Below are 57303 nucleotides of genomic sequence, written 5' to 3'. Positions count from 1 at the left end.
GGGTAGATCATATTGCCAAAATACAGCAAATTGCCAACCAGCAGAGCATGGCCAACATCCCTTATGAGCAACTGCTTACTTACCCGGCAAACAACGAGCAGTATAGCATTACCGTGTTTACCGATATCGACTGCCCTTATTGTCGTAAGTTTCACAAAGAATTGCCCGCGCTCAATCAGCTCGGCGTCACCGTTCATTATGTGATGCTCCCCAGAGGCCGTGCCGGCAGCCCGGCTTATGAAAAAACGGCGGCAACACTGTGCGCCGAGCGGCCGAATCAGGCCATGGATGCCGCCATGCGCAGCTCGCCTGCACCACTGCAAAATGCCCAGTGTCAACACTCACTGGATACCCAGGTCGCACTGGCCAGGCAATTTGGTTTTCAGTCCACACCAACCATTTTGCTGCCAAATGGAGAAGCCTTACCAGGCTACGTACCAGCCAGGGAGCTGGTTGCGCGACTGGAAAAGCTTTAGCTATTGAGAGCACAGGATAAATCGGGTTAGTATGACAGCATAATTGGCTTGCACCTTCGCGTGTTGCTCTGAGGATACCATGCTGGATAGTTGTCATACTCGTCGTAAATTTGGCTCTTTTTGTCCGCTGGCATGGCTGCGTGCAGGCACGTTAATGCTGCTGTTGACACTGTTCGGCATGCCGCCTGCGCAGGCCCAAAACAGCTCAGCAACCCCGCCCTCAGACGCGGAGCTGGTCGCACGCCAGCAACTCGCCCATGCTCAAACACTCAGTAAACAAGCTGCCATAGACGCCTATTTGTCATTGCTCGACATGCCCGTGCCCGAAGCGCCCGATATCCACCTTCAGGCCCTTGAAGCTTTGTTTTTTTTGTATATACGGCAGGGGGATTATGAGGCGGCAGAGGCCACCGTAACCCAGTATGCAGAACGTGCGCAGGTCGATGATGGTGCCTATCATCATATTCAGGCCATACTGATGCGTGGATTTTTAGCCGATCAACAAAGCCATTTTTCTACTGCCGAGCAGCTTTACCGGGACGCATTGGAAGAAGCTCAGTCAATTGGTCACAACGAACTGATGGCCAGGTCCTATGAACGAATATCTTCCGTGCTTAGGCGTCAGGATAAATATATCGAGGCACTGCAAATCGCTCAGCGCTCAACCAATGTGTTACGAGATCTCGGTGAAGACTTACTCTACCTCAGTGCTTTACAAAACTTGGGGATTATCCAGGCTATTTTAGGTGATTACACCACCGCTCTGGCGACTTTGACTCAGGTCTTTGAGCTGGCAACCAAACTGGACAACCAGCCGAGCATTGCCGATGCCCTATACGAAACGGGCGAAGTGTATCGAAAAATGGGCAACTTTGAGCAAGCTCTGCCGCATTTTCAGCAAGCCCACGAAATAGACATCAGGTTTGGGAACAAACTATACATTGGCAACAGTGCCATGAAGATTGGCTATATCGAACTGGAACGTCAGGAATATGAGACTGCGCTACACTATGCACGAAAAGCGTACGGACTCTATCTGGAAGTTGACTCAAAAACCGGCCAGGCCAGAGTGCTCAACCTGCAAGGTCTAATTGCACTGAAGCAAAATAACCTCAGTGAAGCACAAACACATCTGGCGCAGGGGCTGGCACTGGCCAGCCAACACCAGTTTGAGTCAATCATGGTCCTGTTGCAGATCAGCACTATCAAGTTGGCGCAGGCACAACAACGCCATGAAGATGCCATCGCACTGAGCGACACGGCACTGGCTGCCGCCACTTCAATGCAGGACAAAAAGCATCAACTTGAACTCCATGAGTTGCGCGCAACCTCTTTTGAGGCGCTCGAGTTACATCAGCAGGCACTGGCCGAAACTCAGGCTTACCACACATTGAGCGATGCCCTGGGGCAGAACCAGCATAATCTCACTCTGGCAGCCCTGCAAAGCAAAGTTGAATTTATGCGTAAGCAACAGGAAATTGAAAGCCTGAACCTGGACAGAGCGCTTCATCAGGCTGAGCTCAGCCAGAGAGAGTGGCAGCTGCGCGCCTGGTGGTTGGCGTCTGCTGCCTTGTTTATTCTGATTTCGGCACTTGCCTATCGGCAGGTTAAAAAGCGCAAACTGGCCGCGGAGCGGGCAACCCTATTACAAGAAGTGGTGGATAAAAAGAATGCAATGCTGGCGGATGTGTCCCATGAGATCCGCACACCACTGACCGCGTTACAGTTACAGGTTGAGGCATTACAATTCAACATCGCTCAGGATGTAGACGCCTCATACAACACCATCAATCGTAAGCTGTCGGATATCAACCGCCTTATCTCGGATATTCACCAACTGGCGATGGCCGATTCACAAAGTTTGCACCTGAATCTGGTGCAATGTAACCTGACCGAAGTGATGGCACTGTGGGAGCAGGAATTTGCTCAGTTTACGCACGGCAAAGGCTTTGACTGGGAAGCGCATATTCAGCTCAGCGGCGAAGTCACCATCAGCTGGGATGTCGATCGCATCAAGCAGGTGCTCACTAATTTGATTGCCAACAGTACGCTATATACGGATAAACCGGGTAAACAACGGCTAACGGTCTGGCAGCAACGCCAGCACATCCACATTACCCTGGAAGATACCGCACCGGGCGTTGCAGATGAGCACCTGAGCGAGATATTCGAACGGCTATTTCGGGTCGAAAAATCTCGCAGCCGACGCACCGGCGGCTCAGGCTTGGGCCTGGCTATTTGCAAAAGCCTGATCGAAGCGCATCAGGGCACCATTTATGCCCAACACAGTGAGCTGGGCGGGCTGAAAATGGTGATTGAGTTGCCTCAGACGGTTAGCTAAGGCACTTGCGCCCGATCATGGCTGCCATAATCGCGCGCCACCGCAGCCACGCGAATGCGATAATGCTCAAAGATGTGCTCCCGCCCCTGTTGCTGGGCTGCTCGATGCTCTTCCTGCGTTCGCCATTGCTGCACCGCCGTCTCATCCCGCCAAAACGAGAGTGAAAGTAATCGATCAGGGTCGTTCAGGCTTTGATACCTTTCTATGGATATAAACCCGTCTATTTCTTGTAGCCTGGATTTAAGGTCCACCGCGACATCCAGATAAATCTGTCGCTTGTCTCTGTGCGGGGTCACTTCAAAAATAACGGCTATCACTTTGCTCTCACTCCTTGCAAAAACGTCTGCGGAACACAGGAGAGAAAGCTGCGTTTTTCCTGCAAAATAAACCGCTCTTTAAGCGCAAAGTTAAAATTATCCCGGCCTTGCTGATCTGCCTTGAGCCGAACCCGATACGCCTCGTATTCGGCCAGGCTGGCAAAATTGATCAAGCCATAAGCCACAAAATTGGTGCCTTCGTGTGGTAAAAAGTAGCCAACCAGCTCGCCTCCACACCTTGGGATGATCTCCCCCCAGTTTCGGGCATATTGCTCAAACAGCGCCAGTTTGCTTGCGTCTAACTGATATTCGATAAAACATGTGATCATAGTGCATTGTCTCCGTTAGTGTTTTTAGGCACTATACAGACCACCCAATAGCTATGCTTCGGCCTGTATCGAACTATTCCTATGCACGAACCCGACATCACCCTGATCGCCAGCTTAATTGGCGAGCCCGCCAGAGCCCGTATGCTCATCGCTCTCATGTCGGGTAAAGCGCTGACAGCAACGGAGCTGTCACTGGAAGCGGACATAACTGCCCAGACTGCCAGCAGCCATTTGGCGAAATTGGTTGAAGGCTCACTACTGTCGGTCAGAAAACAAGGCAGGCATAAATACTTCCAACTGAAGAGTCAAAAAGTTGCAGGGTTAATCGAGCAACTATTGACGCTTAGTAGTGAAATAACACTGAAAACACACACGGGGCCAGCGGACCCCTACTTACGACAAGCACGCGTCTGTTATGACCATATTGCGGGTGAGCTGGGTATACAGCTTTATGACGCGCTGACTGAAGCTAACTACATCGAAGACCAACAAGCTGAAACCCTGCTGACTCCAAAGGGGACCGCCTTTTTTGAGCAACTGGGTGTCTGCGTTCAAACACTTAGGAAAAAAAAGCGCCCGATCTGTAAATCTTGCCTGGACTGGAGTGAGCGGCGCAACCACCTGGCAGGTAGCCTGGGACACTGGATTTTAAATGATGCACTTGAGCGAGGGTGGCTGCAAAGAGTGCCGGACTCCCGGGCGCTTATCCTGGATAAAACCCGTGGCAACCTCTTTGCAAAAACCTATGGTATTGCGTTTACAGGCAATACTGAGAAATGATTTTATAGACCTGATTGATGTTATCGCCCGCTTTAAACTCTTTGGTCAGCGGCTCGGGCTCTGAACCAATCCAGATTTTCAGCTCCGCGTCCAGGTCAAAATGACCCGCCGACTCCTTGCTAAACTTGGTGATTTTACCGTACGGAATGCTCAGCATTTCGACTTTCGAGCCGGTGACTCCCTGCTTGTCTATCAGGATCAGACGTTTGTTCGTAAACACAAACATATCCCGGATCACTTTATAGGCCTGTGCCACGCTCTCTCCCTCGATCAGGGTATCGTTGAGTAGTTTATCCAGCTCATCGCTGTCTACTTCGCTGGCATTGCCTAGTAACCCACTTAACAGTCCCATCTGGTTGCTCCTTTTTATTTAATCAGCCACAAGCTTAGTAACATAACCGCTGTTTGTCGAAAGCCTTATCTTATTGCTCGCCTAAGCTGCCATAAGGTAAGGCTCTCGGCCCTGGTGTTTGTCCTTACGACGGTAGCTGCCTTTGCCTTTTTTACTTTTCTCTACTTTGCTTCTAAACAGCGGGCTGGTTACCAAAGCTTTTAAAGCGTTGTCTTTAATGTCGCCCCGTAAATGTTCGTGGGACTGGCGGCGTTTGCTTGCCATACTCTTTTTACTCCTGAATTTAGTTTAAATAACCACCAATTGTGGCGCGCTGATTATTGATGTATTCCCCTTCGCACGCAAGTCAATTTTTTACTTTTTTCGTAAAAATTTTTTTGTTCATTCCGCCTTCAGCTCAAGATTGTAACTCTTTATGCGCTATACTTTTTTCTTAACCGTAGCGTCGCCCTATAAAACCCTATGCGCAGCATTAAAACCTCAAACGGCATTACCCTGAGCTATCAGGATTGTGGTAACCGACATGCACCCGCCATTATTTTGATCATGGGGCTGGGCGCACAAATGACGGTGTGGCCCGATGAGCTGTATTTTGGTCTGGTAGACAAAGGCTTCAGAGTGATCCGCTTCGATAACCGCGACAGCGGCTTGTCGAGCCATCTGGACGACTACGGCACCCCCAATCTGTTTAAAACCTGGTTACGCCGCAAGGTCCCCTTTGGTAAGCAAGCGCCCTACTCGCTCGAAGATATGGCAGACGATGTACTGGCACTGATGAAGGCACTTAAAATTAAAAAAGCCCACTTGGTTGGCGCCTCTATGGGCGGCATGATAGCGCAGATTTTAGCCGCCAAGGAGCGCAAAAAAGTGCTCAGTCTGACTTTAATCATGTCTAATTCAAACAATCAGTTAATTTCAGGAAAAAGCCTGGGGGTTCTGATCAAACTGGCACGACTCACGCCCCGCGACAACTGTCGACAGGCCGCAATTTCATATAATGTCAGGCTTAATCAGCTAATTGGCAGCCCCGCCTATCCACGAGACGAGCACACCCTGCGAGAGCAGGCCACCATGCATATCAGCCGGGCCCACAATCCAGCAGGGTTTAAACGCCAGCTGGCCGCCATCACCGCGAGCGGCGACCGACGCCACCTGTTAACCCGGATCAAGGCGCCTACCTTAGTGATCCACGGCACCCATGACCCGATTTTTCCGCTTACTGCGGGTGAGCAAACCGCCGCCGAGATCCGCAAGGCACGGCTAAAAGTGGTAGAGGGCCTGGGACATGACTTTCCGCCTATACTGATGGGCAAAATGGCCAAATGGATTGCCAAACACGTAAAAAAGGCCGAACTCAAACGACTTAAAAAGAAGCGTAAGAAAAAGGCGGCAGCAGAACAAACCGAGTCAGTTTCGGCACCCACCTGTAAGCCCGACCCATCCAGCTAACCCCTTTATAAAATATTCGCTTTTCTTCCAGGTGATTTTCCCGGTATGCTTACAACACATCAGACCAGTTAAAATCATCAACATGAAAACACCTATTACCGACTTACTGGGCATAGAAAAACCCATCGTCTTACCTGGCATGAGCTGGATTTCAGTTCCTGAGCTGGTTGCAGCAGTCTCCAATGCCGGCGGTCTTGGGATCTTAGCCACCGGACCGTTAACGCAGGAGCAAACCCGTCAGGCCATTGCCAGAATTCGCACCCTCACCGACAAGCCCTTTGGCGTTGGGATCACTTTGCTGATGCCCGGCGCAAAAGAAAACGCCAAGGTCGCGCTGGCTGAACAAGTGCCAGTGATTAACTTTTCGCTGGGTAAAGGCGACTGGATAGTGGAAGGCGTAAAACGTTACGGTGGCAAAACCATCGCCACAGTCGTGACCGAAAAGCATGCACTGGCCGCGCAAAAAAGTGGCGCAGATGCCCTGCTGGTCACTGGCCACGAAGCCGCCGCACATGGGGGTGAGGTCACATCCCTGTGCCTGGTGCCCAACATTGTTGAGCTGGTCGACATTCCGGTGATTGCAGCAGGTGGATTTTCCGATGGTAAAGGCTTGCTGGCTGCTCTGGCACTGGGGGCCGATGCCGTTGCCATGGGCTCCCGTCTGGCAACCAGCACGCAAAGCCCGGTCCACCAGAATGTTAAACAGGCGGTGGTCGATAAAAAGGTCGCCGACACCATTTACTCTAAGAACTTCGATGGCCTCTACGCCCGGGTAATGAAAACTCCGATGGCAGAAAAAGCCACCCGCCGCCCGATGAATCCCATCGTGGCCGTTTTTAAGTCCTTTAAAGCCTCAAAAATGGTCGATATGCCACTGTGGAAATTACTACTGGGCTTACTGGCTCAGTTCGACAAAATCCGTATGCTGACCCTCTTTGGTGCCGCTACCGAAAAGCTGGAAGCCGCCACCATCAGAGGCGACCTGGAACAGGGCGTCCAGTTTATTGGCCAGTCGCAGGGGATGATCCGCGACATCGAACCCGTCGAGGTCTTGATCGACCGAGTCATGACCGAAGCGAAAGCCGAGCACGCCCGGGTAAGCAAACTACTGGCAGAATGATTTGCAATAACTGCGCGTATCGTGGTTTTAGCAAGCAAAGTCACGGGGTGATTTTAACTGGCTGTCTGTGTAATAATCGACTGTAATTAAAACACTTATAATAGCCAGACACCCAGATGCAACAGGTAATCGACATCCAGTGGTGGCAGCTGGGCTTGTTCAGCCTGACCCTGCTGCTGCCCTTTGCTATCAACGCGCTGTATCAGCTCAATATTGGCAAAGAAGCCGTGATTGGACTGATCCGCATGATCGTACAGTTATTGCTGGTCGGCCTGTATCTGGAATATCTGTTTACCCTCAATAATCTCTGGGTAAACCTCGCCTGGTTGCTGGTAATGCTGCTCATCGGCAGCAGCGCGATTCTCAGTAAAGCCCGCCTGCCCAGGCGTCCGCTCTTTGTGGCCGTGTTTACCGGATTGTGTGCCGGACTCTTACCTCTGTTAAGCTTTGTCACTTTGGTAATTATCCAGCCAACGCCCTATTACCATGCTCAGTATCTGATCCCACTGGCGGGCATGTTGCTGGGCAACAGCCTCAATGCCAACATCGTTTGCCTGCAACACTTCTTCGATGCCTTTAAAACCCGTTGGCCAGAGTATGAGGCCGCATTGTCGCTGGGTGCACAGGTGCGCGAAGCCACTTTGCCCTTTGTACAAAACGCGCTGCAAAAGGCGCTTGCACCCATTCTGGCCACCATGGCCACCACCGGCCTGGTGTCGTTACCCGGCATGATGACCGGCCAGATCCTCGGCGGCGCCAGCCCCATGGTCGCCATCAAATACCAGGTGATGATCATGATAGCCGTCTGGGTCATGATGAGTGTGTCTATTACCGTATGCTTGTTTATTGCCGTGCGTCGCGTGATTAGCCCGCAGGGCAAGCTGCACGCCGAGTGTTTGGAGCAAGGAGTAACCGAACGTGGCTAATCTTCTGGCGCTTAAAGAGAAATATTAATACATTACTTAAGTTGGAATGGATTTTTTACTTAAGTTTCCGAACTTTAAGTCGATGAACAACCTAAGAACATACTATCGTGAAATAAGGAATATGACATGAAGGTGAGTAATAATTATGGCGCAAGTCAATATGCCAGTAATCAAACTGCTCCTGCGCTCCAGCGTAATAAAGCACTTCGTCAAGGCGAGACTAAAAACCAGGATGACACACTGAATACGGTCCTTGCCGATGACATATTCACTCGCTCAAACGCCGACTTTTCTGATTATGAAAAAGCAAATTACACAGCGGATGGGCGCTTAAACCTTCCTCCTGCTTTTGAATCGCACCGAGGTGTAATTGAAGCGATTTTTACCTCTATGGACAAGCTTTATAGTGACACACCCAAAGCGGCTCAGCGTATGTTTCAGGCTTACTCAGGCGTAGAACAAAACATTCTGAGTGAATCTCCTGAATTAAGTCATAAAGACTGGGGATTTTCGGTGAATGACCAAGGTGTTCTGGTTGCTACAGGCCAGCTATCGGATGCGCAGCGTGATGTGATAGAAACTCACCTCAACAGTAACAATAGCCTGGTGAAGGCGGCACAAGATTTTAAAGCGCACTTTATCGAAGGACTTCACATTCAACGAGGTGACTCGGGTAAAAGCCAGTATTGGGGCAAGTATGATGTAAACAATCAGAACTTTGCAGATATTATCGACTTTAAATCGATGATGAACCAAATTGCAAGCGCTAATGAGAGTAAAACGGGTGGGTTTGAATGGCGCTCAAAAAGCCAATATGCTTGGGAGCAAGGCATAGTTGCACAATTGAAAGCCAAAGCAGAGCCTAAATTTTCAGCTTGAGTGACACAAGCAAAGTAAACCTGCCACGAATAGAGTACAGCTCGCTTTTGGTACTCAAACGCAGACAATTGTTTACAGGTGTCGCCTGGAGAGTAAATTTCGATATTAGCACCAACAACACTTCTGAAAATAATAACGAACCAGTTGCAGTAAAAGTGTGCCCGGTACCTACAGCCAATAAAAGCCCCAGGTCGCTTGATCTTAGCCTGTTTAACGTTCGTACTAAGTTTGAGCATAAGCAAGCGACCAAAGAGCGCGGATTGCTCGCTCACCATACATTTCAAACTAAACCAGCGTGAGTAACTGGCACAAACCATTACTCTGTTACCAACCAAGACATACATGGTAATAAAGACATGAAGCTATACTATAAAAACCTGGCAGCAAAAAAAATTGATAAGCTCATCATCAACTCCCTTGATCAAGCGCTGTACCAAGCAATTGTCCTAATCAATGGTGCAGAACATACCGTCTGGAAGGATGAAAAAACAACCCTGCTGACCAGAAACTTAACCGAGATGAGAGAGCTCTTTGAGCAATTTGATATCAATGAAATAGTCCTCAGGCATGAAAGCGCTTACGACGAAATGATAGGATCCGCTCCCAAAAAAAATAGCAACAGACTAGAAGTCCCGCTGGGCAAAAACCCCTATGCTTTGCCCAAATACCTGCACTGAGCGTTTAGCAAAATATAGACGAGTACCTTGTTGCTACAAAATTCTACTGAGTGGACCTCAGCTTTGACCTAATATGTACTTTACAGTCGAGTTTTATGATTGCGCATGTATGAAATGACTATCCGAGGTTGCAAAATCTAACGAGCACATCAAAATAGACACCTGCTAATTCGCGCCTAAATTCACAGGGAGTTCAAATGAAACTGGTACCTCTCATTGCTGGCTTTGCAGTGACTTATATTGGATATGAAAAACTGACTTCTGAGCCACCTGAACAAATAGGCTGGTTAATAATAGCTGGCGGTGTTATTTTTATTCTGAGTGCTTTTAACACATCTAAAGGTAAATCCGAGTTGAGTATTGAGCTGGACAACGGCGGTTCTGATGGTGGTGGCGGTTCTGATGGTGGTGGTGGCGGTGACTGACCAGATTGGCAGATAACCACTTGCACCATGCCGCCTGGCTGTAGCTCCCCCCCATAATTAATTGTATAAATGTGCTTTAAGTCAATGAAAGCAAAATTATTTGTGCTGAAAATGCCGTTCGAGGATGGGCCCGGGAAAATGTGGATTTGTTCACATTGTGCGTTAATAGAAGGTGCGCTATCGGCCAATCCGCACTGGCAAAGTGCTATCGATATTCACCGTATCGACTTTCCAAAACCGCGCAGTGAAGTTGTTGCGATTTTGGGTGAAGAAAGGCAGTGGCTGCCTATATTGATTTTGGATAAAAACCATACAATCACTGACCCCATAGAGATAATCAACTATCTTGCTAAAGAGTTTGGTGGTGCCAGCGTACACCCCTAAGCCGTTTAAAAACGCGCACCTGTCGAGCATTTTTATTTGCAATACAATACATTAAACCAGCCGAGTTCATATATTGTTCTGACTATTTTAAAAGGGATCTCTAATGGAAAAAGTACTCATTAGCGCCTGCCTGCTTGGCAACAAAGTTCGCTACAATGCCAGTTGTTTGTCGATCCCCGAATCCGATTTACACTGGCTGCAATCTAATATGAAGCTGGTTGTGCTTTGCCCCGAAGTATCGGCAGGGTTACCCACGCCCAGAGCCCCGGCCGAGATCATCGCAGGGCAAGGCCAGGACGTGCTCTACGGCTCAGCCAGAGTCGTTGAAGGTAATGGAACTGATGTCACAGCACCATTTATTAAGGGGGCTGAAAACGCATTACTGCTGTGCCAGCAACAGCAAATAAAATATGCAGTACTTGCTGAGGGAAGCCCTTCATGCGGCAGTACACACATTTACGACGGCACATTCAGTGGTGTCAAACTCAATGGCTAAGGAGTAACCGCAGCGTTACTGGCGCGCAGCGGAATTAAAGTGTTCAGCCAACACGCGATAGCTCAGTTACGAGATTTACTGCAAGAACATGGATAATTGACAACGAAACACCCAAAATAAAAAAGTTAATACTCTGATTTATAACAGATAAGCCACCAATAAACTTACAATTCATTACATAAACTGTATTTTTTCTTCGAATACACGATTACAATAGGCCAATTCATCGCCAAGTCATAACCAACTCAGCCCCATGCGAGTCGCTGCGATATGGCGATCTACTAGTCAAACCTTTGGAGTACCCAGTGACATACAGACGAATTTTCCCTGCGGCAGCCCTGCTCTCCCTTACTTTGAGTGGTTGTGGCGGAGGCAGTAACAACGCGGATAATACAAACCAATCAACGCTCACAACACCAGCTGAAACCTTTACTCTGACTACCAATATTAGCGGCTCTGGCAGCGTCACTCCCGCTACACAATCTGTGCGTAAAGGTGGTTATGTCACTTTAATACTCGAGCCTGACGAGGGCTATTACTCAGACTCAGCCACCGGGTGCGGCGGCACACTGGATGGCGACCTGTATACCATTGAAAATATGCAGGCAGCGTGTACTGTTGAGATCCAGTTTAAACCCCGCCTTAAACTCAGCGAGCTGGATATGGACCCGGCACTCGCGCAATGTTTAGCCCTCAATGGTGGCTATCAGTACGCTGACGAAGTGACTCATTTGTACTGTGACAAACCTATCAGTAGCGCCGAGACTATCAAGCACTTTAGAAAGCTGCAATCTTTAGACTTGTATGGCGAGCGTTTAACCAGTCTGGATGTCTCAGGAAATTCAGAATTAGAGGTTTTGTGGATCTCAAGCCCGCTGCTTACAGCGCTTGATGTATCAAACAACACAAAACTTGAGTCCTTGTTCGTGACTGACAGCCAACTTCAGTCATTAGATATCTCACAAAATAAGCAACTCATTGACCTGTCGGTCTCCTCTGCTCAATTAGAAGCGCTGGATTTGTCTAACAACCCAGAGCTCACCTCACTGTCAGTAAACAGTCAGGCTCTGTCGAGTCTCGATCTCAGCACCAACATAAACCTTGCAGGTTTGAGCCTTGAAAGTGCATCATTAACCACTCTGGATCTTTCTAACAATACCAAGCTCAATAACCTGTGGCTTAATCGCCTTGCAATCTCAGAACTGGATCTATCACACAATTCTGCGCTAGTTAATATGCACCTTTACGACATTGAGCTATCAAGCCTGAACTTAGCAAACACGCCACAATTGAACAGCCTGGATATGTATGGCAACCAGCTGACTCAGCTGGATCTAAGTCATGCCACACAACTTGTCCACTTGGGGGTAGCCGGTAATCAACTTACAGAAATTGATCTTAGCAAAAATAGCGCACTGGAAAGCATCAACCTGTCCCGTAACGCGCTAACCCACATTAATTTGGACAACAATCCGCGTTTACAATCACTGGACCTGTGGAGCAATGCGTTAACCACCATTGACCTGTCTAATAACCCAGCACTGACTAATTTGCAGCTTGGATATAATGAACTTTCCGCCCTGGACTTATCTAAGTTGCCTAATCTCACAGAGCTCAATGTACGAAACAACATGCTGAGTGAACTGGATATCTCGCATAATCCCATGCTGGCTGCACTTCATCTGTCGAGCAACCCGCTAAAACAGCTAAACTTTCCAGTAAATGATGCGCTGACTGAACTCTCTGTCTCTGGTAATAATTTTACCCAGCTGGACTTTTCAAATTTCAAAGCGCTCACTAAGCTATCTGTTTCAGGCTCCCAGCTGACAAACATCACACTCGACCAAAACACAGGCCTGAAAGAACTCGCGGTGTTTGCAGATAGTTTAGCGAAATTAGACGTGTCAAAAAACATCGCACTGACTCACTTTGAAATCGAAAGCGATATCCTCACAGCACTGGATGTAAGCAACAACGCGGCACTGCAAACACTGAAAATATATGACTCGCAACTCGATACACTGGATGTCTCTAAACAGACTTCGCTGACAGAGCTGCAAGTCACGGCGTGGGACATACAAAACCTGGATATTAGTCATAATCCGCTACTTGAAAAGTTGTCGGTTACAAGCGGACAACTTAACGCGCTCGACTTATCCAATAACACTCAGCTTGAACAGCTGAGCGTTATTGCCTGGTCACTGACTCAACTGGATGTGTCTGCCGCCCCCGGCTTAAAAGGACTCAGGGTAAGCAGTCCTCAACTGGACAATCTGGCACTATCTAAGTTGCCGCTACTTGAGCGCCTGGAGTTGCGATCAGTTCCGATAAGTACGCTAGATTTATCTGCGCACCCTAAACTCGTTGAGCTAAGGCTTGACAGCGTACCACTTAACAGCCTGAACCTGTCTTACGTACCCGAACTAGAAACCCTCACCGTCTGGTGGTCGCAACTTACCAGTCTTGACCTTTCATACAATACAAATCTGCGAGACCTGGATGTCAGCTTTAATCCGCTGAGCAATATCGATTTATCTGGCAATGCGCTATTAAAGCGGGCCTATCTATCTGATAACCAACTGACACAGTTAGACATTAGCAGCAATAGCAAATTGTACTCTCTGAGTGCGAGCTATAACCAACTGGCTACAATGCGCATTACTGACCAACCCGAACTGCAATACCTATACCTGAACAGCAATCTGCTCAACACACTCACCGTTACAAACGCACCTTTGCTATCTGAGCTTGACACCTCCAACAACCAGTTAAAAGAGCTGGACCTGAGCAACAACCCAGCCCTTTCCAGTGTCAATGTGAACTACAATCAATTGTCCTCTTTGACACTGGGCAGTCATAATGCACTCACCGAGCTGCGGGCAGTAGACAATCAGCTGACAGAACTTAATCTTTCATTGACTCCGTCTCTCATTACTCTGGAAGTAGACAACAACCAGCTGACGCACCTTGATACCACTGCAAGTCCGGCAATCGGGTCAATGAGTGCTAACTACAACCAGTTGACCGGGCTTAATCTGGCAACCAATTCGGCGTTAAAGAGCCTGTCTGTGTACAACAACCAGCTCAGTACATTAGATGTTTCTGGTCAAACTGAACTCACCTATGTTGATGTGAGAGAGAATAACATAGCTCAGCTTGACATCACTCACAGTGCTGCATTGTATACCTTACTGGCCAGCAACAACCAGCTAACGGGGCTGGACACCTCGGACAATAATGCACTGGTGGATCTGAACCTGACGAGTAACCGGATCACGTCTCTTGATTTAACCAATAACAGCCAATTGAACTACCTGTACCTGTACGACAACGCCTTGTCGCACATCGATGTCAGTACAATTGAACAACTGTATTATTTTGAACTAGACCAAGGCGTAACCTGTACTGGCGACGTGTGTTTATCGGCCTCTTATTACTGACCTGCTAAACAGTGACTGGCACACAAGGTGTACCAGTAACGCCAGTGATAAACCCACATAAAGCAAAAAGGGCCGCCTAAAAGCGGCCCTTTCTATTCTCGGTGGATACTCAACGCTGAACTCACTCCGCTCACACGCTCAATTAATACCAGTTTGCCTAATTAAGTGCTCTATTTTGAGGCGAGAAAATATGTTCGATAACCAGGCAAAAATTTGCGAACTTATACCTTAGGTAAAGGTTCTAAATGAGAAATTTTTAACACAGTTAGCGTCATATTTGCTCCGTCAAATTGAACAGGTATTGAGTGAAATTGGTATAAAGCCATACTGGCGGCAATGTATCTGTTTAGTGGGTTCACTGGCTTAAACGGCGCACCTCAGCACGGCTTGGCGCCTGCTCAATGCTGAAAGTATCGAGCTGTACATCATCACCAAATACATCGCTGAGCAGAGCTTTGTATTCATCCGGCGTTCTGTCCAAGTCTACCGTAAACAGCGATTTCAGCTGTGTTCGCTCAACCCCGCGCTCATCGGCAAGTGATGCCAGGGCTTGGCCAACATCTGCAAAGCCCTTATCATCCATGCTACCCACAACAGCGCCGCCAACACGGAACACCGCCGTTTGAGGGCTCTGCTCGAACATCAGTTTACGTCGGTATGCCTCATCCTGCGCCAGCTGCTGAGTGTATTCAGCCTCTTTTCGGCTGGCTACCTGCTCACTGATAAAAGCCTGATAAGAACGCCCATTAAACCACTCAAACACATCTGCATTGGTCGGCCCTTCTCCCGGTTCGAAAAACTCAACCTCACCGCTTTGCGGGTAATGCTGTTCAATCAGTGACTGCAACTTTTCAATATCTCCACCGGCTTGTCTAAACAAGTCCTCTACGCCTTTGTGCCCAGCAAAAGAACCATCTTCCTTCAGATATGCCATGACCTGACCGTCAATTTTGATCATTGCCCTCACGTCTTGCTGTTGGCCATGCTTTTGATAATGATCCGCCAAGTCTTTTGCACCTAAAGATAGCGCATGCATGTCCTGTTTCAGCATATTCATCTCTTCTTCACTGGCCACTCTGATGTGATCGCTCTTGAGTAAGTACGTCAGGTTTTGTTTACCTTCTAACCGTGTGGACAGGGACTTGCCTGCCGATAGTTCATCGGCGTCTTTGCTTGGTTGCACAGGCTTACCAGCCGGAGTGCGGTTGTAGTATTGCTCCGTAGCACTGTGAGAATGAGATATTTGCACAATTCAGCTCCTTTTGAGGTTTGATCTTAACCGTTATAACTGCATGGATATTCCACTTAACCACATGCAATTGAAACGTCTATGGCCGTTGCGCAGCAAATTTTGGACCACTAAGTAGCTATGCAGTTAAAAATTCTCCTCACCAGGTCACAGTCAGTTCAAAGCCTGCGCTGTGCACCGTCGGCACAAAGGTTAAACAGTAAAAAATCCGTTGTTCCGGCACAGGTCGCCAGGCCCCGCCACGGGCAAGGAGTTGCCGCATGATTTTAGTGTGCCTCTGAACAACCCAAAAGATAAGCTGCTGTTTTATTTGGGAATACCGGTTTAATTCATAACAAGAAAGTTACCCTGTGTGACTAACGACTACATGTAACTCTCTGCATCATAAAAAAGCTGTTTCAGTGTGCCGCAGTTAATAAACTTGTAGGCCAGTTCTCCTGCGCTGGGCACCCGCTTTGAGGCCCGAAACTTTTGCAGGCAGGCTCCGGTTAAATCAACAAAAATCAGATGATTAAAGCTGGGCCTTTGCTGTATTTTGTGAACGTAAATACGCTCCGTTTTATTGATTTCAATGACATCATATTCGTGCCACTGAGAGGCGGGCTCCAGTTTATTGAGCTTGCGGGCAAATAGCTTATCACTGAGCACCAGTTGCCGCTGCGGATACACCAGCCGGCCATCACGTGCGTAGTGGCCTTCGTAAACATCTGCCATTATTGTTACTTCTTCGCCGCGTTCCAGTCGCTGTAAGTTAAACGGCTCGGGTTTGATGGTAATTAGTTTTGAATCTCTGATCAGGCTCAGAAAGGCCACATCCGGATTCTCGAGCCGGTATACAACATGAATATCGTTGGGCAACCCATACGATGGAAAGTTGCTAGCATAGATCCGTGAGCCCCGATTCATTAATACCATCCCATGCTCGCCCTTATATGCCGGGTTAAGTGGCGGCGCTTGCTTTTCGTCGGCTGATGCCACACAGGTGAATATTAGTGTGGTTAATAGCAGAATCACTTTCATTGTCAGTTTCCTTGCAGTGTTTCCACTGAGTATAGCAAGCAATGCGCAAGTCACCTCGGTACAAGCCGGACTGAATAACTGAGCGGATGGGCGCTTCGATAGGAAGAAAGTCCGCCCGAACTCAGCGGATCATCAACGCACAAAAAGGCCGCGCAGACTAAGCTGAGCGGCCCGTTATCAACGTTGCCAAACAGTGATAGGTTATGGCTTAACTGGGATCAGGTTAAAGTTTTCCAGTCTGCCATCCAGGTTGCGGAATGCTTCAATCTCTGCAAAGAATGCCTGGCCATTGCGTGTTGCAGGGGTGACCACTGAGTAGAATACAAAGTTAAGACCTGCTACAACCTGCTGCTGTGCAGCCAGGATGTCATAATCTACGCCGATCAGCGACTCAATTTGCTCCGCCGCTGCTTGCTCTGCTTCTGTGAACTCATCACGCAGTGCAACACCATCGAACGAACCGATAGGTGGAACCAGTACAGGGCGGCTTAATACGCGCTCTGCAGTTTCAGTGTACTTGTCATCCAGTGCATGGATCACGATAAGCTCTAACTTGTTTACTTTTGCCACATCCGGTGCAACAACCGGCTCAACCAGGCAGTAGAACGCATAGTTAATGCCATTAACCACCTGAGACTGGCCAGCCAGTGGCGTGATTTTTACACCATCGCGCTGATTAATGTGCTCAAACGCATTGATAAAGTCTTTGCTGAAATCTTTTGCCAGTACCACTGAACCATAGGCACCCAGGTTATGAATTGTCTGAGACATAATTGTTTCCTTATTATTTCCAGTAATCCCGCACCATGCGGGGCTTATTCAACTGGCACTCAGTGTAGATGCGAATGACCCGCTTGTTGGTATCAGTTCAGTATCAGTTTGGTATCAGTTTCGCCGCCCCCAAATCTAAGACATTAGGGTGAAAAAATACTGACAGTGTGTAGCAAAAAATGAACACTTAAAGTAACGGTCACCATTTGGCAAAAGACGCCAATGACTGCTAGCCTTTGGTCTCAACGTCAGTCAGGAGCACGTTAATGGACGGCAGAGTCAAACTCAATTGTCACCGGCTCAAGGAACTCAGAAAAAGCCTGGGCCTGAGTCAGGAAAAACTAGCCTGTGCATGTCAGGATCAAGCTTTGTGCGTGTCAATTGCCACGCTTAAACGCGCCGAATGCGGCAACCGAGTGTACTATCGCACCGCAGGCGACTTGGCACGTTTTTATCAAATCCCAGTCGCCGAGCTGCTCAGTGAGCAGTCAGGTTAACGGCGCTTACCTGCAACCCCCCGTCAGTCAACCCTGTTCAGGCACTGACAAAAATTGCTATATTGGGGCAAATCTTGTACTCTTCCGGCCCGCATTCTTCAGAGTACACAATCATGAGCTTCAGCAGTCTCGGCTTATCTCCCGAAATTAATCAAGCCGTAGTCGATCAGGGCTACTCAACGCCAACCCCCATTCAGGAGCAAGCCATTCCCGCCATCCTGCAGGGGCGAGATATTATGGCAGCAGCCCAAACGGGCACAGGGAAAACCGCAGGCTTTACCCTGCCAATGCTGGAGCTGTTGAGCAACAAGCCCAAAGTTCAGGCCAATCAAGTCAGAGCTTTGATCCTGACACCCACGCGCGAGCTGGCCGATCAGGTCTGGCAAAGTGTTGAGCTGTACAGTAAACACCTGACGTTATCCTGCCAGGTTGTGTACGGCGGCGTGAAGATCAACCCGCAAATGATGAAACTGCGCAAAGGTGCCGATGTCCTGGTTGCCACACCTGGCCGACTGCTCGATTTGTACCAGCAAAACGCGGTAAAATTCGACCAGCTGGACATTTTTGTACTCGATGAAGCAGACCGAATGCTGGACATGGGCTTTATCCACGACATCAAACGCCTGATCAAACTGCTGCCTCAGCGCCGTCAGAACCTGCTGTTTTCGGCCACCTTCTCTGATGATATTCGCGCACTGGCGAAAGGGCTTATCCAGGATCCGGTCGAAATATCGGTGGCTCCGGCGAACAGCACCGCCAAAAGCGTCACCCAATGGGTGTACCCGGTCGATAAAAGTCGTCGCACAGCCTTGCTCAAACACCTGCTGACAAGCCATGGCTGGCAACAGGTGCTGGTCTTTACCCGCACCAAACACGGCGCTAACAGACTGGTGCGCGACCTGGAAAAAGCTAAGATCAATGCCGCGGCCATTCATGGCAACAAAAGTCAGAGTGCACGTATGAAGGCACTTGCCGGGTTTAAGAGTGGCGAGTTACGGGTCCTGGTCGCCACTGACATCGTCGCGCGCGGCCTGGATATCCAGGAGCTCCCCCACGTTGTTAACTTTGACTTACCTAATGTCTATGAAGACTATGTTCACCGAATTGGCCGCACAGGCCGTGCCGGTGCAACTGGCGAAGCGGTTTCTTTTGTCAGCGAAGACGTTGCCGGTGACTTGTTTGGCATTGAGCGACTTATTCAGCAAGTGATCCCGCGCGTGGTTGAGCCTGGCTTTGAGCCACAAAACCCGGTGCCAGAGTCCAAGCTGGATACGCGCCCCGTTAAGCCAAAAAAACCCAAAAAGCCAAAGAAACCAAAAGCTTCGGCCACTGAGCAGACGGCACAAAATAAACCGGTAAACAACCCAAAAAATGGCCAGAAACCACAATCCGGCAACGACAAGCAAGGTGCGCCAAAGCGCCGCAGAAGACGTCCGGCTCCTCACAAAGCACAATAAAAGTCAGACACTGTGGGCTGGCAACATTACACAACCGCCCACAACCCGTTTCATTTTGCTAACCAAACCCCACAAGTTGACAACACCCTTTGGTTGATATACGTTGAAATTCCCTTTTTAGGGGAAATCGAATGTCAAATATGTATACAGAACCAAAGGACTAACCATGAAACTGAAGATACAAAAAACCAAGCTAAAAAACCTGTCTAAAAACAAAAATACCCTTGATGCAAAACGCACAGCCCAAGTTGCAGGTGGCGGCTGGTTTGAACCAGAAACAGATAACTGTCAAAGCCATCCTTACTTTTGTAAATCAGCAAGACATTGCTCTGCATTAGGCTGTGATTCGCACAATTGTAACGTCACCAGACAAGGCGGCTCTATGTGCTAGCCTTACTCGCTGACATTATATAAATACCAGGCAACATTATGGCCCTGAGCTTGCAACAGGGCCTCTTCTTACATTTAGTGCGCGTATCAAGTACATCTTTTGTATATGCGGGGTCACACAGATTCCAAACTAAAAACGACCAAAAGTCGCAATCCGAAAACGACCAACTGGGTGCGTCACAATGCAGCTGGCGACGCCAGCTCTCATAAAGAGCAAAAAGAGTGAAGCACTGTGGGCAGGCAAAGTGACGCAGCAGCCATTCAATTTTGCAATACCCAAAGCTTGGTATAAGTTAAAATTCCCTTTTTAGGGGAAGTTAAGTAGCAAATATGTGTAAAAACCAAAGGACTACCCATGAAACTACAGATACAAAAAACCAAACTAAAAAACCTGTCTAAAGACAATAATACCCTTGATGCAAAACGCACTGTCCAGGTTGCCGGAGGCGGATGGCCCAACACAGATAACTGCGATAGCCATCCTTACTTTTGTATATCGATAGATTGTAATTCAGACGTGTGTATAACTAATGAGAAAGGTTGCCCCCCTCACAGCACCATTCGCCACTGTTTATGATAAAGAACGGAGCACAGTCTGCACGATAAATACCTAGCAACATTATAGCCCTGGGCGTGTAGCAGGGCCTTTTGCCACTCTTCATAAGCCTATCAAGCACATATTCCATGCCTGTCGTATAGCAACAGATACCCAACTAAAAAACACCTTGAGACGCGGTATCGTGATAAAATGGTTTTTTATCCTGATATGAAGTGTGTTATGACCAACAGCCCTAATTCGACCCCCTTTTCTGATACTCAGCTATCTAGTGCTTTACTTGAGAACCTGACATCTCTTGGCTACCACACCATGACCGATATTCAGGCACAGACACTGCCCCAGATTTTGGCCGGTAAAGACGTTATCGGACAGGGAAAAACCGGCTCAGGTAAAACCGCCGCATTTGCGCTTGGTCTGCTCCACAACCTGAGGGTGAAGCGCTTTCGGGTGCAGGCGCTGGTTGTGTGTCCCACCCGGGAGCTGGCAGATCAGGTGGCTGTTGAGATCCGTAAGCTGGCACGGGCCATTCATAACATTAAAGTGCTAACCTTGTGCGGCGGCGCTCCAATGGGCCCCCAAATTGGCTCGCTGGAGCATGGTGCTCATATCGTTGTGGGTACACCCGGGCGCATTGAAGAACATTTGCGTAAAGGTCGTCTGTGTTTAGACGAGGTCAATACCTTTGTGCTGGATGAAGCCGACCGGATGCTGGAAATGGGCTTTGAAGAAGCGCTGGAGTGTATCGTGTCGCACTGCCCTGAGCAGCGACAAAACCTGCTGTTTAGCGCCACCTACCCGGCCAAAATAGAGCAGCTGGTCGGCCATATAATGCGCGATCCGGTCAAAATTGAAGTGGTGGCTCAGCATGATCACAGCACCATAGAGCAACACTTTTTTGAGGTGGCCGACAACGACGAGCGAGACATCACACTACACAAATTGCTACGCCAGCATCAACCCGATGCCGCCGTGGTATTTTGTAATACCAAAGCACAATGCCAGGATGTCAGCGACATGCTGCAAGACCATGGCTTTGACTGTGCGGCACTGCATGGCGATTTGGACCAAAAAGACCGGGATAAAACCCTGGTACGTTTTGCTAATCGCAGTTTAACTGTGCTGGTTGCAACGGATGTGGCAGCACGTGGGATAGACGTCGACCATGTTGATATGGTGATCAACTACCACATTGCCCACGACCCGGAAGTGCACGTCCATCGTATCGGCCGCACCGGTCGGGCAGGTAAAACCGGCTTAGCCTGCTCACTGATGAGCTATAAAGAATCTCACAAAGTGAATATGCTCGAAGACTACCTAAACCTGCGTATCGAGCCGACGCCGCTGCCTGGCGAGCAGGTACTTTCGAACCAGGTGCATCGTGCGCCTATGGTCACAATACAAATTGACGGTGGTAAAAAGGCTAAGCTGCGTCCAGGTGACATTTTGGGTGCACTTACGGCCAATCAAGCCTTGCGCGGCGATCAGATTGGTAAGATTAAAGTCACCGCCATGTCTTCCTATGTGGCGGTAGAGCGCAAATACGCCAATCAGGCGGTGAAAGTGATCGGCGAAGGAAAAATGAAAGGTCGTAATTTCCGCGCCCGTAAGCTGACCCGCTAACACGCAACATCCTTAGAGGTTGCAGCAGCGCCGAACCGGCACTGCTGCAACCCGGCCAATCCTGCCCCAACCCCAAAGACACTATTGCGAATTATTTTCATTTACTATTTTCATTACGGCTTTGTTATGATATAACACACGCATTCAATGAATTGGAGAAGAAAATGAAGCCAGATATCCACCCTGATTACCACTTAGTTGCCTTTCACGATACCTCAGTAGACAAGTATTTTATTGTGGGCTCCACCATCAAGACCGACCGCACGGTAGAGGTGGACGGCGTGACTTATCCATACGTACCTATCGATGTATCGAGCGAGTCTCACCCTTTCTATACCGGTAAACAAAAACTGGTTGCCAGCGATGGTCGGGTGGCCCAGTTTAACCGCCGCTTTAAGAATCTGGCTGGTAAAAAAGGATAATCACCATGAAAGTGCTCAGCTCACTGAAAAGTGCCAAATCTCGCCCGGGTTGCCAGGTGGTTAAACGCCGTGGCCGGGTATATGTGATCTGCAAAGATAACCCGCGCTTTAAAGCGGTTCAGGGTAAGAAAAAAAAGCGCTAAGCGATATAAATAGTGGGGCCGGTTGTTATTCAACCGGCGATTTAGAATGTATTTAGCCTCACAGAACAGCAGGCTGTCACACGTTATAGCTGCCTGGCATTGCGCTGTAACTGCTCGCTAATGTTATCCACCAGCGTAAACTGATTGAGCCTGGCATCACCCAGTCTGACTTGCTCACTATCCTGGCTGCTTTGTTCCATCAGGGCTTTAAAATCAATGATGTCGGCAAAATTGCTGCGGTTAATATCGTATTTAGCCCAATAGTCTCCCCGCTCATTAGGCCCTTTTAGCAGCTCAATCCCTTCCATCATGGTATCCTGAAAGGCTTGTGCCAGAGCCACCAGGTCCTGATTTTCATTAAGCTTCTGCTCAAGCAACAGCTTTTCACTGTCTGTCAGATCATTCCCACTGACAACCAAAGCCCCTTCCTCATTGACGGAAAACCCCCATGCTTTGTCGTTCAATCCCGGGGCAAGCCGCTCCACCTCTTGCTCCACTTTGGCAAACTCGGCACTCATGTCCTCGGCAATTTTAGGAATAGAAACGGCAAACAGCATTCCGGTGGCGGCATCCATACGCTCACTATATTGCTTTGGTGTTTCCTGCTCATCAGAGGCGGTGATAGCTAAGGATCGATCATAAACCAGTGCCGGTGATGGCGCTTGCGCACCGTGGTATACGTCTTTGGCTAACACTTGCCCATCATTGTTGGCGGTCGGTGTATCGGCCTGTTTGGCCGCCTTGAGGTTGCTACTGGTCGCTACCTTGTTTTGCACGTCAAGCTGCGCGCTTGCTCCCCCACTGCTGGGTGTGGTCACTTTCATTCTATTTTCCTTATAGATATCTGGCATGTACGGCTTAAAAACACTCTAACGAATAAAGTGCCGTACTTTCAATAAGTCATCGACCGATGACGGCAATACTTGAGCACGATATGCAGCGTCAGGGCGCACCATCCGACAACACCTAAGCTGCAACGCTGACACCCGCCTTTGCACGCCCAAAGTAAAAGTTTGTAAACATTAACGGAACATTAAATTCAAAGTTACAACTGCGGTCTAGGCTCTAAGAGAAACAATAAAAAAGGACCTGTCATTATGATAAAAACTACACATCAACGTACACCTTCTGACGTCACAGTCGATATGAATCCCATGCTGGATATTGTATTTATTTTGCTGATATTTTTTATTGTCACGGCCAGCTTTATGCGAGAAACCGCGCTGCCGCTCAATAGAACCGATCAAGCTGTAACTTCGGTTGTGCCTAACCTGACACCGGTATTTTCAATCGATGCCAAAAATCAGGTCTACCTGAACAATCGGCAAATCGATCTCGACAGTGTGAGTATTAACGTCGCCCGCCTGGGTGCACAGGGAGAGATCACCAGTATTAGTCTGCGTGCTCACCCAAACAGCCAGCATGCCACACTGGTAAGCGTACTCGATGCAATTAAGGCCCAGACCAGTGCCCCGGTTTCTTTAGGTGAAACACTGAAGTAAACCCCGTGACCCGGCAGCCTGCCGGGTCAGGATCACTGTTTTGCAACCTGAACATAGTTAAACCACTTTTGCTGTATTGCTGCCAGCTGGCCGTTAGCACTTATCTCTGAAAACGCCGTTCGATAGCGCGCTACCAGGTTAGGATCAGACCGGATGTTAAAGGCAATACTGAGATTGGTGTTGAGCTCCTTGAGCTCGGCAACCTTACTCAGCGCATTGAAATCCACACCCGCCTTATTGGCGCGCTGCCAGATGGTTTCTTCGGTGCCAACCACCAGATCCAGGCGATCTTTTTCCAGCATTTGCAATAATTGCTCTTCATAACTGAGCGGCTTCAGATCGGAAAACTGTTGCTTTGCCAGATAATGGGCCACGTTGGAGCCCCTCAACACGGCTACTCGATGCTGTTTGAGCAGCATCAGTGAATCTGATTGCACGGGAAAACGCCGTTTCAGGCCCCATAAGAAGATGGGTTCGGTTTGTACTTCGCCTATCCAATGAAAAAGTGGGCTCCGCGCCTGAGTATGCACGATAGAATAAATGAGCACGTTTTCGGTCGTCACTGCGGTCTGATAAGCTCGTGCCCAAGGCATCACTCTAATGTCGGGCGTATCGCCCACCTGCTCGCAAAGGGCATAAACGACCTCTGTCATAAAACCGCCCAATGAGCCATCATCATTTTTGATTTGGTAGGGGTAAAGATACTCAGTCACGACCTGAATAGTTGCTCCACTGGCAGGCCGCGCGGTGGCGAGCCACAACACCATACACAAGAGTAAACACAGTTTCACAACGCCCCCGGTACCACACGCGCCCAACTGTTAGTTTAGGGGCTCATCCTATTATTGCAAATTACAAAACAGACAGTACTAACCTTGATGTAAAATTAGCGGACTTTCTTCCAAATCTCTCGTTCGACAAACTGGCCATTTTCGTACAGCTCATGGTGCCATAAATCGCCCTCTACTTTATAGCTAAAGGCCATGGTTCTGCCCAGTAATGACGTGACGTTGCCGTACTCATAGGTTTCGATAAACTGATCGCCTTTTAACACATAAGTGCCACCCCCCGCATATTTAAACTTGCCCTGACTCTGGGTGATATAGCTATGGTGTGTTGGGGTGATCAATTTCACTGAGGTTAATTGCGGCGCTTTGGCAGACACTATGCCCTCTGCTGTGGCGTACTGTCCTTCAACAAACTCCCAGCTACCCAGTAGCGGGTTTGCCAATGCCGTGCCACTCACCAGGGCGGTTAAGATCAGAGATTTCATACAAATTCCTTTAATAGCATCATGTTGTTATGAGTCTTACATATCTGAGATGGAAAAACAGTTGAGGATCTCTCAAGTCGGTACACTTCGGTTCACTTTATCCGAGGGACACAGACCGAGGACAACCTGTACACTTTTTAAACTAAACGTGAAATGGCACTGCCATTGCTCAGGTCTTGTTACCAGACCCTGACTCACTTACACGAGGCAAATATGAGCACAGCTAACACATCACTTTGCGCACTTATTCTGTTTACGTTGACGGCCTGCGGCGGCGGAGACGGTGGGGAGACAACCCAGGCGAATGTCAGCAACAATACAAGCAATGAAACAAACACAGAGACATCCACTACTGATACAAATACGGATACCAGCACTGACACAACAACCAATCAGCAGGCTGAGGATACTGCCACCTATCAGCTGACCTTTACCCGCACCTGGGAAGCCGACAACTTTGCCACTAACTTCCCGGAAAATTCTCACTTCTCTCCCCTGGTTGGGCTCACCCATAATGCAGACGGCTTCATCTTTAAATCCGACCTCCCCGCCTCCGCAGGTATAACCAGCATGGCCGAAACGGGCTCTAAGTCGCTGCTCAAAGACGAGATCAGCACCATCCAAAATGCCGGTAACTCAAATTACCTGATTGACGAATCGGGTGTCCCAAACAGCGCCAAAAGCATTTCCTTTACTTTCGAAGCCAGTCAGCAATTTCCGCTGCTGAGTGTGGTGTCTATGGTTGCGCCCAGCCCTGACTGGTTTATCGGTCTGCAAGGCGTGCCTATGTTTACAGACAATCAGTGGCTGGACAGTCAAATCATTCAGCTCAAGGTTTACGATGCCGGCAGTGACAGCGGGCCACGCTTTGGCTCGGCTAACCAGGCTACCAGCCCCGCAGAGCCAGTAATGCTGCTCACCAGTGACCCCGCTGACAGCGACTTTGCGGCAGGTGTGCATCGCGAGTCTGGTGCTTACATAGGTATGATTGAAATCAAGCGTATGCAATAGTTGTTAGCCCTTAGGAGTAGACTGATGCTCCTCCTGTTGAAGGGGAAGCGTCAGCCTATTCTGCACCTTACCCATGATTGCAACCCTGGACCCGCAGCTGATCACATCAGATTGAAAATCTCTCATTTGCACTGTTCCTATAAACACGATTTTATAGAACTTTTGTTGTTTTGTATTTCAGGGAAATGATCACTATGATGGCTCGATTCAAGACTTTGCTGTGTGGCGTGTTTATAAGCTTACTGCTGGTCCCTACCAGCCAGGCGCAACCCTTTGACCAGAAGCCCTTTTTGATGCCAATGCCCACCTCTTTGGTGCAGTCGGCGCAAACGCTGGCATTAAACAAGCCGCTGACACTCTCGCTTAACGGCTTGTCGCCACAGCGCAGCGCGTTTATTAAAGCCTACTATCAGCAACAATTCACCGATTTTGGGTATCAGGTGTCGCCGCTCACCACCGAAGCTGTCTTACCCATAGTCGTAACCGTCAAAAACTCACAGGCTTCCACTTATCGCCTCCCAATGCTTAACCAGAATGAGCAGTATGAGCTGAGTATCAGCAAAACAGGCATAGTTATTAGCGCGCCTGCTGAGTTTGGTGCTCTCCATGCGCTGGCAACGCTCAGCCAGTTACTATATTTCGCCCGTGACAGCCGCGAACTGGCGCTGTTGCAGATAGAAGATAGCCCCCGCTTTCCCTGGCGTGGACTGCTGCTCGACAGCGTCCGCCATTTTATTTCCATCGCAGCGATTAAACGCCAACTGCGCGGCATGGCGGCGGCCAAGCTGAATGTGTTTCACTGGCACCTGACAGACGATCAGGGCTGGCGTTTTGCCTCCAAAGCGTATCCAAAACTACATAAGCTTGCCTCAGACGGTCAGTACTATACGCAGGCAGAGATCAAAGAGGTGGTGCAGTACGCCAGTCATCTGGGGATCCGGGTGGTGCCGGAGCTTGATGTGCCCGGACATGCCTCTGCCATTGCGGTGGCCTATCCGGAGTTAATGTCTCAGGTTAAGCCTTATCAGATGGAAGATGGCTGGGGGGTGTTTGAACCGCTGCTCGACCCAAGCAAACCCCAAGTATATGACTTTATCGACGCCATGGTTGCTGAGCTTGCCACGCTTTTTCCGGATCCTTACTTGCACATAGGCGGAGACGAAGTCCACCCAAAACATTGGCAGGAAAGCAAACGGGTGCAGGCCTATATGGACAAACATCAGCTCGCCACAAGCGCCGACTTACAAGCACATTTCAACGCTAAGGTGCAGGCTATCTTGCGTCGTCACAACAAAAAAATGATGGGCTGGGATGAAATTTTCCACCCAGCACTGGACAAAGATGTGATGATCCAGTCGTGGCGCGGCAAGGCCAGCCTGAGCCAGATCGCCGCCCAAGGCTATCCCGCGCTGTTGTCAGCCGGTTTTTACATCGACCAGCCACAGCCGACTGACTACCATTATCGCAATGAGCCGTTTGATACCGGTTTGCAGCCCGCGCATTCGCTTGAAGAGAGTGAGACCATTCAGGCCTGGGATTTCACTATGCCCCGGCTCAAAGGCAGTGCAGTGACAGGCAAATTGGTGCTGGTATCTGAGCAAAAAACACTACGCCATGCCTATATCCAACTCAACGACCAGCCATTTAAGCAGGCGCAACTCGATACCCACTTAATACCCTATGATGCCGGTATGTCGCGGCTCAACGCCACCATCGACAGCTGGATGGGTCCAACCCGGGTACAGCTCACACTGAGTTCTGAGTCAGGGTTGTCGGGCCGGATCCTTATCGGTAACGCCGTTTATTCGGTCTCGGGAAACTTAGATCCACATTTTACTCATGCTGATTTGACCAATATGCCATTCCTGAGCACGATGAATGCCCAGGCGCGGCGCAATATTCTCGGTGGCGAGGCGACCCTCTGGAGTGAGCTGGTGACTGAACACAACCTGGATGTACGCAGCTGGCCACGTTTGTTTGCCATCGCAGAGCGGCTTTGGTCTGAGCGTGCTCGTACAGACACAGAGCACATGTACCACAGGTTGTTACCTGTCTCAGACTTTGCCGATGCCATTGGCCTGCATCATAAAAAGCAGTTCAGACACGGGCTCAGTAGCGTGCTGGCAAAGCACAACAGCCCAGGCAACCTGGCATTGCTGACGCGCTTTGCCGAGCAACTTGAACCTGCCAGCTATTACACGCGCCATCACATAAAATATCAGCAGGGCTTGTATCATCAAAATGCACCATTGACTCAGCTGGTCGACTTTCTGCCGGTAGAAAGCCCGGCTCTGATCCAGCTCTATCAACAATTAACACAATTCAGGCGTGGTGATCGCAACATGTTGCAGCGCATAGAGAGCCAGCTGCAAATCTGGCAAGCTGACTATCGACAGTTAGCGCCTTTGCTGCAACAGACCCCGGAGCTGAACGCGCTTTCAAAACCGCTCGAGCAGGCACGGGAGATTAATGACATCAGCCTGGCAGTGATCCGCAGCTGCATAGTACAGACGTCCATCCCAGAAACCAAAGTTCAGCAATTGGCGACTCGATTGCACAGCACTCAGCGTCACGGCGCACAAGTGGTGGTCGCGACCGGACTATTCAGCGAGCATTTACTAAACGCTTGCCGGGACTAAAGTGAGGCCAGACACATTACTGCAAGCAGCTAGCACTCAGCCACTTGAACAGGCTCAGACATCGCGCCCTGCACCAGGGTTCTGAGCCAACTATTTTTGTCATCCGCGCTGCGCTTACTCAGCCACAGCATGGCAATATCAAAATCCGGCACCGGCAGCGGTGGGGCAAAGTATGTCAGGCCAGCCTCATCGCATGCCAGCTGGGCCATTTTTAACGGCACTATGGCCACCAGACGGCGTCCACTGAGCAGGCGCTGTATCGTCAGGAAGTTGCGACTTGCAACAGTGACCCGACGCGTCAGCCCGGTGCTGGCAAGTAACTGATCCACCTGAGTCGTGAGTCGACCGTCCGGGCTTACCAGCGCATGTTCGATCTGAGCGAAAGTGGCCAGACTCAGGGGGATCTCTGCTGCAAATACGCCCGGATCGGCCAGGCACACATGGCGCTCGGTATACAGCACCTGGCGCTCAAAGGCTTCTCCCGGCTCTGTGATACTGCCAATCACCAGATCCAGCTTTTCCTGTTCGCTCAGTGCCATATAGTTACTGCGATTTACATTCACAAAGCTGACCTGGGCATGGGGTGCCTCAGCGCGAATACGGTCATAAATCAAAGGGGCAAAGTTCAGCTCAGCATAATCTGTCAGACCAATACGACACACTCCCTGGTACTCACCAGGAACAAACTGTGGCGTGTGCAGTAAGTTGTCCGACACCATATCCAGCAGCTGCTCTATCACAGGCGCAACCTGGTTTGCGTAATCGGTGGGTTCCATGATGTGCCCTTTACGCTCAAACAGCACATCGTCCAGTAACCGGCGAAGTCGCCCCAGGGAATGGCTCATTGCTGACTGACTGACACACGCCTGCTCGGCCGCCACACTGACACTGCGACAACGGTACAAATAGGCAAAGGCCACCAGTAAGTTTAAATCTATCTGCCGCCACGGCACATCATCAAAGCGCATCACTCAAATCCCATATGATTCATAGTTACAATCAAAACTATTAATTTGAATCATTCTACGTCATTTTTTACCCTAGCGGCAGTCGTGATAACAGAGCATCGATACTATGTTTGCTATTTTTAAAACCTTCTTTTTGCTGGGCTGGATTAGCTTTGGCGGCCCGGCTGCGCACATCGGCTATTTTCGGCAAACCTTTGTGGAAAAGCGCAAGTGGCTGGATGATGCAGACTATGCCCAGCTGGTGGCGCTGAGCCAGTTTTTACCTGGCCCCGGGTCGAGTCAGGTTGGTTTCGCACTCGGCTATAAGCGCGGGGGGCTGGGCGGCGCCTGTGCAGCCTTTGTCGGCTTTACCTTACCCTCAGTCATTATCATGGTGGCCCTTGCCCTGATGGCCAGTCAGGTAACCGACACCAGTGTCTTTCAAAACCTGGTGCATGGGCTGAAATTACTGGCCATTGTGGTGGTCGCCGATGCCGCCTGGGGAATGTACAAAAACTTTTGCCAAAGTCGCCTTACCGTCAGCCTGTGTCTGGGAACGGCTATCGCCTTACTGTTGTTGCCTGGCATTGCCACCCAAATGGCGGTGCTGCTGTTGGCGGCGCTGATTGGCGTACTTTATCTGAAGGGGCAAGCACAGCCGAGCCCGGACAACAAGGCGTTTAAAGCAAGCTGGCTGCCTTTACTGATCTTTGCTGGGCTGTTTATAGCCCTGCCATTTGTTGCCCACCTGAGCCCTTCCACCGCCCTGTTTAATGATTTTTATCAGGCTGGCAGCTTAGTGTTCGGTGGCGGTCATGTGGTGCTACCGCTGCTGCAAAATATTGTCGGCGACAGCCTCACTCAGGATACCTTTTTAACCGGTTACGCCGCCGCTCAGGCTGTGCCCGGCCCCATGTTTACGTTTGCCACTTATCTGGGCTATGCATTGATGCCGGCAAACCCCATCGCAGGCGCTTTGATTGCAACCCTAGCTGTATTTTTACCCGGCTTCTTATTGCTGCTGGGGGTGCTAAAAAACTGGCAACTGCTTGCCAGCCGCCCTGCTGTGGCGGGTGCACTGAGGGGCGTCAATGCCGCCGTGGTTGGTCTGCTTGCTGCCGCTCTGTATCAGCCGGTATTTACCAGCGCTGCAACCAGTGCGCAGGATATTGCACTGGTGCTGGTCGGTTTTTACCTGCTTAAGCACCTCAAGCTACACATAGTCTGGCTGGTCGCGACCTTTATGCTGGCCGGTGTGATTATGGGACTTATCTGACACTCAACAGCCAGGTGGCCTCAGTGCCACCTGCACCGACTTCCTGCTTAGCTTGCATTGAGGTTGAACTATCTCCTCTGTGCAACTAACTTTTAAGCGCATCACTCACACGCTCTGCAACTCTTTTAACCTTTAACTGAGGTCGGTGTATGGACAGCTTTCTGGAAGAAATCGATATAAATCAATATTTACCTGTTGCCGTTGACTGGGCTACTAACCTGGTGCTGGCCCTGTTAATTCTGCTCATTGGAGTCTGGCTGGCGGGCAAAGCCTACAAGGCCGTTGTTTCTGTGGCGAACCGCTACGACAAACTGGATGATACCTTGTTTAAATTTTTTGGCAGTGTTGCCAAATATACCGTGCTGGCTTTTGTCGGTATCGCGGTACTCAACCGCTTTGGCGTGCAAACCGCCTCAATCATAGCCCTGCTCGGCGCTGCCGGACTGGCTGTGGGGCTGGCCTTACAGGGTACTTTGTCTAACCTCGCAGCTGGCGTCATGTTATTGATTTTCAGGCCGTATAAAGTCAATGACTTTATCGACACCGCAGATCAGTTTGGCAAAGTGACTGAAATCGACATGTTTACCACGATATTGCAGACCTTTGATAACCAGCAAATTGTGATCCCCAACAGTCACATCTGGGGCAGCAAAATAGTGAATCACTCTCACCATGCGGTTCGCGGCGTTGATATGCGCTTTGGCATTGCCTACGACGAAAGCATTGATGATGCTAAGGCCGTGATCCTCTCTGTGTTACAGGCTCACCCTCATATTTTGTCCGAGCCTGCGCCTTTTGTTGAAGTAGAGTCGCTGAATAACAGCTCTGTGGACTTTCTGGTCAGGCCATTTTGCGATGGCGCGCATTATTTTGACGTACTGTATTCGGTGCCTGAGCAAGTGAAAAAGGCCCTGGATGACGCCAATATCGAGATCCCCTTCCCGCACCGTAAGGTCATTTTGGTTAACGAAAGCGACACCTGATACCGATATTTCGGGGCCGCTTGCCCTTTGGCGGCCCCTTGGAAACACTTTCTGCGCTGCAATCTTTGGGGGGCGGTTATTCCTTGTCTATAGTTTTAGTGTTAAATGACAACTTACCAGGATGTGATATGGCGCTCTTCGGCTTTTCCGGCACAAAAAAAACTGAACCACAAGTTACCCTACCGCAGACCTTACCCTGGCTGAAGTTAGACAGGCAAGGTGATATCACAGCCACCAGCCAGGCCTTTTTAAGCATGCTGGCTTTTTCTCACAGTGCAGCGCCAAAAACACTGGCGTCGCTGTGCAATAACAAACGCGACTACCAGATACTGCATGCAGCACTGCAAAACGCCGAGCAAGATGGCGCGCAGATCTGCGCCATGCACAATACCGAGGGCACGCTGTATTATGTCTCCGTGCAGATCTGTCCGGCAGACCATGCGCAGTGCTTTGCCATACTTCAGGATGTAACCGCCCAGTACCGTCCGCTGCTGGATAGCAAACTCACCACACAGGCATTATCCAACGCGCAGGCTCGGCTCGAGCTGGACCTGCAAGGCACTGTGCTCAGTGCCAATGAGGCGTTTTTAGCCCTAGTCGGGACAGCAAAAGAGCAGGTGATTAACCGCCAGTGTCAGCAATTTATCACCAATGAGCAATTGAGTGCAGCCAGCTGGGACACGCTCAGTGCAGGCCAGGCCGTTGAGTGTGACTTACAATGGCAAAGCGATGAACACATGTCATTCTGGTTGCATGCCTGGCTGGTGCCAGTGCGCGACGCCGAGCAGCGTATCGCAAAAGTGGTGTTATTAGCCTGTGACATGTCGAAACAACACCAGACTTTGCTCAATCTGCACAGTCAGATTAATGGCATACAGCAGGCTCAGGCTGTGATTGAGTTTACCCTCGATGGCACCATAGTGACCGCAAACCAGAATTTTCTCGATGTGATGGGCTACCAGCTTGACGAGATCCAGGGTCAGCATCACCGCTTATTTGTCACCGCCAAAGAGGCAGCCAGTAATGAATACGCCGCATTCTGGCAGGCGCTGGGCCGTGGCGAGTTGCAGTCCGGGGAGTTTAAACGCATCAACAAACATGGCGAGGCGGTGTGGATCCAGGCGCACTATACTCCGCTTTTTGATGAACATGGCCGGCTCTGTAAGATCATGAAGTTCGCCTCGGATATCAGCGCAGAAAAACTCAAAGCCTTTGAAGCACAAGGGCAGATAGACGCCATTAACCGCTCAGGCGCCGTGATCCAATTCGACTTAGAGGGCAACATTCTAGATGCCAACGACAACTTTCTTGCTGCGATGGGATACAGCAAAGCTGAAATTGTCGGGCAACATCACAGGATCTTCGTTGAGTCCAAATATGCCCAAAGTGACGAATATCAGCAGTTCTGGGCTGACCTGAAAAACGGCCAGTTCCACTCTGGTGAATTTTTTCGTCTAGGCAAAAATGCCAAACCAATCTGGATCAGTGCAACCTACAACCTGATCCGCGATGATGAAGGTAACCCGCTTAAAGTGGTCAAATATGCCATGGACATTACACGCCAGAAGGAAATTGCGGCCGATCTGGAAGGTCAGGTACAGGCCATCCACAAATCGCAGGCGGTGATTGAGTTCGACATGGATGGCACCATATTGTGGGCCAACGAACTATTCCTGACCACCATGGGCTACACACTCGATGAAGTCAAAGGTCAGCATCACCGTATCTTTGCCACCGAAGAGCAGGCCCAAAGCGACGAATATCAGCAATTCTGGGCGCAACTTAATCGCGGCGAATTCGATGCGGGGCAATATATGCGCATCGCCAAAAGTGGCCAGGAAGTGTGGATCCAGGCAACCTATAACCCCATTCTCGACCAACATGGCCGACCAGTCAAAGTCGTTAAATATGCCACGGATATAACAGCCCAGAAACAAGCCGTGCAGCATATTCAGGAGGCCTTTTTTGCGCTGGAGCAAGGCGATTTAACCCATCGTATCAGTGCAGATCTGGGCGCCGATTTCTCTGTGTTAACGCAGGCAATGAATGGCCTGTTTGATAAGCTCAGCGAGCTGGTGCAAACCATCAATAATGGCGCAGCACAGGTGTTCGAGATAGCCAGGCAGATAGCCACCAATAATGATGAGCTCAATAGCCGGGTGGAAAGCCAGGCAGCCAGCCTGGAAGAAACGGCCGCCACAATGGAGCAATTAACGGCAACAGTTAAAAACAATGCGATCAGCGCGACTACTGCGTCTGAACGCGCAGCCATAGTGCGCGAAAAAGCGCTCAGTGGTAAGCATACCATTGAAGATGCCATCAGTGCGGTTGGCAATATAGAAGACTACAGCCGCAAAATCGCCGATATTGTGGGGGTGATAGATGAAATTGCCTTTCAGACTAACCTGCTTGCACTCAATGCATCCGTTGAAGCCGCAAGGGCCGGTGAAGCAGGCAGAGGATTTGCGGTGGTGGCCAGCGAGGTGCGTAACCTGGCGCAGCGCAGTGCCAGTGCGGCTAAAGAGATCAAAGACTTGATCAAAAACAGTGTGGATGCCGTCACCGAAGGCAGCAAGCTGGTGTATGATTCTGGTACCACGTTCGATGAACTGACTCAGTCAATCTCGCAGGTCAGCGAAATGGTTGCCAACATTGACGATGCCAGCAAAGAGCAGGCATCCGGTATCGCGGCCGTTTGCTCAACCATAGCGCAGATGGATGGTATTACCCAGCAAAACGTTTCTTTGGTCGAGACCACCTCCAGGTCGGGTAAAACCATGGAGGATCAGGCCCGGGTATTGACCGATCAGGTGGCCTTTTTCCAGCTGGAAGACAGCCATTTACCTTAGTCGCTGATATGCACCTAACTTAAAGCGATACATCGCTTTAAGTTAGGTGCTGGTAACAGCATCAGGGCTTTGAGCACACCGGACCACCCTGCGTGCCTGCTCAGACGTCGAGTTTTAGTGCGCTTTATTCGGCCCCTGACGGACCAGATCTTTGCCGTTATCGAACACTTCCTGAGTCACCCAGCGGCCCAGGATCAGCTGATGATTATCGTCCAGTACTGCCACGAAGGGACGACCATTGCTGTTATTGGTTGCCAGTGCCACACCCGCAGCATTGTTCAGGCCCAGCCCGCCAGTCTCTACCAGTCTCAAAAAGGCTTCCAGTTCATCCAGTGTGCTGATCAGTTCTTTATCGTCAATCATGTTTTGTACTCAGTTGTCGCTAAAAGCGCGTAGCATATCAGGTCTGGCGCCCTCTGCACCAGTACCGAAGCCGACTTACTTGCTCAGCCTTGTTTAGTGACGTCATCCCGGCTTTGCTCACCCGTTTTATCAGCCTGCATGGCTGCTCTGATGGCCTCCTCAGTCTGAATAAACAGCTTACGATAGTCATGATCATATTGCTGACCTTCGCTACCATGTTGCCAGGTATCATAGAGCTGCTCGGAGGCTGCTTTTTCGGTTTCGCGAAAGGCACGCTTTTTCTGCTCGGCGACCTCAGGGGCAAAGCCCAAACAGGTGAGTGCGCGGGCCCCCAGGTGCAGCGCAGAATGATAGGTTTCACTGACAATCACATCAGCACCGGCGTGTTTCAGCTCATAATGATGGCCCCTGTCGAATGCTCTGGCCAGTACTTTTACGCCGGGGTGGCTCTGCTTAACGGCGTGTACCAGTGCCTTCGCGCTTTCCCTGTCATCAATAGCGACAACCAGCAGTGCCGCTTGTTCAATTCCGGCAGTGTGCAACAACTCCGGCCGGGTAGCATCGCCAAAGTAGGCCTTAACCTGTATTCGGCGCATTGACTCAACCTGAGTTGCATCCAGGTCCATCACCACGGTATGGACGCCGTTGGCTATCAGTAAACGATTAACAATCTGACCGAAACGACCAATACCCGCAATGATCACCTGTCCTTGTTCATCAATATCATCGAAAGCCTGCTGATTGCTTGTGTGCTGATACCGCGGCAAAATCACTTTGTCGTAAAGAATAAACAAGGTCGGCGTCAAAAACATCGACAGGGCCACAACCAGTTGCAGCAAGCTTACTGTTTCGGGTGGGATAACATGGTTTTGCAACGCGTAGCTTAACAGCACAAAACCAAATTCACCGGCCTGAGACAGGCTCAGGGCAAACAGCCAGCGGTCGCTGTTGTGGATTTTAAACAACATAGCCAGTCCCCACAGCACAGCGGCTTTAACCAGCATCACAGTGAGTGTCAGCGCCAGGATCAAAAGGACGTGTTCAGACAGTATAGTGAAGTTAATACCCGCGCCTACCGTAATAAAAAACAACCCCAGCAACAGGCCTTTAAAGGGCTCAATATTAGATTCAAGCTCGTGACGGAACTCGCTGTTGGCCAGTACCACCCCGGCCAGAAAAGTCCCCAGGGCAGGAGAGAGCCCAACCAGACTCATCAAGGTCGCGATACCAATGACGAGCAACAAAGCCGTTGCGACAAAAATTTCCCGTAACCCAGAGTTAGCAACGTAATGGAATAAGGGGCGACTCAGATAATGGCCAATCACGACCACCCCCGCGATACTGGCAAAAATGGCACCGGCATAGGCCCAGGTTGGCAAACCGGCAACCAGGCTCAGAGATTCATGGTGCTGCGCCGTGGTTTGCATATCCCGGGCCGCCTCCACTAACTCGGGCAATGCCAGCACGGGAATAAAGGCCAGTATGGGAATAACCGCAATATCCTGCATCAATAAAACAGAAAATGCATTTTGTCCGCCTTCGGTTTTCGTCAGTCCTTTTTCGTTTAATGTTTGCAGCACAATCGCCGTAGACGACAAGGAAAACACCAGGCCGATTGCGAGTGCAACCGACACAGGCTGCCCCAAAAGCCAGGCTATAAGCGTCAGCAAAAGTGCGCTCATCACCACCTGTAACCCGCCCAGCCCTAACAACCGGTGGCGCATTTGCCAGAGCATCTGAGGGTGCAGCTCCAGCCCAACCAGGAACAGCATCATCACCACGCCAAACTCTGCAAAATGCTGAATTGTTATGGTTTCTTCGCCCACCATCCCGGACACAGGACCAATAATCACCCCAGCAATGAGATACCCAAGTACCGAACCCAGCCCTAACCGTTTTGCCAGCGGCACCATCACGACCGCAGCGGCCAGATAGATAAAAGCCTGAATAAAATAGCCGGTCATGAGATGTTCACCTCCCCAGCCAGGCAAAGCAGCTCAAAGCTCGCAACAGAGACCACATTCGCTCGTTGTTGATTAGTTTTTTTCATTTTCAGGTATCTCAGATTAACGCACAGACCTTCTAAACTTTAGTACGAAACGGATGGCTGTGCCGACAGAAGGCGCTCGGTGAAGTAGTAATGGCGCCTTGACCGAGCGTTAACCCCGCTTTAACTGTCAGCAAAGTAGTGTGATTAAAAAAGGACACTTGTTATGACCCTCCCGACCGATGCCGCAAAGTTTGATTACACAGCGCGTGCCTTGCACTGGATCTCTGCCTGCGTGATCCTGTGGGCGTTATTGTCGGGCTTTTATATGGCGGTATTTGAGCTGGACACCCCCACAAAAACCACGCTCAGTCGGTTTAATGTCGCTTTAACTTTTGTCTATTGCCCCGTATTTATCTGGCGTGTGGTGCACCGGGTAATGTGTCCGCCCCCAGCTCAGATTACCACGCTCAAGCCACATCAGGCGCGACTGGCCAGCGCCGCACATGTTGCCATTTACCTGCTCACCGCCCTTGTACTGTGCTCGGGCGTGCTGATGATGGAGCACCCGTTTAGCATCTTTGGCTGGTTCTTTGTGCCCCCCGTGCTTTCAGACGCCCAGGCGCTGGATTGGTTTGCCCGGCTCCACCTGAGCTGCAATATTTTACTGCTGTTGATGGTGACACTGCATATTCTGGCCGTGGTAAAGCATCAGCTTTCTGGCCGCGCAGTATTACGAAGAATGTTGTAAGGATAACAGACAGGCCGTTGTGCCAGGGTCCATTACTTTCAACCGCATCGTGTTCCTATATAGGTATGCTCTCAAGACAATTGATGTTAATCTGTTCAAAGTGGCAGTTTTTAAGGATAAACGTTATGCACACTTCTCCTCGTTTTCATTATATAGACAATCTGCGTAGCCTGGCCCTTTTACTGGGTGTGGTATTTCATGCCGCGCTGGCCTACGGCCCTTACTTCTCAACTATCTGGTTTACCGCCGACTCGACAAATCACGTCGCCTTCGATTACTTTGCTATCTGGTCACACTTATTCAGAATGCCACTGTTTTTTGCTATTGCCGGGTTTTGTGCCGCGCTGTTGATCAGTAAACGCGGTGGTAATGGCTTTGTGACCAACCGGCTTAAGCGAGTATTACTGCCATTTATACTGTTTTACCCCTTAACCATGCTGGTACTGTTCCATGCGCTCGGCTGGGGAGCAGACATCATGCATGAAAGCCCAGCCCTGTTTACGGTTTTTGAGGCTGTCAAAGAACCCGTTATCTCAACGATGCACTTATGGTTTTTGTGGAATCTGACCCAGTTCTGTTTGCTGTTCTGGCTGCTGCAAAAACACACCAGCCTGTATCAGTCGATATTGGCCGTGGTGGTAAGGCCCGCTTTTTTGCTTGTCGCTTTACCCATTTTGCTTACTGTGGCCCTGTATCATCAGCTGGTGCCATTCCCGGCGCCTGATAAGCTTTACCCACAGTTGTGGTCCTACGGCTTTTATGGTGTGTTGTTTTTAATCGGTGCCGGGCTTTATCACCATCATACCCAAGTAGTGCAGTATGCCCGTTACTTTACGCCTTTACTGATAGTGGCGTGCCTGTCACTGGTGCCTTATTTTTACCTGATGCCACCCCCGCCTTCTTTAGACGCGGTGATCCGAGCGGCCAACACCGGCGTCACAACCCCCGACCACATCGATATCTACGTTGTTATCGCTCAGTCGATTGCAATTGTCAGCTGGACCGGGGTTGCCTTTTTAGCAGGCTATAAGTGGCTCAATCGATTCAGCCAGCTGAACAAGTATATATCGGATGCTTCTTACTGGATCTACCTCATCCATGTACCGGTATTAATGTATATCCAGTTCCCGCTGAGCAATACCGCTCTGTCGCCCTGGCTTAAAGTGCTCATTGCCATTTCTGCGACCATGGCACTGGGCCTGGTGAGCTACCAGCTGCTGGTCAGGCACACCTGGCTGGGGGTTTTATTGAATGGGAAAAAAGTCAAAACTGCGGCCGTTCAACACCAGACAACCACAGCATCATAGCAGTCAATAGGAAAGCAGCACGGTATATCCACCGTGCTGCTTTTTATCACTCAGAGCTTATCCAGATTAACACGTAAAGTATCAAGGTGTGCAGCGATAGCCGGGTCAACCTGCTGGGATGCACTGCCCCCCAGATGCCTGGCAAAGAACTGCTCCATCGCCACAATCGAGGCCAGTTTATTATCTGGCTTTCTGAAACCATGTCCTTCATCTTTTGCCAAAAGATACTCAAGAGGATGATTTTTAGCAGCCAGAGCTCGGGCAATATTGTCCGACTCACTCTGTGTCACGCGGGGGTCGTTTGCCCCTTGAACCAGCATCAGAGGTGCCTTGATTTGGTCCACAAAGTTAATTGGTGAGCGTGAGTGCATATCGGCTCTGTCTTGCGCCACTTCAGGGTCTCCCACTGACACATACCAGGTACCCAGGTAAGGACGGTAATGCGCAGGGAAAGACTCCATCAAGGTGATCAGGCTGGACGGGCCAACATAAGAAATCACCGCCTTGTACACATCCGGGGTAAACGTCGCGCCAGCCAGTGCTGCATAGCCGCCATAAGAAGCACCCATAATGCCAATGCGCTGTTTATCAGCAATGCCCTGCTCGACCAAATAATTTACGCCATCGGTCAGGTCTTGCTGCATCGTACCTGTGCCCCAGTTTTTCTCAGCCAGCTGAACAAAGCGCTTGCCAAACCCGAGTGAGCCGCGAAAGTTAGGTTGCAATACGGCATAACCACGGTTAGCAAAATAATGGGCTACGGGCACAAAGTAATCGCTGCTGTAACCCCAGTGATCGCGCGCCCAGGGCCCGCCATGCGGCAGTACTATGGTTGGCAAATTCTTTTTAATGTGTTTGGGCAAAGTCAGATAAGCCTGAATTTTAACGCCATCAGAGGCCGTATAGGTAATCGACTTTCTGTCTCCCAGCAATGCCGGGTCAAACTCAGGTGCATCATTGAGCATGCCGGTCAGCGTGTTCTGAGCCGGAGCGTAAGTATATTTCTCATCCGGTCTGTCTGCATAGGACACAGTCACCATCCACTGCCCTTCTTTATTCACTTCTTCCACTTTAATTTCAACGTCTTCAGTGAAATAGCTTTCAATTTGTGCTAATGCCTTGGTTGCCTCGTCTGTCATAGCGTAATTACGCAGTCTCCCCCCGTAATAGGACGCTATCAGAAGCTGTCCTTGCTCATCGAATACCACATGATGAAGATCCGACTCTCCCAGTGGATCCTTGTGCTCAGTCACAACCGTTTTGTCTGTCAGATTGACTCGCAGCAGCTCCAGCTTATCCCGCCCTTCAATAGCGGCCGCGATATAGGCCATATTGCTGTCCTCATCAAAGCTGATGATATCCAGTAATTCACCACTTTGTGTTCTCAGTACGCTTTGCCACGCTTTGCCGTCAAACTGATACAAGCTGAAGGAATTGTCATCATTCATACCTGCGCCAAGGATAACTTTGCCAGTGCTGCTAAGCTGAGCATCAGACAGATTGAGGTCATTGATTTGAGTTCGCTCCAGGTGACCCGTGTCCATCGCCAGATGGAAAAAGTCTCTGCGCGCCGCAACAAGGTGGTTTGCTGCCACGACCAATGTATTAGCATCGTGCTGCGACTGCTCCAGCAACTTGTAATCCACCTTGTCATTATGTGTCAGGCGAGTCATTGCACTACTTGCCGGGTTTTGGCTGTTTAACGATAGTTTATATAACTGGCGATTCTCATTGCCGTGATGGTCTTTGCTAAAAATGATCTCATTTTTACGCGCTGACCAGATAAAGCTGTCAACTGAATCCGTCAGGGTCGTTACAGCAATAGGCGTTGCATCGGGCGTATCGGCTGCGACTAAAAACAGATTTTGCGCGCCATTGTGCATCTTTAAAAACGCAATCCATTTGCCATCGGGAGAGAGCGTTACCGCATTTTTATCGCTACCACCAAACAAGCTTGCGACATCCACAAAAGCCGGGGCCTGAACAAGTGCACCTTGCTGAATAGCCGGTTGCGAACCCGCTTGTACACCCTGTTGTGTATTGTTTTGCGCACATCCCGACAGCATAGCTGTGCTCAGAATGGCACTTAAGGCAACACTTACTTTCAGTCTGGTTAATTGTTTTTTATTCTTCATCATGTCACTCCTTCCGTTTGTTGAAAACATCATTACACGACTTTTTATTATTGTAAAACGATAATTTATTTTATTTTTACAGAAATAAGTTTCTGTATGGTATGATTGTTATCAATAACAACATCGAAAGAAGGGATCTTTATGATCAAATCGACAGATAAAATTCAGCGCTGGTGCGGCGCCTTTCGTGTAGCCGTATTGGGGCTCAGTGGCATCGTACTTTCATTTCTCGTATATCAGCTGGTTATCAATGGACAGGTACGCTATGTCGAAAGCAAATCATTTGATTTACTTTGGCAAAATGAGCAGGTAAGCAATGGGATGTTGTTTGGTCTGAGTGTGCCATTGCTTGCGGGCATGTTACTGAGTGTTTACTGGATCATTCGGCTCCTGAAACTCTTTAGCAACGGGCAGTTTTTCCATCACAGCTGCTACATCTGCTATCAGGGCTTTATCTGGACCAAAATTGCCTTGGTACTCTATTCATCTGGCCTGACTTTTTCACTGGATTACTGGTATCACACCCTCTACCACTCCAATCAGGTGGTGCTGAAAATCCCCTTTGGTGAACTTATGACGCTCGGACTATTCGCTGTAGTGGCTTACCTGCTAAAAGCAGCAAAAGAGATAGAAGATGAAAACAAGGAGTTTATCTAAGCCATGGAAATTGTTGTCAACTTAGATGTGGTGATGGCAATGCGCAAAGTGTCATCTAAAGAACTCGCCAAAGCCATCGGGATCACCGAAGCCAACTTATCCTTGCTTAAACGCGGCAAAGTGAAAGGGGTGCGTTTTGAAACGCTGGCACAGATCTGTCACTACTTAGACTGTCAGCCTGGTGATCTGCTGGCCTTTAAGCCAGATGGAGAATAAACATTTAGGGTTGCAGCGGCTGCAACCCTAAGCTTCACGAATGCGCTTTAAAACTGAGCGACAAACTTTAAGCTGGTCTCTTCACCGGCATCGCGGTCAACATACTCGGCTGTGAGATAATAGCTGTCGTTGAAGAAGTACTTACCCTGCAACGCCAAATCAGAGTCATAAGAACCTACGCCCACTGCAATGTTGCGATTAAAGTAGAAATTAACCAGAGCGTTGTTATACGAGAAATCTGAGGAACCTAAATCGATCTCGTGGTGAGATACATCAACGCTGATATAGCGCTCTGCATCCAGATGCATAAAGTAGCGGCCTGAAACCGTGTAGTTGTCCATTTCATCATCGGTATCAATTGTGACACCTAAATAGTCGGTATCATTAAGCTGATGATTATACTCTGCTTTTAACCAGGTACTGTCGGCCCCCAGGTCAGATTCATTGCGACGAACACTGAGCTTCAGCTTGTCGTTATACAGATAGCCTACCCCGTAAGTGTAATGGTCGTCTATTTCACCCAGGTCACTGACTTGACCAACCACGAATACTTCTTTGCTAAAGTATCCCTCACCGGCAAAAGAGAAGCGGTTCATATACTCATCGTTGTAGTAACTCAGGCCAACATTGCTGTCGGTATCCAGGTAACCATAGTCATCCCAAACACCTGAACTCTGCTGAGGTGCAAAGAAGTAACGGCTGCTCAGCATCAACGCATCGTTATCAAAAGTGCGGTCCTGATCGGTATAGGTTGCACTGTTAAACCATTGCTTGGTCTCAGTAGCGTGAACGGATGTGGCAGTAACAACGGCGAGTGCCGCAAGTGTGAGTAGCTTTTTCATAAAAACCCTTTATTTCCATATAGTAAAGCGGTAATGCTCACCACCTTAGTGAGCGCGCGGATGGTATAAGAACGAAACTGAACGCGCAATGACTTTTTCAGTATTTTGCCGTTTTTTGCTTTACGGGTAATATGTTAGGCGACTCTTTGCACAAACAGACAACGACAATATATGAGCATAGTGATAATTGAAGACGAACCTGCGATTGCCGATACGCTGGTTCACATTCTGGAAATGGACGGATTTAATGTACAATGGTTTACCACCGTCGGCGACGGACTGACATACCTGCAACAACAGGCCGCCGATTTAGTGATCCTGGATGTTGGCTTGCCCGATGGCAATGGCTTTGACTTGTGCAAGCAATTACGCCAGTTTTCTGCGGTGCCCATTATCTTTTTAACCGCGCGCAGTGATGAAATTGATCGTGTGGTTGGTTTGGAAATTGGCGCAGACGATTATGTCACCAAACCTTTTAGCCCCAGAGAAATGCTCGCGCGGGTGAAACTCAGGTTAAGAAAACCCCAGTATGCTGCAACGACTATAACTGCTCAGCCTGTCAAAAAATGGCAGTCAAAAAACTTTGATTATTACTATGAAGGAACGGCGCTGGGCCTGACTGCACTCGAGTATAAAGTAGTTCATGCTCTGATCACCCACGCGCCGAATGTGCTGAGCCGAGCCCAACTACTGGATGCCACTGAGGCCCCGGCAGATTGTGGGTATGAGCGAAATATTGACAGTCACATCAAAGCAATACGCGTAAAAATGAAGCAGTTAAACTGCGCCAACTGGTTAAAAACAAAGCGCGGGTTTGGCTATTACTTCGAGGGTTACATGTGAAGTCACTACGCTGGCCACGTATCCCACTGGGACTGAGGTTTTTCATCCTCTATCTGATATTGGTGCTACTAACAACTTATGTGATCAGCAACACCATGCTAAGAGAGATTAAACCAACCATACGTCAGGCAACCGAAGAAACCCTGGTCGATATGGCTAATTTACTCGCAGTTGTTGTCGCAGAAGACTTGGCTCAGGGCAAGACCAGTAACAGCCGCCTGGTTGAACTGATGAAAGTATACGGACAGCGAAAAGTCGATGCCGCAATTTGGGGAATTGAGAAGACCAATATGTCGCATCGTATTTATCTCACAGATGAGCGCGGTATTGTGGTTGCAGACTCCTGGCAGCAAGATGTCGGCAATGACTTTTCGCAATGGAACGATGTGTACCTGACCTTGCGCGGAGAATATGGCGCACGTTCCACTGCAACCGATCCAGGCGACCCACTGTCCACGGTCATGCATGTTGCCGCACCGGTGATTTACCAGGACAAAATCATAGGGAGCCTCACTGTTGCCAAAGCAAATCGCTCTGTGCAGCCATTCATAGAACACAGCCAGCAGCGCATTTTAAAATGGCTCGGGCTGCTTAGCTTACTCGCACTGCTGATTGGCGCACTCATCGCCTGGCGGATCAACTCGGCGGTTAGCAAACTCTCTGATTATGCAAGAAAAATGGGGCTTGGTGAGCAAGCTGATAAACCCCAGTTCAGGATCTTCTACGAATATCGCCAACTCAGCGATGCCGTGGAGCAAATGCGCAATCAACTTGATGGCAAAGTCTACATAGAGCAATACGTTGAAACCTTAACCCATGAATTAAAAAGCCCACTTTCCGGGATCAAAGGGGCCAGCGAACTGTTACAAATGCCGCTGAGCGATGATAAACGCCACCAATTTGCGCACAATATCGAGCGGGAAACCCAGCGAATGCAACAACTGATCGACAGGCTTCTGGAACTGGCTAAACTGGAGCAATTGCCTGCACTGAACACCCGGCAAAGCGTGCCAATAGAGCCTTTATTAAACCAATGCGAGCAAATACTGGCCCATCGATTGCTGCAAAAATCCGTCACCTTCACAATAACACTGGGTCCGATCAAAGTCGTAAACGGCGACCCTTTCCTGTTGCAACAAGCGCTCCTTAATTTGCTTGAAAACGCCCTGGACTTCGTCACCGAGCACACAGAGATCAGCCTGTCCGTCGGGGCGACCGACAACATCTGCTCATTCAGCATCTACAACACAGGTCCAACAATCCCCGATTATGCACTGCCCAGATTATGTGAACGGTTTTACTCCCTGCCTCGTGCCAATGGCGCAAAAAGTACCGGGCTTGGCCTCAATTTTGTGGAGCGGGTCGCCAAGCTGCATCATGGTAGCCTGACCATCAACAACTACGGTCAGGGTGTTCTCGCCACCTTCACCATTAAAACGCCATAGAGTCTCCATATAACCACCACACTAACGCCAATTGTCTCGGTTAACCTGTGGGTACAAAAGACCTAACCGAGAGACTTATGACACAACAAATTACCGAGAAAATGGGGATCAAATTAGCCATCATCGCCGCAATTATAGTGCTGCTGATGATCCCCATCGCCATGATCACCGATTTGATCGACGAGCGCTCCGCCACTGAACACACAGTAAGACAGGAGATTGCCCGCAGCACCAGTGATGCTCAATCTCTGATTGCCCCCTTTATTTATGCCGAGTATGAAGTCTCGACTGAGACCGATGGCGTACATACGCGCACAAAACACCAGCGTGCCTTACTCCCCGAACAATTAACGGTTCAGGGGTCTCTCAATACTTTCGAGAAATACCGCAGCATTTATAAGGCACAACTCTACCGCGCAGATTTGTCACTAACCGGGCAGTTTGACTCGGTGCAGCTGCAGGACTTAGCGAAACTTAAACTAACCAAGGTCGTCATGGTGTTAGGGGTAAGTGATATCCGTGGGATTGGCCTGGACACCCAAGTTTCACTCAATGGACGGCCCCATACACTGATCCCCGGTACTACGTTAAACTCTGTAGAGGAAGGCGTGCATATTGCGCTGCCACTCGCAACCTTGCGCAATAACGTCCTGACGTTTGATATTAAGTTAGATTTACAGGGTATGACTTCTTTGGCAATCGCCCCTTTGGGAGCGCGTACCCAAGTATCGTTGGCAGCAAACTGGCCACACCCCAGTTTTCAGGGAGAGTATCTGCCAGTTCACTCAGAGATCTCAGAAACAGACTTTAACGCCAGCTGGCAGACCAGCTACTTTGCCACCAACATGCAAGAACTCTTCTCGCGTTGCCTTTTTAAACGTCAGTGTGAACAACTAGAAGCACGCAATATGGGCGTGCGCCTCATTGAGCCGGTTGATCATTACCTCAAAAGCCATCGCGCCACAAACTATGCACTACTGGTGATTATTCTGGTGATATCGAGTTTCTTTTTACTGGAACTTAGCAAAGCCAAAGCCATTCACCCGGTGCAATACGGCTTTGTCGGGCTGTCACTGGCGGTCTTTTATCTGTTGCTGATTTCTCTGAGTGAGCATGTGGGCTTTGCCTTAGCCTATGCCCTGTCAGCGCTTGCAGCGATACTGCTGCTGGTGAGCTACATTTGGGGAATACTGCAAAGTGCCAAGCTCAGCACCTGTTACCTCATTGCTCTGAGTGCGCTCTATAGCATGCTGTATGCCATGTTAAACGCTGAGCACTATGCACTCCTGCTGGGCAGCCTGCTGTGCTTTACGGTACTCGCGGTAGTTATGTTTGCGACCCGACACGTCAATTGGTACGGCGCAACTCAGGCTCAGACTAAGCAACAGCCAGTACAACAAACTGACACCCATTGCCAGTAGGCAAAGGAGCGTGAAGGTTAAAACTATATTGCTGCGCTTATTGTCAGATAACACGAAAAGTATCTGACAATAAGCAAATGTGTTTGGCACTTAAAGATCACCTTCATTGAGAACACTTATGCCAAAAGTTCACTTTTTACACACTATCATTCCCAGTCTGCTCATACTTCCCGATGACCTGAGCCACGTAATCCCGTCCAAACTCATTATTCCTCCATATTTTTGCGATATACTCAACATTGGGTAAGAATAGAGTAGGAAATACAATGCGCCATTTTACACGTGCCATATTAGCCGGAGCGATGCTAACCACGCTGTCGGGCTGTGAACTTGGGGGGAATGATAAGCAACCTATCGTTATCCCGGTTGAACAAAGCAAAAGCAATATTGCCATCACCAAAATATCTACGGGTCCACTGGAAACGCTGGAACCTAACACCGCTGTGCGGGTTTTCTATGATGTTGACATCAGCGGCTTTAAAGACATTGATGTTGATGTGCACTTTTACATGGTTCATGCCGCCGAGCTGGATACCAGCAACGGTGAAGAAGCCGAAATTGAAGAAGTACACAAAGTGGGCGCACTGGAGCTGACTCAAGTCAGTGAGGGCAGCCACAGCTTTGAAACCGAGATCACCATTCCGGATACCCTGCTGGGTGGCCACTATCACTTAATCGCACAGATTGACCCTCATGATGACCATGCGGAAGACGTCGAAGAAGACAACCATCCATCGGTTGATCATGCGCCCTTTGCTGATGGCGAATTTCCATTTGCAGATGTACACGTGCGTGTCTTAGAAAGCCATGATTACAAACTGCTGGATGCACAGTTCGGTCAGCAGACCTTGATCCTGGATGTGCCTGACAACACCGATGGCACCAGTGACCATCATTCCGACTTAGTTGGTTACCTGAGCGCGGATTACGAAGGTTCGAACCTGGGTAGTACCGCTATCACTGCAGAAGTGTTGGTAAACGGCAACTGGCAACCAACCCATTTCTGGAATGCCGAAAATACCGCGTACGAGGCACAGCTCACGCACAACTTTACTGCCGGCTTGCACGATGAGCACATTGGTTTTGACATTGCCCTGGATGACGCCCTGCTTCGCCAGATTTATCAGGGTTATGACGCAACTGTGGAGCAGTCTTTGCAAGTTCGTTTTACCTTAACGGATCTGGCGCAGAATGCAGAGACCATCACAGACAACAATGTGATCGAAACTGAGATCCCTTTGTACTTCTTTACTGGCGAGAGCACGGATACGGAGCAAAGCCAGGCAAAGCGTGATGCCCAGTATTCAGTGGGTCTGGCGAACATCAAGCTTGAGAAAGAGTTTGATAAATCCTACGGTGACAAGTCTAAGTTCAGTGTTGGCGTGGATTTAAGCGGCCAGCTGTTTATTGTACCGACCGGCGATCCGGGCGGGCGCATTGCAGGTGAAGGCGTGGTCGAGGCTTACTTCTTCAACGCGCAAAATACCCTGTTCAGTATTTCCTACGATGGCAGCGCTTATATCAGTGGCCAAAACACCGGCTACGCGTCTGAAATGATCATCTTTAATAACGTGGCGTTTGAAGATGAGAAATACACCACTAAGTACGAAAAGTCCTGGGAAAAGTCCTGGGAAGAAGAAAAAGTACTGGCACAGGCCCGCTTTACCATAGGTCCGGTGCCTATGAGTGTTGAAGCCGGTGTTACCGGTAACCTGGGTTTTGAGCTGACAGTCGGCTACAACGCAGAACTTTATGCCGAGGGCGACTTGTTCCATGTCGACTTTGGCGCCTTCGGCCGTGGCGGTGTGAACCTGGGCCTGATCTCAGCCGGTATTCAGGCGATTTTGACTTTAATCGACAACACTTTTGCCATGGAGTCCAATGCAGGCTTTGCTCTGGTCTCAACTGGTAACAAAGCACCACACATTTATTACGGTATTGAACTGAAGAACGACTTGGATGTGATCTCAGGTAAATTTGGTTTATACGCCGAAACCATTGGCGTAAAGTGGTGTAAAAAGTGGGGGATCCCTTACCCGTGTGGTAAGAAAACTCACCGTTACGACCTGTGGCTATACCAAACGCCAAGCGTGTATAACAAATCCTGGACTTTATATTCCAAAGAGGACGAAATCGAACTATGACCTTGTGTCGATTGACTCTGCTTGCAGCGCCCTGGGTGGCGCTGACAAGCACTCATGTAATGGCTGGCACACTCTGCCAGCCACAATACCAGTTTGATATCCAAACCCAGACTTCCTTTGATTACATTAAGCTGCAAAGTGCCCCGCAAACGTCGACTGTGCACTTGCAGGGCAAGCTGTCGCTTAAAGCCGCGCAAAAAGGCGACGAGAAAAACTGGTGGGCCATCAAGGCCGATCAGGTTGCTGCCGTTCAGGGTAAAACGCGTATTCCGCTACCCAGTTATGAGCATGCTTTTGCCTTTAAATTAACGGACAAGGGGCTTATCAGCGACTTTTACTTTGCCGCTGAGCTCGACCAGCAGACCCAGGACAAGCTCAAAGGGCTGGCTTATTACCTGCAATATCAACGAGATATCAGGCAGGTAAGTAAAGAGCCCGACACCCTTGGGCAATACCAGCCTGCATACCAGCAAGCCGATAAGCAACTAAAAATGGTCAAACAACACTACAGCAACTTTGACCCCTCTGTGCTAACCACATTTAATCGCATTGAGGTGCTCGACTCAGCCCACCTGATCACCCCGGATAGCTGTTTTTTAGCACACCGTGAAGGCAATGAAGTGCTGACGCTGAGCGGGACCGACCTGCGCTTTGGCTCCCGGCAAAACTATACGCTGACACGTGTTGCCCAGACTTTTAATACCCCCTTATACGAGCTGGACGACGACCTGACACGCTGGCAGCACACCCAGGTTGAACTCAGTGAAGCCGAAAAAGCGCGCCTTGCCGCCGAATTGCAACAGCTGATCACAGGCCAGGACATCACCCAAATCGATGCCCATACCCTGTCGATTTTGCTAAAAAAATACGATGCTGTGATTGGTACCCTGGGCCCATTAATGCTCTCTGGCACGCTGAACGACAAAGCTCAGATGCGGCTGTTTAATGCACTCGGACAGCTGGATTCAGCAACCAGCCAGCACTTACTCAGCCGTCTGTTACAAGCAGAGAAGCAACCACTCACTCAGTTTCGTGCACTGCGTGCTCTGACCCAAGGCAATGCGCCGCTGTCACAGCAAGCCACGGATATGCTGCTGGAGATGCTGGTTAATGGGTTCAGCACGTTAGATGCGGAAGTTGAATCCAGTTTCTATATGACACTGGGGATCTTGCTCAACAACCGTAGCGCATCTGATACCGCGACACAGTTGAGTCAAGCGATTACAGAGCAAATTACACTCGGTGAAAGTGAAGTTAAAACCGCTGGACTGCTAACTGCACTGGGGAACAGCCGCGACCCACAGCACGAGGCAACGCTTACTTCCCATTTATCCGATACCAGTGCCCGTATTGAGAAAGCATCTATCCGCGCATTGGGTATGATGCAAACCAACACGGCCTATCAACATCTGGAGCAACACTTTTTTAAATCGCCAGAGCGCAATAAAAAAGCTCTGCTCAGTGCATTAGGGAATTATCAGATGAGTGCCAGGACCAGCGATACCGTGCTGAATATGGCTGTGAATGACCAGGACGATGCCGTTCGCCTGGCCGCTATCAAAGCCTTAGCGACTCAAAAGCAAAAAGACGGTATTAAGCCCATACTACGTCAGGCACTGCAAAACGAAACCTCACGGCGAAACTTTAAGGCCATCATAAAACTGCTACACAGCAAAGAAGAAAAGGCGCAATAGCGCCGCAGATTGATAATAAACCCCACTTTTTAAAGTGGGGTTTATTTTTTCAGTCGCCAGATGGTATTTCTCCGGCGCTATTTGTCTTTATTCAAGACTTCCACCTCTTTAGTTACTTATATATACTTAAGCACTAAAATAAGTATAGCAACCTATAAAGTACAATTAGAGTCAGGAAATAATCCTATGAGTAACACAAGCCCCGCCCGCCGGGTCTTTGAGCAAAACGAGCGCTGCCCGATCCGCAATGTGGTCGCCCAGATAGGTGACAAATGGTCGATTTTAATTCTGTTTGCACTGGTAGATGGTCCCGATCGCTTCAACGCCCTGAAATCACGGATCAAGGGCATATCACAGCGGATGCTGACACAGACCTTGCGCGATATGGAACGCGATGGCTATGTTAAGCGCACGGTTTATGCTGAGGTCCCCGTTAAGGTCGAATATGAGCTCACCGAGCTGGGACGCGGGCTTGCCAAATCCGCCTGGCAACTGGTCTTATGGGCCGACGATCACTTCGATGAAATAAGCGCAGCCCGTACTCGATATGACGAGGCCAATAAGCAATAGCTGTTATGCTTGTCGCTGTCTGAGCGCCGTGACCTGCTCAAAGCCAATACCCCAGTTGTCAGTAGGGACTTCGTCAATGACCACAAAGGTCGTCTGTGGATTCTTACCCAGTACATCGACCATCAGCTGGGTAGCGCCTTTGATCAGTGACTGCTTCTGGGCGTTGGTCACGCCCTCATCGGTGATTTGAATATGAATATAAGGCATAGTTACTCCTGAACTGTGTGTGGTAAATTTGCATACATTTTGTTGACTATCCGCCACTGCCCCTGCTCTTTCAGCAGGCCCAGAAAGTCGATATAATTGTGTTCAAACAGCGGGCATAACACCTTGACCATGGCTTGTTGCCCAAGCAAGTCTATTGCCAGTATCTGATAGGCAAATTCATCGCCTTTTTCTGCCGGTGAAGTGCGTTCGCTGACCTGTTTTAGCCATTCATCCCGAGTGCGCCTCAAACCCGGTGCTTTTAGCCAGCAGTCGGGGTGAAACAGGTTTCGTAATGTCTCACTATCGCCCTCATGTAGTCCCGTAAAGTAACATTGCACCATGGCCCGGATCTCGCTCAGCTCCCTTTTCATCTCGACGTGATCCATTATGCCCCCTGCGCCTGTTCAGCCTGTAAGGCCGCAACAAAACCTGGCATGCAAGTTACCGCTTCAATCATGCGCGCAGTGCGAGGGGGTATTATGATGTCGACAGGAAAGGCGGCTCCCCAGCGCGAGTAAACAGCCAGCAAAATATCTGCGACACAGGCATGCTGGCCGCCCAGGAATGGCTGAGATTGCAACTGAGATTCAACCTGCTCCCATAACTGATTGATCACCTTTGCGGCCGCCTCAAACAGCTGCTGACGCACGACACCTTCCTCAGCAGCCTGCGCCACAAAAAACAATTTGGAATAGGCAGGATGCATGGTGGCATTAGCAAATAACAAGTGCTCCACTGCACGGCGACGAGCAGGCCCCTGCTCGGTGGGAAACAAACGGCTCGGGTGCTTGTTAGTGAGGTGCAGCATAATCGCAGCCCCTTCAACCAGCGTTTCATCTCCATCTATCAGTACCGGTACCTGTAGCCCAGGGTTAACGGCGGCAAAATCACTGAGGCTATCAGTGCGGATAAGCGTCACATCCTGCCCAAGCTCACGTAATACGGTGTGTACGGCCAGTGAGCAGGCTTCCTGAATGTAGTAAAGGGTGTACATAGTCATAGTCCTTCTTGCTGTGTAATACAGGCGATTTCAGCGTTCTTCACCTGCGAATATGTTCAACCCTGTTAGTCTATGACTTGTGCTTTGTTTGATATATAACTACAAAAGAAACCAAGTGTTCACATACAGGAAACAGTATATCCTTGCTGTAATATGCCCCACTGCCCCTAAGGATAATTTAAATGAACAAGCTACGTGCCATTGAACTCTTTGTGAAATTAGCGGAAGTTGGCAGCTTTACCCGGGTTGCTGAACAGTTCAACACATCAAAATCGATGATCAGCAAAGAGATTAGCCGCCTTGAGGATCAACTTGGTGCACGCTTGCTCCATCGCACCACCCGCCATCTCCAGCTGACCCAAGTCGGTGAAGGCTATTTACAACGTGCCAGAGACATTCTCAGTAAACTGGAAGAAGCGGACTCCTTTGTTCTGTCAACGCAACAGGCGCCCACAGGCAAGTTAAAAATTAATTTACCTATGGTGCTGGGGATCACAGATTTGGGGAAAGCGTTTGCAGACTTTATGCAAACCTACCCGGATATAGAACTCGACATTCATCTTGGTGATGAGGATATAGATCTGGTTGAGCAAGGGTTTGATCTTGGCCTGCGCGCTACCAGCCGACCCATCGACAGTAATTACATTGGACGTGAAATAACCCGTTTTGACTATCATATTTGCGCCAGCCCCCAATACCTGGCAACCAACCCAGCCATTGAGCACCCACGGGATTTAACGCTGCATAACTGCTTTGAATACCGCTACTTTAAAGGAAAAAATATCTGGCCTTTGGATGAAGGAGTGAAGATTTCAGGCACACTAAAGGCGAACAACGTCCTGTTTATGCTGGAGTCCATTAAAGCTGGATTGGGTATTGGTATCTTACCTGAATTTGCCTGCCGGCAAGCAATTGCGAGCAAAGAGGTAGTCAGTATTCTGCCAGACAGTCAGAAGCCACAACTCACCCTGCTGGCACTCTATCCTGCCCGCCATCACGTTCCGGCCAGTGTGTTGCAATGCATTCAGTTTTTACAGCACTGGTTTACGCATCATTATCCGTATGCCGACCAGACACGCTGCTAATCTATGAACCTGATCAAAACGCCAGTTCAATCACCCGCAATTGCTGAGACTCGTCTCCCTGCACCAGTACCTTACCTTGCGGGTCAACAATCAGGCTGTTGCCAATAAAGCGCACTCCCGTATTACAGTCGTGATCCATACCCAGACGATTGGCTGCGATCACATAAACGCCGTAGTCTTTGGCCGCCTTTTTGATCACTGCCAGGCTGTCTTCTCCGCAAAAGTTCGACGGATTAAGAATGATCTGCACGCCCTGCGCTTTGAGGCTAGCCAGTCCATCTTCAAACCAGATGTCGTAACATAACAGGACACCTATTTTAACCCCCTGCACGTCATACACGCAGAAGTCCTTACCAGGCACAAACCGTGACTGATCTGTCGGTGCGAGGTGCACTTTGCGATGCACACCGAGTAAGCCCTCGGGGCCTGCAAGCAGGGTACTGTTATAGAGCTGCCCCTCATAACATTCGGCCAGCCCGGCAACGATATATGCCGACTTTTCCCGGGCTAACGTTTGCAGCAGCTGTGAAGATGGCCCATGATACAAGTCTTCGGCCAATTCACTGACCTGATGGCGATCGAAGAAAATACTCCCCGTGGTACACAACTCAGGCAGCAACAAGAGATCAAACTCATGAGACATCAGCGCACGCTTGATGGCATCGCGGTTTTGCTGTGGCTCGGCAAACGCTACGTCAAACTGAAAAAAGCCAATTTTCATCTTATTCCCTACAGACTAGTACGGTCTAAACTGACGAAAAGTCAGGTTAAAACGGGGACCTGCTCCGGGTGATCTTGGCACCGCGTGCTGATACTGTGACTGAAAACCATTGCCCATGATAAATAATGAACCGTTTTCCAGCTCAATTGAATGTAGCTCCTGATGATCTGTCTGACTACGGATCTGGAAAGTCCGTTTTGCGCCTAAGCTCAAAGACGGGATCACATTGGTTGACCCGAACGCGGACAAATCACAGTGGAAATCCATCCACTCGTCTCCGTCTGGATAATAAATACAGACGCAGACGGGAAAGCTTAACCCAGTGCGCTCAACAAGGCGTTGATGAATGGTATCGATTAAAGGACACCAGGGGGATTGCCTGCCGTGGTGTCGCTCAAACAGGCCGGACTCGATAAGATCCGGAGATAACAGGTTCACTTTCCAGGGCAAAATTGCCATGTCAGATCCATCCGGCATGACTATGGTTTCTGGCTGTGATAAGTCGAAGTGCTCGCTTAACCACTGAAATAACGCCTGACTTTGCTCCTCAGTCAAAAAGTTCGCCTCATAATGTGCTTCACACGTAAGCGCCAGCTGCATATATTTGTCCTTTAGATCAAGTTTAGCATACACTGTCTCCCACCATTACGGCTCTGTCAATATCAGAGCGCTATTGCTCCGGGTAAAGACGGGATGGAGTCACAGCACTGAACCGACTGTGACTCCATCTCGTACGAGTAATGAGGTTGCCACCATCCATATGGTGGCTCAAGCCCGGACCTCTCAGCACAATGCCTGAAGCAAGGCTGCGCTGTGCCTTTCATCAAACAGGCTGAAATGATCGCCCTCAACGTGTGCCACTGAAACCTGCTGCAAACAGTGCTGCTGGACATTCTCAATCACCTTTCCAACCTCTTTAAAATAGGTGTTTTCGGTACTGAAAATATAACGCACTGGCCCAGCATAGCGCTCTTCAAAGCGATATTCAGCAGCCCAGCCGAGTTGTCTTTGGTATAACCCCTGTGTGACCTTAAGCTGCGCCTCTAGCAACTCGGCATGTGCCTTGTCAGAGTTCAGCTCTTGCCCTAATTGCACCCAATCAGGCTCGTCTTTGAAGTCATCGTCTGAGGTGTTAAACACCAGGCTTTCAACAAGGTTGAGTGACACATCAAGTCCTTTTTTGGTCAGCTCGTGGGCGACGGAGAATGCCACAAATCCGCCAAATGAATGTCCAACCAAGGTCACTTTGTCCGACTTGTGATGGGTTAATAGCCACTGACATACTTGTGTGACTTGATCCTCAAGCGACTTATAGTAACAACCTTGCTGCGAACCTGACCAAGGCTCAGCAACGTATACAGCGTCGGTTGCCGCCTGACCAAAAGCAACATAATTATGACTTGCCAATGCCGCGCCTGGGAAAACGACGATCAGTTTGCCAGGATCACTTTGACCCGCTGACTCCGGTAAATTGAGTGCAGTAAGAGGGCTGACCTCACGCACTGTCTTTGCCGGCGTTGACAACCACTGGGCCTGAGCTCTGATTGTACTGGATTGTAGTAACCGCTCGATTGTGACATCACTGCGCTGAAATGCCTTATTCAAGGACACCATCAGTGCAACCAAAGTGATGGAATGACCACCTACAGAGAAGAAGTCATCATCAATGCTCAAAGAGTCACAGTGCAACAGTTTGCACCAGATATCCGCAATACGTTGCTCAACCGGGTTACTGATACCTGCACTGCTGTGTTGAGGCTTAACTTGCGCGGCCAGAGCCAGCAGTGCTGTGGTGTCAAACTTCCCGTTGGCGGTCAATGGCCAATGTTCAATCCGAACAACCTGCTGCGGTAACATGTAACCAGGCAACTGCTCGGCCAGCGCCTGGCGCAGTGCAACAGATTCAAGCTTCAGATCGACCTGTAACGGCTGCACAAAACTAATCAGCGTTTGTGCATGGTGTAAAGTTAAACTCATATGAACACCATCAAGCTGCTGAATATGCTCATCAATTTCAGATAGTTGAACCCTGTGACCACGGATCTTAACCTGGTCGTCCATTCTCTCCAGATATTGTAGTTCATCGTTGTCGAGCCACTTCACTCTGTCGCCCGTTTTATACAGGGTGCGGTAGTGCGGCTCATCGCTAAATGGGTTTGCAATAAACCGCGTCTGAGTCAATTCAGCTTGCCCCAGGTATCCACGCGCGACCCCTTCACCTGCAATATACAGCTCACCCACGGCACCTTGCGGCACGAGTGCCAGGTTGTGATCCAATACATACAGCCGGGTTCTAGCAATCGGTCTGCCAATTGCGACCACAGTCTCGTGTTCGCAAAGCGGCTGCTGCGCTGAGATCTCTTTGATGCAGCACCCCACAGCCGCTTCAGTAGGTCCATATTCGTTTATAAAACGGGTATTAGGTAAGCGGTTGCACCAAACTCGCATGGCCTGAGTACTCAGCTGCTCCCCGCCCACAACAACAACATGGGCAGTATCTGTGTGCTCGTTTTGCCAGGGTAATTGCTGTAGCAAATGCAAATGCGCCGGAGTCAGTTTGAAAAGCCAGGGTTGGGTGTCTTGCAATTGCGCTTGCAGTTGCTCAATACCCGCCTCTGTCTGATCTGTGAGATATACCGTTTTTCCCGTCATGAGCGGATAAAACAAGCTGGTCACGGTGGCATCAAAAGCTTGAGATGTTGAAACCACAGCCCCCTGCAGATGTGCACCGCCATATTCAGCCATCGCGAACTGAATGTAGTGCGCCAGCTGTTTGTGCTCCACCATCACGCCTTTTGGTGTCCCCGTGGAACCCGAGGTGTAAATCACATACGCCAGATCCTCAGGCTCTACAGTGATATCCAATCTCGTGTCGCTATACCCGCGCAGACACGCCTGGGTCTTTGCCTCATCCAG

General features: G+C 49.6%; 55 protein-coding genes and 1 pseudogene (1 of these 56 only partly in view). 35 read left to right on the top strand and 21 right to left on the bottom strand.

Features of this window, described 5'->3' with window-relative positions; all coding sequences use genetic code 11:
• On the top strand, positions 1-476 hold the 3' portion of the coding sequence (locus C3B51_RS15335; RefSeq protein WP_130245626.1) for a DsbC family protein. 280 nt of this gene lie to the left of the window's left edge; only the last 476 of its 756 coding nucleotides appear in the window; the start codon falls outside the window, past its left edge; it ends in the stop codon at positions 474-476.
• 79 nt (positions 477-555) lie between these two features.
• The gene (locus C3B51_RS15330) at positions 556-2817 is read left to right on the top strand and encodes a tetratricopeptide repeat protein (RefSeq protein ID WP_130245625.1); all 2262 of its coding nucleotides are present in this window, start codon (positions 556-558) and stop codon (positions 2815-2817) included.
• Here C3B51_RS15330 and C3B51_RS15325 read toward each other — a convergent pair.
• Together C3B51_RS15325 and C3B51_RS15320 are read right to left on the bottom strand one after the other, a co-directional pair.
• The gene (locus tag C3B51_RS15325) at positions 2814-3134 is read right to left on the bottom strand and encodes an antibiotic biosynthesis monooxygenase family protein (RefSeq protein WP_130245624.1); all 321 of its coding nucleotides are present in this window, start codon (positions 3132-3134) and stop codon (positions 2814-2816) included. The genes C3B51_RS15330 and C3B51_RS15325 overlap by 4 nt on opposite strands.
• Positions 3131-3463, bottom strand: coding sequence for an NIPSNAP family protein (locus C3B51_RS15320; protein WP_130245623.1), 333 nt, complete (start codon positions 3461-3463; stop codon positions 3131-3133). The genes C3B51_RS15325 and C3B51_RS15320 overlap by 4 nt, the downstream gene beginning before the upstream one ends.
• An 81-nt stretch (positions 3464-3544) precedes the next feature.
• On the opposite strand from C3B51_RS15320, the gene C3B51_RS15315 reads away from it, so the two are divergent.
• Positions 3545-4243: an ArsR/SmtB family transcription factor gene (locus C3B51_RS15315; protein WP_130245622.1), complete on the top strand. Its 699-nt coding sequence runs from the start codon at positions 3545-3547 to the stop codon at positions 4241-4243.
• Here the strand turns inward: C3B51_RS15315 and C3B51_RS15310 are convergent.
• Together C3B51_RS15310 and C3B51_RS15305 are read right to left on the bottom strand one after the other, a co-directional pair.
• Entirely contained in the window at positions 4221-4595 is a 375-nt protein-coding gene (locus tag C3B51_RS15310) for a PH domain-containing protein (RefSeq protein WP_046003562.1), read from the bottom strand. The two genes, C3B51_RS15315 and C3B51_RS15310, sit on opposite strands and share 23 nt — an antisense overlap.
• A gap of 81 nt (positions 4596-4676) precedes the next feature.
• On the bottom strand, positions 4677-4859 hold the full coding sequence (locus C3B51_RS15305) for an alternative ribosome-rescue factor A (protein WP_130245621.1): 183 nt from the start codon (positions 4857-4859) through the stop codon (positions 4677-4679).
• Between the two features lie 198 nt (positions 4860-5057).
• Between C3B51_RS15305 and C3B51_RS15300 the strand changes: the two genes are divergently transcribed.
• From C3B51_RS15300 to C3B51_RS15260, 9 genes and pseudogenes are all read left to right on the top strand, one after another.
• On the top strand, positions 5058-6044 hold the full coding sequence (locus tag C3B51_RS15300) for an alpha/beta fold hydrolase (RefSeq protein WP_130245620.1): 987 nt from the start codon (positions 5058-5060) through the stop codon (positions 6042-6044).
• An 82-nt stretch (positions 6045-6126) separates the two neighbouring features.
• Positions 6127-7164 carry an NAD(P)H-dependent flavin oxidoreductase gene (locus C3B51_RS15295; RefSeq protein WP_130245619.1) on the top strand — a complete coding sequence of 346 codons (1038 nt, stop codon included), beginning with the start codon at positions 6127-6129 and terminating at the stop codon, positions 7162-7164.
• 116 nt (positions 7165-7280) lie between these two features.
• The gene (locus C3B51_RS15290) at positions 7281-8090 is read left to right on the top strand and encodes an ABC transporter permease (protein WP_130245618.1); all 810 of its coding nucleotides are present in this window, start codon (positions 7281-7283) and stop codon (positions 8088-8090) included.
• 126 nt (positions 8091-8216) lie between these two features.
• Positions 8217-8969, top strand: a complete 753-nt coding sequence (locus C3B51_RS15285) for a hypothetical protein (protein WP_130245617.1) — start codon at positions 8217-8219, stop codon at positions 8967-8969.
• Between the two features lie 356 nt (positions 8970-9325).
• Positions 9326-9646 (top strand): DUF6482 family protein, encoded by a 321-nt coding sequence (locus C3B51_RS15280; RefSeq protein WP_130245616.1) that lies wholly within the window; start codon positions 9326-9328, stop codon positions 9644-9646.
• Between the two features lie 197 nt (positions 9647-9843).
• Positions 9844-10071, top strand: coding sequence for a hypothetical protein (locus C3B51_RS15275; RefSeq protein WP_130245615.1), 228 nt, complete (start codon positions 9844-9846; stop codon positions 10069-10071).
• Between the two features lie 84 nt (positions 10072-10155).
• Complete coding sequence (locus C3B51_RS15270; protein WP_130245614.1) at positions 10156-10455, top strand: DUF3088 family protein; 300 nt, start codon at positions 10156-10158, stop codon at positions 10453-10455.
• A gap of 103 nt (positions 10456-10558) precedes the next feature.
• Positions 10559-11047, top strand: a pseudogene (locus C3B51_RS15265) (DUF523 domain-containing protein).
• A 209-nt stretch (positions 11048-11256) separates the two neighbouring features.
• Positions 11257-14391 (top strand): hypothetical protein, encoded by a 3135-nt coding sequence (locus C3B51_RS15260; RefSeq protein WP_130245613.1) that lies wholly within the window; start codon positions 11257-11259, stop codon positions 14389-14391.
• A 355-nt stretch (positions 14392-14746) separates the two neighbouring features.
• Here C3B51_RS15260 and C3B51_RS15255 read toward each other — a convergent pair whose 3' ends face one another.
• The 3 genes from C3B51_RS15255 to C3B51_RS15245 all read right to left on the bottom strand — a co-directional run bounded on the left by C3B51_RS15255 (position 14747) and on the right by C3B51_RS15245 (position 17431).
• The gene (locus C3B51_RS15255) at positions 14747-15640 is read right to left on the bottom strand and encodes a hypothetical protein (RefSeq protein ID WP_125721624.1); all 894 of its coding nucleotides are present in this window, start codon (positions 15638-15640) and stop codon (positions 14747-14749) included.
• 363 nt (positions 15641-16003) lie between these two features.
• Positions 16004-16660, bottom strand: coding sequence for a hypothetical protein (locus C3B51_RS15250; RefSeq protein WP_130245612.1), 657 nt, complete (start codon positions 16658-16660; stop codon positions 16004-16006).
• Between the two features lie 201 nt (positions 16661-16861).
• Complete coding sequence (locus C3B51_RS15245) at positions 16862-17431, bottom strand: hypothetical protein (RefSeq protein WP_130245611.1); 570 nt, start codon at positions 17429-17431, stop codon at positions 16862-16864.
• 266 nt (positions 17432-17697) lie between these two features.
• On the opposite strand from C3B51_RS15245, the gene C3B51_RS15240 reads away from it, so the two are divergent.
• From C3B51_RS15240 to ykgO, 6 genes are all read left to right on the top strand, one after another.
• A complete protein-coding gene (locus tag C3B51_RS15240; RefSeq protein WP_046003574.1) occupies positions 17698-17928 on the top strand; it encodes a helix-turn-helix domain-containing protein in 231 nt (76 codons plus the stop codon).
• A 113-nt stretch (positions 17929-18041) separates the two neighbouring features.
• Positions 18042-19385, top strand: coding sequence for a DEAD/DEAH box helicase (locus C3B51_RS15235; RefSeq protein WP_130245610.1), 1344 nt, complete (start codon positions 18042-18044; stop codon positions 19383-19385).
• A gap of 166 nt (positions 19386-19551) precedes the next feature.
• Entirely contained in the window at positions 19552-19776 is a 225-nt protein-coding gene (locus C3B51_RS15230) for a hypothetical protein (protein ID WP_130245609.1), read from the top strand.
• A gap of 777 nt (positions 19777-20553) precedes the next feature.
• On the top strand, positions 20554-21954 hold the full coding sequence (gene dbpA, locus C3B51_RS15225; protein ID WP_130245608.1) for an ATP-dependent RNA helicase DbpA: 1401 nt from the start codon (positions 20554-20556) through the stop codon (positions 21952-21954).
• A gap of 164 nt (positions 21955-22118) precedes the next feature.
• The gene (locus C3B51_RS15220; RefSeq protein ID WP_010384175.1) at positions 22119-22376 is read left to right on the top strand and encodes a type B 50S ribosomal protein L31; all 258 of its coding nucleotides are present in this window, start codon (positions 22119-22121) and stop codon (positions 22374-22376) included.
• 5 nt (positions 22377-22381) lie between these two features.
• Positions 22382-22519: a type B 50S ribosomal protein L36 gene (ykgO, locus tag C3B51_RS15215; RefSeq protein WP_046003577.1), complete on the top strand. Its 138-nt coding sequence runs from the start codon at positions 22382-22384 to the stop codon at positions 22517-22519.
• 83 nt (positions 22520-22602) lie between these two features.
• On the opposite strand, the gene C3B51_RS15210 is transcribed toward ykgO, so the two are convergent.
• Positions 22603-23343, bottom strand: a complete 741-nt coding sequence (locus C3B51_RS15210; protein ID WP_130245607.1) for a hypothetical protein — start codon at positions 23341-23343, stop codon at positions 22603-22605.
• A 273-nt stretch (positions 23344-23616) separates the two neighbouring features.
• Here C3B51_RS15210 and C3B51_RS15205 point away from each other — a divergent pair, with 273 nt between their 5' ends.
• The gene (locus C3B51_RS15205; protein ID WP_130245606.1) at positions 23617-24021 is read left to right on the top strand and encodes an ExbD/TolR family protein; all 405 of its coding nucleotides are present in this window, start codon (positions 23617-23619) and stop codon (positions 24019-24021) included.
• A 32-nt stretch (positions 24022-24053) separates the two neighbouring features.
• Here the strand turns inward: C3B51_RS15205 and C3B51_RS15200 are convergent, their stop codons facing one another.
• Positions 24054-24812: a substrate-binding periplasmic protein gene (locus tag C3B51_RS15200; protein WP_130245605.1), complete on the bottom strand. Its 759-nt coding sequence runs from the start codon at positions 24810-24812 to the stop codon at positions 24054-24056.
• Between the two features lie 95 nt (positions 24813-24907).
• On the bottom strand, positions 24908-25294 hold the full coding sequence (locus C3B51_RS15195; protein ID WP_125721640.1) for a hypothetical protein: 387 nt from the start codon (positions 25292-25294) through the stop codon (positions 24908-24910).
• A 213-nt stretch (positions 25295-25507) separates the two neighbouring features.
• Between C3B51_RS15195 and C3B51_RS15190 the strand changes: the two genes are divergently transcribed.
• Both C3B51_RS15190 and C3B51_RS15185 read left to right on the top strand, forming a co-directional pair.
• Positions 25508-26305 carry a spondin domain-containing protein gene (locus tag C3B51_RS15190; RefSeq protein ID WP_206076643.1) on the top strand — a complete coding sequence of 266 codons (798 nt, stop codon included), beginning with the start codon at positions 25508-25510 and terminating at the stop codon, positions 26303-26305.
• A gap of 194 nt (positions 26306-26499) precedes the next feature.
• A complete protein-coding gene (locus C3B51_RS15185) occupies positions 26500-28944 on the top strand; it encodes a family 20 glycosylhydrolase (protein WP_165389169.1) in 2445 nt (814 codons plus the stop codon).
• A gap of 29 nt (positions 28945-28973) precedes the next feature.
• Here the strand turns inward: C3B51_RS15185 and C3B51_RS15180 are convergent, their stop codons facing one another.
• Positions 28974-29912: a LysR family transcriptional regulator gene (locus C3B51_RS15180; RefSeq protein ID WP_130245602.1), complete on the bottom strand. Its 939-nt coding sequence runs from the start codon at positions 29910-29912 to the stop codon at positions 28974-28976.
• 106 nt (positions 29913-30018) lie between these two features.
• Between C3B51_RS15180 and chrA the strand changes: the two genes are divergently transcribed.
• From chrA to C3B51_RS15165, 3 genes are all read left to right on the top strand, one after another.
• The gene (gene chrA, locus C3B51_RS15175) at positions 30019-31167 is read left to right on the top strand and encodes a chromate efflux transporter (RefSeq protein WP_130245601.1); all 1149 of its coding nucleotides are present in this window, start codon (positions 30019-30021) and stop codon (positions 31165-31167) included.
• A 149-nt stretch (positions 31168-31316) separates the two neighbouring features.
• Positions 31317-32150 (top strand): mechanosensitive ion channel family protein, encoded by an 834-nt coding sequence (locus C3B51_RS15170; protein ID WP_125779564.1) that lies wholly within the window; start codon positions 31317-31319, stop codon positions 32148-32150.
• 128 nt (positions 32151-32278) lie between these two features.
• Complete coding sequence (locus C3B51_RS15165; protein ID WP_130245600.1) at positions 32279-34999, top strand: methyl-accepting chemotaxis protein; 2721 nt, start codon at positions 32279-32281, stop codon at positions 34997-34999.
• Between the two features lie 114 nt (positions 35000-35113).
• Here the strand turns inward: C3B51_RS15165 and C3B51_RS15160 are convergent, their stop codons facing one another.
• Positions 35114-35362, bottom strand: coding sequence for a hypothetical protein (locus C3B51_RS15160; protein WP_046003699.1), 249 nt, complete (start codon positions 35360-35362; stop codon positions 35114-35116).
• 83 nt (positions 35363-35445) lie between these two features.
• Positions 35446-37326: a monovalent cation:proton antiporter-2 (CPA2) family protein gene (locus C3B51_RS15155; protein WP_130245599.1), complete on the bottom strand. Its 1881-nt coding sequence runs from the start codon at positions 37324-37326 to the stop codon at positions 35446-35448.
• A 249-nt stretch (positions 37327-37575) separates the two neighbouring features.
• On the opposite strand from C3B51_RS15155, the gene C3B51_RS15150 reads away from it, so the two are divergent.
• Together C3B51_RS15150 and C3B51_RS15145 are read left to right on the top strand one after the other, a co-directional pair.
• Complete coding sequence (locus tag C3B51_RS15150) at positions 37576-38100, top strand: cytochrome b (protein ID WP_130245598.1); 525 nt, start codon at positions 37576-37578, stop codon at positions 38098-38100.
• Between the two features lie 125 nt (positions 38101-38225).
• Positions 38226-39407 (top strand): acyltransferase family protein, encoded by a 1182-nt coding sequence (locus C3B51_RS15145; RefSeq protein ID WP_130245597.1) that lies wholly within the window; start codon positions 38226-38228, stop codon positions 39405-39407.
• Between the two features lie 50 nt (positions 39408-39457).
• Here the strand turns inward: C3B51_RS15145 and C3B51_RS15140 are convergent, their stop codons facing one another.
• Complete coding sequence (locus tag C3B51_RS15140) at positions 39458-41545, bottom strand: S9 family peptidase (RefSeq protein WP_240701912.1); 2088 nt, start codon at positions 41543-41545, stop codon at positions 39458-39460.
• Between the two features lie 138 nt (positions 41546-41683).
• Between C3B51_RS15140 and C3B51_RS15135 the strand changes: the two genes are divergently transcribed.
• Positions 41684-42199, top strand: coding sequence for a hypothetical protein (locus C3B51_RS15135; RefSeq protein WP_125721662.1), 516 nt, complete (start codon positions 41684-41686; stop codon positions 42197-42199).
• Positions 42200-42202: 3 nt separating this feature from the next.
• Complete coding sequence (locus C3B51_RS15130; protein WP_046003591.1) at positions 42203-42415, top strand: helix-turn-helix domain-containing protein; 213 nt, start codon at positions 42203-42205, stop codon at positions 42413-42415.
• Between the two features lie 47 nt (positions 42416-42462).
• Here C3B51_RS15130 and C3B51_RS15125 read toward each other — a convergent pair whose 3' ends face one another.
• On the bottom strand, positions 42463-43257 hold the full coding sequence (locus C3B51_RS15125; protein ID WP_130245596.1) for a putative porin: 795 nt from the start codon (positions 43255-43257) through the stop codon (positions 42463-42465).
• A gap of 171 nt (positions 43258-43428) precedes the next feature.
• Here C3B51_RS15125 and C3B51_RS15120 point away from each other — a divergent pair, with 171 nt between their 5' ends.
• The 6 genes from C3B51_RS15120 to C3B51_RS15095 all read left to right on the top strand — a co-directional run bounded on the left by C3B51_RS15120 (position 43429) and on the right by C3B51_RS15095 (position 51374).
• Entirely contained in the window at positions 43429-44100 is a 672-nt protein-coding gene (locus tag C3B51_RS15120; protein ID WP_130245595.1) for a response regulator, read from the top strand.
• Positions 44097-45545 carry a two-component system sensor histidine kinase CreC gene (gene creC, locus C3B51_RS15115; protein ID WP_130245594.1) on the top strand — a complete coding sequence of 483 codons (1449 nt, stop codon included), beginning with the start codon at positions 44097-44099 and terminating at the stop codon, positions 45543-45545. Before C3B51_RS15120 ends, creC begins: the two co-directional genes overlap by 4 nt.
• 77 nt (positions 45546-45622) lie before the next feature.
• Complete coding sequence (gene creD, locus C3B51_RS15110) at positions 45623-46966, top strand: cell envelope integrity protein CreD (protein WP_130245593.1); 1344 nt, start codon at positions 45623-45625, stop codon at positions 46964-46966.
• Positions 46967-47232: 266 nt separating this feature from the next.
• Positions 47233-49110 carry a hypothetical protein gene (locus C3B51_RS15105; protein ID WP_130245592.1) on the top strand — a complete coding sequence of 626 codons (1878 nt, stop codon included), beginning with the start codon at positions 47233-47235 and terminating at the stop codon, positions 49108-49110.
• 59 nt (positions 49111-49169) lie between these two features.
• Positions 49170-50804: a HEAT repeat domain-containing protein gene (locus tag C3B51_RS15100; protein ID WP_165389168.1), complete on the top strand. Its 1635-nt coding sequence runs from the start codon at positions 49170-49172 to the stop codon at positions 50802-50804.
• Positions 50805-50990: 186 nt separating this feature from the next.
• Positions 50991-51374 carry a winged helix-turn-helix transcriptional regulator gene (locus C3B51_RS15095; RefSeq protein ID WP_125721670.1) on the top strand — a complete coding sequence of 128 codons (384 nt, stop codon included), beginning with the start codon at positions 50991-50993 and terminating at the stop codon, positions 51372-51374.
• Positions 51375-51377: 3 nt separating this feature from the next.
• Here C3B51_RS15095 and C3B51_RS15090 read toward each other — a convergent pair whose 3' ends face one another.
• The 3 genes from C3B51_RS15090 to C3B51_RS15080 are packed head-to-tail and all read right to left on the bottom strand — an operon-like array spanning position 51378 to position 52581.
• Positions 51378-51581, bottom strand: a complete 204-nt coding sequence (locus C3B51_RS15090) for a 2-hydroxymuconate tautomerase family protein (RefSeq protein ID WP_130245590.1) — start codon at positions 51579-51581, stop codon at positions 51378-51380.
• Positions 51582-51583: 2 nt separating this feature from the next.
• A complete protein-coding gene (locus C3B51_RS15085) occupies positions 51584-51967 on the bottom strand; it encodes a nuclear transport factor 2 family protein (RefSeq protein WP_130245589.1) in 384 nt (127 codons plus the stop codon).
• The gene (locus tag C3B51_RS15080) at positions 51967-52581 is read right to left on the bottom strand and encodes a glutathione S-transferase family protein (RefSeq protein ID WP_240701911.1); all 615 of its coding nucleotides are present in this window, start codon (positions 52579-52581) and stop codon (positions 51967-51969) included. The genes C3B51_RS15085 and C3B51_RS15080 overlap by 1 nt, the downstream gene beginning before the upstream one ends.
• 182 nt (positions 52582-52763) lie before the next feature.
• Between C3B51_RS15080 and C3B51_RS15075 the strand changes: the two genes are divergently transcribed.
• Complete coding sequence (locus C3B51_RS15075; protein ID WP_130245588.1) at positions 52764-53666, top strand: LysR family transcriptional regulator; 903 nt, start codon at positions 52764-52766, stop codon at positions 53664-53666.
• Between the two features lie 13 nt (positions 53667-53679).
• Here C3B51_RS15075 and C3B51_RS15070 read toward each other — a convergent pair whose 3' ends face one another.
• The 3 genes from C3B51_RS15070 to C3B51_RS15060 all read right to left on the bottom strand — a co-directional run.
• Positions 53680-54387 (bottom strand): nitrilase-related carbon-nitrogen hydrolase, encoded by a 708-nt coding sequence (locus tag C3B51_RS15070; protein WP_130245587.1) that lies wholly within the window; start codon positions 54385-54387, stop codon positions 53680-53682.
• Between the two features lie 15 nt (positions 54388-54402).
• Positions 54403-54987: an alpha-ketoglutarate-dependent dioxygenase AlkB gene (locus tag C3B51_RS15065; RefSeq protein WP_130245586.1), complete on the bottom strand. Its 585-nt coding sequence runs from the start codon at positions 54985-54987 to the stop codon at positions 54403-54405.
• 183 nt (positions 54988-55170) lie between these two features.
• On the bottom strand, positions 55171-57303 hold a 2133-nt coding region (locus tag C3B51_RS15060), incomplete at its 5' end, for an AMP-binding protein (protein WP_165389167.1).

Source organism: Pseudoalteromonas rubra, assembly GCF_004212645.1.
In the GTDB taxonomy this organism is placed as follows: domain Bacteria; phylum Pseudomonadota; class Gammaproteobacteria; order Enterobacterales; family Alteromonadaceae; genus Pseudoalteromonas; species Pseudoalteromonas rubra_G.
Note: the sequence above shows the minus strand (reverse complement) of the source record. Positions and strands in the feature narration are given on the sequence as shown.

What these genes read in the sequence shown, in the direction of transcription:
- C3B51_RS15330 (WP_130245625.1), top strand. Translation starts at nt 556, where the DNA reads ATGCTGGATAGTTGTCATACTCGTCGTAAATTTGGCTCTTTTTGTCCG.
- C3B51_RS15320 (WP_130245623.1), bottom strand. Translation starts at nt 3,463, where the DNA reads ATGATCACATGTTTTATCGAATATCAGTTAGACGCAAGCAAACTGGCG.
- C3B51_RS15315 (WP_130245622.1), top strand. Translation starts at nt 3,545, where the DNA reads ATGCACGAACCCGACATCACCCTGATCGCCAGCTTAATTGGCGAGCCC.
- C3B51_RS15310 (WP_046003562.1), bottom strand. Translation starts at nt 4,595, where the DNA reads ATGGGACTGTTAAGTGGGTTACTAGGCAATGCCAGCGAAGTAGACAGC.
- C3B51_RS15305 (WP_130245621.1), bottom strand. Translation starts at nt 4,859, where the DNA reads ATGGCAAGCAAACGCCGCCAGTCCCACGAACATTTACGGGGCGACATT.
- C3B51_RS15300 (WP_130245620.1), top strand. Translation starts at nt 5,058, where the DNA reads ATGCGCAGCATTAAAACCTCAAACGGCATTACCCTGAGCTATCAGGAT.
- C3B51_RS15295 (WP_130245619.1), top strand. Translation starts at nt 6,127, where the DNA reads ATGAAAACACCTATTACCGACTTACTGGGCATAGAAAAACCCATCGTC.
- C3B51_RS15290 (WP_130245618.1), top strand. Translation starts at nt 7,281, where the DNA reads ATGCAACAGGTAATCGACATCCAGTGGTGGCAGCTGGGCTTGTTCAGC.
- C3B51_RS15285 (WP_130245617.1), top strand. Translation starts at nt 8,217, where the DNA reads ATGAAGGTGAGTAATAATTATGGCGCAAGTCAATATGCCAGTAATCAA.
- C3B51_RS15280 (WP_130245616.1), top strand. Translation starts at nt 9,326, where the DNA reads ATGAAGCTATACTATAAAAACCTGGCAGCAAAAAAAATTGATAAGCTC.
- C3B51_RS15275 (WP_130245615.1), top strand. Translation starts at nt 9,844, where the DNA reads ATGAAACTGGTACCTCTCATTGCTGGCTTTGCAGTGACTTATATTGGA.
- C3B51_RS15270 (WP_130245614.1), top strand. Translation starts at nt 10,156, where the DNA reads ATGAAAGCAAAATTATTTGTGCTGAAAATGCCGTTCGAGGATGGGCCC.
- C3B51_RS15250 (WP_130245612.1), bottom strand. Translation starts at nt 16,660, where the DNA reads ATGAAAGTGATTCTGCTATTAACCACACTAATATTCACCTGTGTGGCA.
- C3B51_RS15245 (WP_130245611.1), bottom strand. Translation starts at nt 17,431, where the DNA reads ATGTCTCAGACAATTCATAACCTGGGTGCCTATGGTTCAGTGGTACTG.
- C3B51_RS15240 (WP_046003574.1), top strand. Translation starts at nt 17,698, where the DNA reads ATGGACGGCAGAGTCAAACTCAATTGTCACCGGCTCAAGGAACTCAGA.
- C3B51_RS15235 (WP_130245610.1), top strand. Translation starts at nt 18,042, where the DNA reads ATGAGCTTCAGCAGTCTCGGCTTATCTCCCGAAATTAATCAAGCCGTA.
- C3B51_RS15230 (WP_130245609.1), top strand. Translation starts at nt 19,552, where the DNA reads ATGAAACTGAAGATACAAAAAACCAAGCTAAAAAACCTGTCTAAAAAC.
- dbpA (WP_130245608.1), top strand. Translation starts at nt 20,554, where the DNA reads ATGACCAACAGCCCTAATTCGACCCCCTTTTCTGATACTCAGCTATCT.
- C3B51_RS15220 (WP_010384175.1), top strand. Translation starts at nt 22,119, where the DNA reads ATGAAGCCAGATATCCACCCTGATTACCACTTAGTTGCCTTTCACGAT.
- ykgO (WP_046003577.1), top strand. Translation starts at nt 22,382, where the DNA reads ATGAAAGTGCTCAGCTCACTGAAAAGTGCCAAATCTCGCCCGGGTTGC.
- C3B51_RS15210 (WP_130245607.1), bottom strand. Translation starts at nt 23,343, where the DNA reads ATGAAAGTGACCACACCCAGCAGTGGGGGAGCAAGCGCGCAGCTTGAC.
- C3B51_RS15205 (WP_130245606.1), top strand. Translation starts at nt 23,617, where the DNA reads ATGATAAAAACTACACATCAACGTACACCTTCTGACGTCACAGTCGAT.
- C3B51_RS15195 (WP_125721640.1), bottom strand. Translation starts at nt 25,294, where the DNA reads ATGAAATCTCTGATCTTAACCGCCCTGGTGAGTGGCACGGCATTGGCA.
- C3B51_RS15190 (WP_206076643.1), top strand. Translation starts at nt 25,508, where the DNA reads ATGAGCACAGCTAACACATCACTTTGCGCACTTATTCTGTTTACGTTG.
- C3B51_RS15185 (WP_165389169.1), top strand. Translation starts at nt 26,500, where the DNA reads ATGATGGCTCGATTCAAGACTTTGCTGTGTGGCGTGTTTATAAGCTTA.
- C3B51_RS15180 (WP_130245602.1), bottom strand. Translation starts at nt 29,912, where the DNA reads ATGCGCTTTGATGATGTGCCGTGGCGGCAGATAGATTTAAACTTACTG.
- chrA (WP_130245601.1), top strand. Translation starts at nt 30,019, where the DNA reads ATGTTTGCTATTTTTAAAACCTTCTTTTTGCTGGGCTGGATTAGCTTT.
- C3B51_RS15170 (WP_125779564.1), top strand. Translation starts at nt 31,317, where the DNA reads ATGGACAGCTTTCTGGAAGAAATCGATATAAATCAATATTTACCTGTT.
- C3B51_RS15165 (WP_130245600.1), top strand. Translation starts at nt 32,279, where the DNA reads ATGGCGCTCTTCGGCTTTTCCGGCACAAAAAAAACTGAACCACAAGTT.
- C3B51_RS15160 (WP_046003699.1), bottom strand. Translation starts at nt 35,362, where the DNA reads ATGATTGACGATAAAGAACTGATCAGCACACTGGATGAACTGGAAGCC.
- C3B51_RS15155 (WP_130245599.1), bottom strand. Translation starts at nt 37,326, where the DNA reads ATGACCGGCTATTTTATTCAGGCTTTTATCTATCTGGCCGCTGCGGTC.
- C3B51_RS15150 (WP_130245598.1), top strand. Translation starts at nt 37,576, where the DNA reads ATGACCCTCCCGACCGATGCCGCAAAGTTTGATTACACAGCGCGTGCC.
- C3B51_RS15145 (WP_130245597.1), top strand. Translation starts at nt 38,226, where the DNA reads ATGCACACTTCTCCTCGTTTTCATTATATAGACAATCTGCGTAGCCTG.
- C3B51_RS15140 (WP_240701912.1), bottom strand. Translation starts at nt 41,545, where the DNA reads ATGATGAAGAATAAAAAACAATTAACCAGACTGAAAGTAAGTGTTGCC.
- C3B51_RS15135 (WP_125721662.1), top strand. Translation starts at nt 41,684, where the DNA reads ATGATCAAATCGACAGATAAAATTCAGCGCTGGTGCGGCGCCTTTCGT.
- C3B51_RS15130 (WP_046003591.1), top strand. Translation starts at nt 42,203, where the DNA reads ATGGAAATTGTTGTCAACTTAGATGTGGTGATGGCAATGCGCAAAGTG.
- C3B51_RS15125 (WP_130245596.1), bottom strand. Translation starts at nt 43,257, where the DNA reads ATGAAAAAGCTACTCACACTTGCGGCACTCGCCGTTGTTACTGCCACA.
- C3B51_RS15120 (WP_130245595.1), top strand. Translation starts at nt 43,429, where the DNA reads ATGAGCATAGTGATAATTGAAGACGAACCTGCGATTGCCGATACGCTG.
- creD (WP_130245593.1), top strand. Translation starts at nt 45,623, where the DNA reads ATGACACAACAAATTACCGAGAAAATGGGGATCAAATTAGCCATCATC.
- C3B51_RS15105 (WP_130245592.1), top strand. Translation starts at nt 47,233, where the DNA reads ATGCGCCATTTTACACGTGCCATATTAGCCGGAGCGATGCTAACCACG.
- C3B51_RS15100 (WP_165389168.1), top strand. Translation starts at nt 49,170, where the DNA reads ATGGCTGGCACACTCTGCCAGCCACAATACCAGTTTGATATCCAAACC.
- C3B51_RS15095 (WP_125721670.1), top strand. Translation starts at nt 50,991, where the DNA reads ATGAGTAACACAAGCCCCGCCCGCCGGGTCTTTGAGCAAAACGAGCGC.
- C3B51_RS15090 (WP_130245590.1), bottom strand. Translation starts at nt 51,581, where the DNA reads ATGCCTTATATTCATATTCAAATCACCGATGAGGGCGTGACCAACGCC.
- C3B51_RS15085 (WP_130245589.1), bottom strand. Translation starts at nt 51,967, where the DNA reads ATGGATCACGTCGAGATGAAAAGGGAGCTGAGCGAGATCCGGGCCATG.
- C3B51_RS15080 (WP_240701911.1), bottom strand. Translation starts at nt 52,581, where the DNA reads ATGACTATGTACACCCTTTACTACATTCAGGAAGCCTGCTCACTGGCC.
- C3B51_RS15075 (WP_130245588.1), top strand. Translation starts at nt 52,764, where the DNA reads ATGAACAAGCTACGTGCCATTGAACTCTTTGTGAAATTAGCGGAAGTT.
- C3B51_RS15070 (WP_130245587.1), bottom strand. Translation starts at nt 54,387, where the DNA reads ATGAAAATTGGCTTTTTTCAGTTTGACGTAGCGTTTGCCGAGCCACAG.
- C3B51_RS15065 (WP_130245586.1), bottom strand. Translation starts at nt 54,987, where the DNA reads ATGCAGCTGGCGCTTACGTGTGAAGCACATTATGAGGCGAACTTTTTG.